General features: G+C 26.8%; 53 protein-coding genes and 1 pseudogene (2 of these 54 running past the window's edge). 30 read left to right on the top strand and 24 right to left on the bottom strand.

Features of this window, described 5'->3' with window-relative positions; all coding sequences use genetic code 11:
• The 6 genes from ftsZ to fliW form a co-directional block, all read right to left on the bottom strand.
• Positions 1–472, bottom strand: the start of a protein-coding gene (gene ftsZ / locus AC2TY9_RS10595) for a cell division protein FtsZ (protein WP_489777426.1). It extends 680 nt beyond the left edge of the window; only the first 472 of its 1,152 coding nucleotides appear in the window; it begins with the start codon at positions 470–472; the stop codon falls past the left edge of the window.
• Positions 472–1,872 (bottom strand): cell division protein FtsA, encoded by a 1,401-nt coding sequence (ftsA, locus tag AC2TY9_RS10590; RefSeq protein ID WP_489777425.1) that lies wholly within the window; start codon positions 1,870–1,872, stop codon positions 472–474. The genes ftsZ and ftsA overlap by 1 nt, the downstream gene beginning before the upstream one ends.
• Before the next feature lie 2 nt (positions 1,873–1,874).
• Positions 1,875–3,338: a peptidylprolyl isomerase gene (locus tag AC2TY9_RS10585; protein WP_489777424.1), complete on the bottom strand. Its 1,464-nt coding sequence runs from the start codon at positions 3,336–3,338 to the stop codon at positions 1,875–1,877.
• Between the two features lie 84 nt (positions 3,339–3,422).
• Entirely contained in the window at positions 3,423–5,717 is a 2,295-nt protein-coding gene (locus AC2TY9_RS10580) for an AAA family ATPase (protein WP_489777423.1), read from the bottom strand.
• Positions 5,717–6,070 carry a hypothetical protein gene (locus AC2TY9_RS10575; RefSeq protein WP_489777422.1) on the bottom strand — a complete coding sequence of 118 codons (354 nt, stop codon included), beginning with the start codon at positions 6,068–6,070 and terminating at the stop codon, positions 5,717–5,719. The genes AC2TY9_RS10580 and AC2TY9_RS10575 overlap by 1 nt, the downstream gene beginning before the upstream one ends.
• An 8-nt stretch (positions 6,071–6,078) precedes the next feature.
• Positions 6,079–6,453 (bottom strand): flagellar assembly protein FliW, encoded by a 375-nt coding sequence (gene fliW, locus AC2TY9_RS10570; protein ID WP_489777421.1) that lies wholly within the window; start codon positions 6,451–6,453, stop codon positions 6,079–6,081.
• Positions 6,454–6,559: 106 nt separating this feature from the next.
• Between fliW and AC2TY9_RS10565 the strand changes: the two genes are divergently transcribed.
• From AC2TY9_RS10565 to AC2TY9_RS10530, 8 genes are all read left to right on the top strand, one after another.
• The gene (locus AC2TY9_RS10565; RefSeq protein ID WP_489780429.1) at positions 6,560–8,215 is read left to right on the top strand and encodes a flagellar hook-length control protein FliK; all 1,656 of its coding nucleotides are present in this window, start codon (positions 6,560–6,562) and stop codon (positions 8,213–8,215) included.
• 1 nt (position 8,216) lies between these two features.
• Positions 8,217–8,516, top strand: coding sequence for an EscU/YscU/HrcU family type III secretion system export apparatus switch protein (locus tag AC2TY9_RS10560; protein ID WP_489777420.1), 300 nt, complete (start codon positions 8,217–8,219; stop codon positions 8,514–8,516).
• Between the two features lie 56 nt (positions 8,517–8,572).
• Positions 8,573–9,013 (top strand): hypothetical protein, encoded by a 441-nt coding sequence (locus AC2TY9_RS10555; protein WP_489777419.1) that lies wholly within the window; start codon positions 8,573–8,575, stop codon positions 9,011–9,013.
• Complete coding sequence (gene mrdA, locus AC2TY9_RS10550) at positions 9,010–10,785, top strand: penicillin-binding protein 2 (RefSeq protein ID WP_489777418.1); 1,776 nt, start codon at positions 9,010–9,012, stop codon at positions 10,783–10,785. Before AC2TY9_RS10555 ends, mrdA begins: the two co-directional genes overlap by 4 nt.
• Before the next feature lie 62 nt (positions 10,786–10,847).
• Positions 10,848–11,579: a flagellar type III secretion system pore protein FliP gene (gene fliP, locus AC2TY9_RS10545; protein ID WP_489777417.1), complete on the top strand. Its 732-nt coding sequence runs from the start codon at positions 10,848–10,850 to the stop codon at positions 11,577–11,579.
• A gap of 19 nt (positions 11,580–11,598) precedes the next feature.
• Positions 11,599–13,245 (top strand): bacteriohemerythrin, encoded by a 1,647-nt coding sequence (locus AC2TY9_RS10540; RefSeq protein WP_489777416.1) that lies wholly within the window; start codon positions 11,599–11,601, stop codon positions 13,243–13,245.
• 228 nt (positions 13,246–13,473) lie between these two features.
• Positions 13,474–15,621: a PAS domain-containing protein gene (locus tag AC2TY9_RS10535; protein WP_489777415.1), complete on the top strand. Its 2,148-nt coding sequence runs from the start codon at positions 13,474–13,476 to the stop codon at positions 15,619–15,621.
• A gap of 12 nt (positions 15,622–15,633) precedes the next feature.
• Positions 15,634–16,383 (top strand): response regulator transcription factor, encoded by a 750-nt coding sequence (locus AC2TY9_RS10530; protein ID WP_489777414.1) that lies wholly within the window; start codon positions 15,634–15,636, stop codon positions 16,381–16,383.
• Here AC2TY9_RS10530 and AC2TY9_RS10525 read toward each other — a convergent pair.
• Positions 16,380–18,380 carry a PAS domain-containing protein gene (locus tag AC2TY9_RS10525; RefSeq protein WP_489777413.1) on the bottom strand — a complete coding sequence of 667 codons (2,001 nt, stop codon included), beginning with the start codon at positions 18,378–18,380 and terminating at the stop codon, positions 16,380–16,382. The two genes, AC2TY9_RS10530 and AC2TY9_RS10525, sit on opposite strands and share 4 nt — an antisense overlap.
• A 130-nt stretch (positions 18,381–18,510) precedes the next feature.
• Between AC2TY9_RS10525 and AC2TY9_RS10520 the strand changes: the two genes are divergently transcribed.
• The 16 genes from AC2TY9_RS10520 to AC2TY9_RS10445 all read left to right on the top strand — a co-directional run bounded on the left by AC2TY9_RS10520 (position 18,511) and on the right by AC2TY9_RS10445 (position 31,217).
• Entirely contained in the window at positions 18,511–19,266 is a 756-nt protein-coding gene (locus AC2TY9_RS10520; RefSeq protein ID WP_489777412.1) for an SDR family NAD(P)-dependent oxidoreductase, read from the top strand.
• On the top strand, positions 19,266–19,685 hold the full coding sequence (locus AC2TY9_RS10515; protein ID WP_489777411.1) for a nuclear transport factor 2 family protein: 420 nt from the start codon (positions 19,266–19,268) through the stop codon (positions 19,683–19,685). Before AC2TY9_RS10520 ends, AC2TY9_RS10515 begins: the two co-directional genes overlap by 1 nt.
• Positions 19,686–19,745: 60 nt before the next feature.
• Positions 19,746–20,927: an MFS transporter gene (locus tag AC2TY9_RS10510; protein ID WP_489777410.1), complete on the top strand. Its 1,182-nt coding sequence runs from the start codon at positions 19,746–19,748 to the stop codon at positions 20,925–20,927.
• 73 nt (positions 20,928–21,000) lie between these two features.
• Positions 21,001–21,549 (top strand): lipocalin family protein, encoded by a 549-nt coding sequence (locus AC2TY9_RS10505; protein ID WP_489777409.1) that lies wholly within the window; start codon positions 21,001–21,003, stop codon positions 21,547–21,549.
• Positions 21,546–22,796: an NAD(P)/FAD-dependent oxidoreductase gene (locus AC2TY9_RS10500; RefSeq protein WP_489777408.1), complete on the top strand. Its 1,251-nt coding sequence runs from the start codon at positions 21,546–21,548 to the stop codon at positions 22,794–22,796. Before AC2TY9_RS10505 ends, AC2TY9_RS10500 begins: the two co-directional genes overlap by 4 nt.
• Positions 22,793–23,539, top strand: a complete 747-nt coding sequence (locus AC2TY9_RS10495; protein WP_489777407.1) for a DUF1365 domain-containing protein — start codon at positions 22,793–22,795, stop codon at positions 23,537–23,539. Before AC2TY9_RS10500 ends, AC2TY9_RS10495 begins: the two co-directional genes overlap by 4 nt.
• Before the next feature lies 1 nt (position 23,540).
• A complete protein-coding gene (locus tag AC2TY9_RS10490) occupies positions 23,541–24,767 on the top strand; it encodes a class I SAM-dependent methyltransferase (RefSeq protein WP_489777406.1) in 1,227 nt (408 codons plus the stop codon).
• Entirely contained in the window at positions 24,764–25,300 is a 537-nt protein-coding gene (locus tag AC2TY9_RS10485; RefSeq protein ID WP_489777405.1) for a DUF3833 domain-containing protein, read from the top strand. Before AC2TY9_RS10490 ends, AC2TY9_RS10485 begins: the two co-directional genes overlap by 4 nt.
• Positions 25,301–25,331: 31 nt before the next feature.
• Positions 25,332–26,099 (top strand): bifunctional hydroxymethylpyrimidine kinase/phosphomethylpyrimidine kinase, encoded by a 768-nt coding sequence (gene thiD, locus AC2TY9_RS10480; RefSeq protein ID WP_489777404.1) that lies wholly within the window; start codon positions 25,332–25,334, stop codon positions 26,097–26,099.
• Complete coding sequence (gene thiE, locus AC2TY9_RS10475; protein WP_489777403.1) at positions 26,090–26,707, top strand: thiamine phosphate synthase; 618 nt, start codon at positions 26,090–26,092, stop codon at positions 26,705–26,707. The genes thiD and thiE overlap by 10 nt, the downstream gene beginning before the upstream one ends.
• Before the next feature lie 17 nt (positions 26,708–26,724).
• The gene (locus AC2TY9_RS10470; protein WP_489777402.1) at positions 26,725–27,081 is read left to right on the top strand and encodes a sirohydrochlorin chelatase; all 357 of its coding nucleotides are present in this window, start codon (positions 26,725–26,727) and stop codon (positions 27,079–27,081) included.
• 73 nt (positions 27,082–27,154) lie between these two features.
• Positions 27,155–28,081, top strand: coding sequence for an NAD(P)-binding protein (locus tag AC2TY9_RS10465; RefSeq protein ID WP_489777401.1), 927 nt, complete (start codon positions 27,155–27,157; stop codon positions 28,079–28,081).
• Positions 28,082–28,083: 2 nt separating this feature from the next.
• The gene (locus AC2TY9_RS10460; RefSeq protein ID WP_489777400.1) at positions 28,084–28,365 is read left to right on the top strand and encodes a hypothetical protein; all 282 of its coding nucleotides are present in this window, start codon (positions 28,084–28,086) and stop codon (positions 28,363–28,365) included.
• A 1-nt stretch (position 28,366) separates the two neighbouring features.
• Positions 28,367–29,425, top strand: coding sequence for an EAL domain-containing protein (locus AC2TY9_RS10455; protein WP_489777399.1), 1,059 nt, complete (start codon positions 28,367–28,369; stop codon positions 29,423–29,425).
• Positions 29,426–29,436: 11 nt separating this feature from the next.
• Positions 29,437–30,975, top strand: coding sequence for an ABC1 kinase family protein (locus AC2TY9_RS10450; RefSeq protein WP_489780428.1), 1,539 nt, complete (start codon positions 29,437–29,439; stop codon positions 30,973–30,975).
• Entirely contained in the window at positions 30,972–31,217 is a 246-nt protein-coding gene (locus tag AC2TY9_RS10445; protein ID WP_489777398.1) for a TIGR03643 family protein, read from the top strand. The genes AC2TY9_RS10450 and AC2TY9_RS10445 overlap by 4 nt, the downstream gene beginning before the upstream one ends.
• Before the next feature lie 18 nt (positions 31,218–31,235).
• Here AC2TY9_RS10445 and AC2TY9_RS10440 read toward each other — a convergent pair whose 3' ends face one another.
• The 17 genes and pseudogenes from AC2TY9_RS10440 to AC2TY9_RS10360 form a co-directional block, all read right to left on the bottom strand.
• A complete protein-coding gene (locus AC2TY9_RS10440; RefSeq protein ID WP_489777397.1) occupies positions 31,236–33,014 on the bottom strand; it encodes a CHASE domain-containing protein in 1,779 nt (592 codons plus the stop codon).
• Between the two features lie 288 nt (positions 33,015–33,302).
• A pseudogene (locus AC2TY9_RS10435) lies at positions 33,303–35,405 on the bottom strand (methyl-accepting chemotaxis protein); the annotation flags it as partial.
• 235 nt (positions 35,406–35,640) lie between these two features.
• Complete coding sequence (locus AC2TY9_RS10430; protein WP_489777396.1) at positions 35,641–37,404, bottom strand: sensor domain-containing diguanylate cyclase; 1,764 nt, start codon at positions 37,402–37,404, stop codon at positions 35,641–35,643.
• A gap of 84 nt (positions 37,405–37,488) precedes the next feature.
• Entirely contained in the window at positions 37,489–38,001 is a 513-nt protein-coding gene (locus tag AC2TY9_RS10425) for a lipocalin family protein (protein ID WP_489777395.1), read from the bottom strand.
• 2 nt (positions 38,002–38,003) lie between these two features.
• The gene (locus tag AC2TY9_RS10420) at positions 38,004–39,293 is read right to left on the bottom strand and encodes a DASH family cryptochrome (protein ID WP_489777394.1); all 1,290 of its coding nucleotides are present in this window, start codon (positions 39,291–39,293) and stop codon (positions 38,004–38,006) included.
• Positions 39,286–40,674, bottom strand: coding sequence for a cryptochrome/photolyase family protein (locus tag AC2TY9_RS10415; protein WP_489777393.1), 1,389 nt, complete (start codon positions 40,672–40,674; stop codon positions 39,286–39,288). The genes AC2TY9_RS10420 and AC2TY9_RS10415 overlap by 8 nt, the downstream gene beginning before the upstream one ends.
• Position 40,675: 1 nt before the next feature.
• Entirely contained in the window at positions 40,676–41,560 is an 885-nt protein-coding gene (locus AC2TY9_RS10410) for an ABC transporter substrate-binding protein (RefSeq protein WP_489777392.1), read from the bottom strand.
• Positions 41,561–41,582: 22 nt separating this feature from the next.
• The gene (gene hemH / locus AC2TY9_RS10405; protein ID WP_489777391.1) at positions 41,583–42,518 is read right to left on the bottom strand and encodes a ferrochelatase; all 936 of its coding nucleotides are present in this window, start codon (positions 42,516–42,518) and stop codon (positions 41,583–41,585) included.
• A 59-nt stretch (positions 42,519–42,577) separates the two neighbouring features.
• The gene (locus tag AC2TY9_RS10400; RefSeq protein ID WP_489777390.1) at positions 42,578–43,045 is read right to left on the bottom strand and encodes an SRPBCC family protein; all 468 of its coding nucleotides are present in this window, start codon (positions 43,043–43,045) and stop codon (positions 42,578–42,580) included.
• Between the two features lie 3 nt (positions 43,046–43,048).
• Entirely contained in the window at positions 43,049–43,903 is an 855-nt protein-coding gene (locus tag AC2TY9_RS10395) for a TIGR01777 family oxidoreductase (protein ID WP_489777389.1), read from the bottom strand.
• Positions 43,904–43,986: 83 nt separating this feature from the next.
• Positions 43,987–44,694 (bottom strand): LytR/AlgR family response regulator transcription factor, encoded by a 708-nt coding sequence (locus tag AC2TY9_RS10390; protein ID WP_489777388.1) that lies wholly within the window; start codon positions 44,692–44,694, stop codon positions 43,987–43,989.
• A gap of 2 nt (positions 44,695–44,696) precedes the next feature.
• Entirely contained in the window at positions 44,697–45,686 is a 990-nt protein-coding gene (locus tag AC2TY9_RS10385; RefSeq protein ID WP_489777387.1) for a sensor histidine kinase, read from the bottom strand.
• Positions 45,679–47,046: a phytoene desaturase family protein gene (locus AC2TY9_RS10380; protein ID WP_489777386.1), complete on the bottom strand. Its 1,368-nt coding sequence runs from the start codon at positions 47,044–47,046 to the stop codon at positions 45,679–45,681. The genes AC2TY9_RS10385 and AC2TY9_RS10380 overlap by 8 nt, the downstream gene beginning before the upstream one ends.
• A gap of 43 nt (positions 47,047–47,089) precedes the next feature.
• Entirely contained in the window at positions 47,090–48,421 is a 1,332-nt protein-coding gene (locus tag AC2TY9_RS10375) for a cryptochrome/photolyase family protein (protein ID WP_489777385.1), read from the bottom strand.
• Positions 48,421–49,371: a YbgA family protein gene (locus AC2TY9_RS10370; RefSeq protein WP_489777384.1), complete on the bottom strand. Its 951-nt coding sequence runs from the start codon at positions 49,369–49,371 to the stop codon at positions 48,421–48,423. Before AC2TY9_RS10370 ends, AC2TY9_RS10375 begins: the two co-directional genes overlap by 1 nt.
• Before the next feature lie 72 nt (positions 49,372–49,443).
• Entirely contained in the window at positions 49,444–50,367 is a 924-nt protein-coding gene (locus tag AC2TY9_RS10365) for an AEC family transporter (RefSeq protein WP_489777383.1), read from the bottom strand.
• A gap of 1 nt (position 50,368) precedes the next feature.
• A complete protein-coding gene (locus AC2TY9_RS10360; protein ID WP_489777382.1) occupies positions 50,369–50,719 on the bottom strand; it encodes a cupin domain-containing protein in 351 nt (116 codons plus the stop codon).
• 164 nt (positions 50,720–50,883) lie between these two features.
• On the opposite strand from AC2TY9_RS10360, the gene AC2TY9_RS10355 reads away from it, so the two are divergent.
• From AC2TY9_RS10355 to AC2TY9_RS10330, 6 genes are all read left to right on the top strand, one after another.
• Positions 50,884–52,338 carry an alanine/glycine:cation symporter family protein gene (locus tag AC2TY9_RS10355; RefSeq protein ID WP_489777381.1) on the top strand — a complete coding sequence of 485 codons (1,455 nt, stop codon included), beginning with the start codon at positions 50,884–50,886 and terminating at the stop codon, positions 52,336–52,338.
• Positions 52,339–52,433: 95 nt separating this feature from the next.
• Complete coding sequence (locus tag AC2TY9_RS10350) at positions 52,434–53,561, top strand: sensor histidine kinase (RefSeq protein WP_489777380.1); 1,128 nt, start codon at positions 52,434–52,436, stop codon at positions 53,559–53,561.
• A gap of 9 nt (positions 53,562–53,570) precedes the next feature.
• Entirely contained in the window at positions 53,571–54,251 is a 681-nt protein-coding gene (locus tag AC2TY9_RS10345) for a response regulator transcription factor (protein WP_489777379.1), read from the top strand.
• A gap of 84 nt (positions 54,252–54,335) precedes the next feature.
• A complete protein-coding gene (aspA, locus tag AC2TY9_RS10340; RefSeq protein WP_489777378.1) occupies positions 54,336–55,739 on the top strand; it encodes an aspartate ammonia-lyase in 1,404 nt (467 codons plus the stop codon).
• Positions 55,740–55,755: 16 nt separating this feature from the next.
• Positions 55,756–56,250, top strand: a complete 495-nt coding sequence (locus AC2TY9_RS10335) for an asparaginase domain-containing protein (protein ID WP_489777377.1) — start codon at positions 55,756–55,758, stop codon at positions 56,248–56,250.
• A gap of 173 nt (positions 56,251–56,423) precedes the next feature.
• Positions 56,424–57,671 carry the 5' portion of a TolC family protein gene (locus AC2TY9_RS10330; protein ID WP_489777376.1) on the top strand. The gene runs 102 nt beyond the window's last position, so 1,248 of the gene's 1,350 nt are visible here — the first part of the coding sequence; the start codon lies at positions 56,424–56,426; its stop codon lies beyond the right edge, outside the window.

Genomic DNA, 57,671 nt, shown 5'->3' with positions numbered 1-57,671 from the left:
CTCTTTTTTTACCTTCCCAAGTAAATGGTTTAGTTACAACAGAAACAGTAAGTGCACCAATATCTTTGGCTGCTTTTGCAATAATAGCTGCAGCACCTGTACCAGTTCCACCACCAAGACCAGCTGCAATAAATACAATATCAGCACCTTTTAAAGACTCTTTGATATCTTCATAACTTTCAACTGCAGAATCTCGCCCAATTTCTGGTTTCATTCCCGCACCAAGACCTTTGGTAAGCTTCAATCCCAATTGAATCTTTTTAGGAGCTTTTGATATTCTAAGAACTTGCAAGTCAGTATTAGCTGCAATTAAATCAATTTTATGAGTTCCTTCATTAATCATGTGGTTGATCATATTACAACCACCTCCACCAACTCCAATTACAGAGATTTTCGCTATATTTTCAGATAAGGTTTTGTTAGGCATTTCCACTTTGATATCATCCACTCCAAATAAATTTTTATTATCCATTAGAACCACTCCGTAATAGCATTCCAAATTTTGTTGACACCTTTACTCTTATCTTTTTTGTTAAGAGTAGGTAATCTTCCAGAATCTTCTAATTTTGGGTCCTCTTTTTTAATATTCTTTTTTGCCATTTCAGGCTTAGCAGGCGTACTTAAATCTAATCCACTTAAGTCTTGACTCTCAATTTTTACTGTTGATAAATCATCTGTTTTTCTTTTTTTAATTAATGCTTTATTTGAGTCTAATTCAAAATTTCTATTTGGGTCAAGAGAATATAAGAGTAATCCAACTATCGTTGACATTTTTTGATCTTCAAAACTCATATATCCATTTTTGATATTTACTGGATTTGAAACTTTTACTGGTAAATTATCAAAAATCAATGTTGCTAATTCTTGAATTCCTTCAAGTTTACTCATTCCCCCAGTAATTACAAGTCCTGTTCCTAAAGTTTCATAGATACCGCTTTTTTTAAGATCATTTTTTATTAGTGTTAAAATCTCTTCAACCCTAGCATGAATAATTGTTTGAACATGTTCTAAAGAAACTTCTGAAGAGGTTTTTTCATCACCAATTCTTGGAGTTCTTATTTTTTTGTTTTGAATCTCTTCTAAACTTCTTAATAAGTTTCCATATTCAGTTTTTATCTTTTCAGCTGCTACAGGTGGGGTGTGAAGCATAACAGAAAGGTCATTTGTTATATGGTTTGAACCAACAGGTAAAAAACCATTATAAATTAAAGAAGAACCTTTATAGCAAACATACTGGGTTGTAGTTGCACCTATGTTTATAACCGTTGCTCCAAAATTTCTTTGTTGCTCATCAAGAACAGAAATAGCTGAAGCATATGGGTCTAAAACAAAGTTAGTAACTGAAAGGTTTGCCATTTTCATAGCTGATTTAATATTTGTTAAAGCTGTTTTTTTAGCTGTTACAACAAATACTGCAACTTCAAGTCTTGAACCATTCATATTTAAAGGGTTTTCAACATCAGCTGAATCATCTATTTTAAAGAAGATTGGTATAACATGAATGACATCATATTCTGGGATTATTGTTGCATTGTATAATGCCATTTGTAAAACTTGATTTATCTCATTTTCAGTGATAAGTCCATTTGGAATATTTACACTTCCTGAACTTCTAATACATTTTGTGTATGCACCTGATATTGAGACAACAGTAGACTCAACTGGCTCTGTAGTATTTTTTTGTGCTATTGAAACAGCTTCTCTTATAGAGTTAGAGGCATCCTCAATATTTGAGATTACCCCTTTATTAATTCCATCACTCCTAGAAGATCCTGTTCCTAAAATATTTATTTTATAATCTAAATTATTCTTTGCAATAACAGCAGTTATATAAGAAGACCCTATATCTATTGCTAAGAGAGTTTTATTCAAAATTACTCCTCGAATGTTACAGAAGATTGTACTTCATATCTATTTTTTAAATTTTTAACTAAACTATTCATTAGTTCTTGGTTATAAAGATTATTCATTGTAGTCTTAACAGCTTCATCTTTTGAAGCATCGTAAGAAGCCAATTTAGAACTATTAATTTTATAAATTACAACTTTCTCACCAAGTGAAATTGTACCTTGCTTCTGCGTAGTTGAAAATAATTGGTTTAAAAAAGTTAATGCTTCGTCTTTTGCAAGACCATCAATTTTATCAACTGAATCCCTTGAAACTAAACCAATATCTTTACCATCAAAATTTTCTAAAGATTTTTTTGCAAGTTCTTCAAGCTCTTTTGCTCTTTGAACAGCTTCAAAATCAACAACAACTTTAGCTCTTGCATCTTCAAAAGATAAAGTTTTAGGTGGGATTCTATTTGTTATTTTTACAATGATGTATTTTTCATCAACCAAGAAAGGTTTTAATAAGTCTCCTGGTATTGCATCTAGAACCTCTTTATTATTTTCAGTACCAAAATTTAAAGCGATCTCATCAATTGTGTTTTTAGATGTTAAATTAACTTCACCTTTTTTAATTGCTAAGTATTTTTTTAAAGCTTCTTTTTTTGTTTCTTTTAAATCTAGGGCTTTTACAATATCATCTTTTGCTTCATCCAATGATTTAATCTTTCCATCTTCTTTTTTCAAATCAGTTTTATTCATGTTGTAGTATTCTGTAATCTCTTGTTCAGAATAAGAACCAGGGATTAAAGAAACTTCATCATAGTCATAAGAGATTGCACTTTGTGATTTATAATTATCTTTATTCTCTTCCCAGTATTTTTTTAGTTCTTCTTCATTGATTATTACATTAACATCATTTGAACTTAAGATTTTAATTGAAATGTCATCTTGAGAAAAAAGTAATTTATTTAAATTTTCCAATTCTTCTTTATTTGCTTTAACAGTAAAGATTTTTTGAACTTTTTGTAAAAGTAAATCTCTTTTTACATTTGCTTCAAACTCAGTTGGATTTGTTCTATTTTGATTTAAAACACCGATATAAACATCTTTATTAAATTTACCATCTTTTATAAATGCTGGTATTTTTACTAATTCCTTTGCAACTTCTTCATCTGTAACATCTAATCCAATTTCATCTGCAAAAGAAAGAATAAGATTTTTTTGAATCGCCATATCGTAAGCTGCTTGTTTTAATTTTAATTGATCAGCCATCTCTTGGTTAAACTGTTGTCCAAAAATTCTTGCATATTGATCATACAGTGATGAATATTCCCTTTGGTATTCACTAACTGTTACCTCTCTATCACCTACAACTGCAACTGCTCCACTCTTTGAACCATAGTCATAAGACCCCCATCCTACAAAACCGGCTCCAACAAAAGCTATAGTACTTATCCAAATTGTTATAACAAGCCATTTTTTGTGTCTCTGCATCCAAGAAATCATAAAATATTATCCTCTTAAAAATTTTGGATATGATACTCAAAGAATGCTTTTAAATAGGTAAATTAATTATTCTTATGTTTAATTTTATTTTGAAAGTAAATCGTTGATTACAGATTCTCTTTTTGTTGTTTCAATTCTTTTGCAAGCGCTTTTAAAAGCATCCTCTTCACCAACAATAAAACACATCTTTTTAGCCCTAGTAATTGCAGTATAAAGAAGCTTTGTATTATGCATGATATAATGGGAAAAGCTCATTGGGATTAAAGCATTCTCGTACTCCATTCCTTGGGTTTTATGGATTGTTAAACAATATGCCAAAGACAAAAGATTAGTTAACACATCAAAATCATAAAACACTACCATATCATCATTTGGGTATAAAACAATTACATTATTTTCTTCAAAATCAAGTTTTATAATTAGACCTAATTGCCCATTGAAAACCCTTTTTTCTAAAAACTCACTTGAACCTGATTTGTACATTTTCATAGTTTGAGCTTTCATATTTTCATTCTTAATATGAATGACTTTATCGGTCATTCTAAACTCATAAAGATTTGTCTTATAACCTTTTCCTTTTGTATGATTAAATAATGTCTGTAATTGCATATTTAGGTTCTCTACCCCTAAAATTCCAGCTTTCATTGGAGTAATCACTTGAAAGAGAATCAATGCTTTAGAGATATCCTTTTTCTTTATAAATTCATAAAAACCTTCAATATAATGACTTGAAATATTTAAAATAGAATTTAAAATATTTTCACTTATATTTGCCCTTACGTTTGAAAACTCATTTTGTGTGCTTGTATTTTTTACTGCATAATAGTTGTTTATTGATACATTAACGAATTTAAAATCTTGATAATCTTTTTCATATTCTGGGATATTACCTTCTCTAATATCATTGGCTATTACTGCAATTGCTTGGTCATGGCTTTGTCTATATATTTTTGTAAGTTTGCATATTGGTGCTAGTTCATGTTTTATTGCATCAGCTAAAATATTCCCTGCTCCAATAGCAGGAAGCTGTCCATCATCGCCAACAACTATAAAAATTGTATCATCAGATATTTTTTTTATAAGATTATAAAACATAACAGAGTTTACCATTGAAGCTTCATCGAGCAAGATAACCTTATGGGGGAAAAACTCTTTATCTTCATGTTTTACAAAAAGAGATTGAATAGTACTACTGTTATATCCTGTTGTATCAGAAATTCGCTGTGATGCAATTCCACTTAACGCAATAGTAATAATATCATCATATGTAACTATCTCTTCAAGTAATTCTAAAACTGCCCTACTAGAAGTTGACTTACCTGTTCCCGCATAACCAATTAAAAATAATGTTTTATTCCCATTATTGATTATTTCAACTGCTTTTTTTTGCTCGCTACTTAATTCAAACCCTAATGTCTTTTGTTTTTTTTCAAGATACTCATCAAAACTTGATATTATTTTTCTATTTAAATCGTTTTTTCTTCTTTCAAAGAAATCTAATATTCTTCTTTCTGCATTGTAAAGCATTGAAGGGGATAATCTATTCTCATTTGTTTGAAATAGTTGTTCCTCAACAAGCATCTTTGTAATTACATTTTCATATAAAATATCTTCATTATTAAAATGTAAAGATTCATCTAAAAGTTTATAAAGATGGGATTTGTCTATTGAAGAGTTTCCATTGTTATCACAAAATTCTCTTAATGTAAAGTTTATACATGCATTTATTCTAAAATCACTTTTTGGGTCAATTCCCAAAGACTTTGCTATCTCATCAGCTCTTTTAAACCCAATTCCTTTTATTTGTATTAATAAATATGGGTTTTCTTCTATTCTTTCAATTAAATTATCAACTTCACTAAAATGAGCATAGATTTTATTAATAAGATTTGAAGTAACCCCAAACTTTGATAAAAATTTACCAAGTTCTCTTAGGTGTTTAAATTTTTGCCATGAGCTTACTATCTTATCTAACTTTTTTTCTTTGATACCTTTAAATTTCAAAAGTTCACTTGGATTTTCATTTAAAATCTCAACTAATTTATCTTCAGAGTATTTTTCAAGTAGTTCGTGAGCAAACTTTTTCCCAACTCCTTTTACAATCTTAGTTAAAAAGAAAAACATCTCTGCTTCTTTTAATTCTAAAGTTTGAAATTCAAATTGAACACCATATTTTTTGTGAGTTGTCCAATCACCTTTCAGTAAAATCTCTTCCCCTACTAATTTTTCTAAATCAGTATCAAAGTAAGTTCCACAAATTTTTTGATTGTTTTCAAGTACAGCAATTACATATTTGGTTTCTGCATTTTGATAAAGAACTCTTTTTATTACGCCTGATAGATTAAAAAGTTTTTCATTTTCTTGAATATCTTCAGACATTAATATCCATCATCAAATTTACTTTTCTTATGTTTATCTTTTTTATAAGAACTTTTATTTTTCTCTTTTTGTAAAAGGTTTGCATCTTTTAAAAGGGTGTCCCTTTCATCTTCAAAACTATCGCTTGAGTTTTCTATATAATTTAGTGTTTTATTAATAAAAGCTATTAAAGATCTTAAATAGTTTGAATCTAAAGGTACAGATTTAATTTTTTTTAAATCCTCATAGTTTTTTAATGTTCTTTCTTTAAAAAGTTCTTTATCGAAGTTTTCTAGTTTAAGTAAAGAGATAGTTCTAGTGAAAAACTTCTCTAAAACTCTAATATATCGTATTCTTAATTGTTTTTCGTGCATATTAGAAACTACAAACTAGGTAAAATATCATTAAGACTTTCAAGTCCTAACTCTTCTAAGTTTAAATGGATTTGTCCCATTTTTTTTGATTTTTCATTAATAATTATTGGGGAAAAGATATTCATAGAAGACTCTGACACTTGTGTTTGTAGAACAAAGATATAGAAAATAGAAATATCTTCTATAGATTCAATTTCAAGTTTGGTTTTAAAATCATCAGGAAGTTCAAAAGCTAAAGATTTTAAGGCACCAAAACTCATCAGCCTAAGAGTTATACCAGTATCATTACCTTTGACTACAGAAAAAAAGTCATCAAGCTTGGTTAACTCAAATTCTGTTTCATCTTTACAACCATCAATTGGAATTACAACTTCATAACTCATTTACTTCCTTTTTATGTTGAGAGATTCTACAAAAAATATAATTTGAAGTCAATTAATAATCGATTTATTGTAATAATCATTTAGTTGATTATGGTATACTTTGAGTATGATAGTTTCAAATAACAATAATCTTTTGAATATTTTACTACCAAATGATAACAAAGTGTTAAAAGAAGCATTAAAAAATGCTGATGCACAAACTTTACAAAAATTTCAAAATGGAACTGCTACAGTTGGAGATGTTTTAAAAAATCTCTTTGAAAATTTGAAAACTTCAAATCAAAGTCAAGGAAGTATTGAAAACTTTTTAAAAGACACAAATGTTTTTAAGATGGAGCAAAACTTTTCAAAATCAATAGAACAAGTATTATCTCAACTAAAAACAAACCCTTCTTTAGATAAATTTACAAATCAAATAGAAACACTTTTAAAGAATATTACAAATCTAGATGAAAACTCTTTAAAGCAAATGATTGATAAATCAGGTGTCTTTTTAGAATCAAAAATTGCAAATCAAATCAATACTCAGAGTAGTAATCAAGGGAGTTTACCTAAAAATATATCTGAGTTATTAACACAAATAAAAACACTTATAAAAGATATTCCAAATTTAGAAGCAAAAAATATCACTAATCTAATTGATAAGATAATACAAACAAACTCAAATCAAACAATAAGTCCTTATAATTTACAAAGTGAGCTTAAAACTTTAGTTTCAAATTTACAAAATCTATTGTCAAATATCTCTTCAAAAGAGATTACAAGGTTAAGTAATCTAACACAAAAACTTGAGAATTTATCTTCACAAGCTCAGCTTGTAGAATCAAAAATTGCAAATTCTAATACTCAGCCTGAAAATAATTTACTAAACAATAAAGAGATAATAAACACCAAAACTTTAGAGACTTTATTAACTTTAAAACAAGAAATAACAAATATAAAAGGTATAGATACAAAGCCATTAAACCAACTAATTGACAAATTGTTAAATTTACAAAATCTTTTTACAAAAATCGATTTGCCTAATTTAAATCAAACTGGCTTTCAGAGCAATTTTGCTACAAATTTAGATTCTCTTTTAACAAATCTGAAAACATCTATACAAAACCTTTCTTCAAGTAGTGAGAACCCAATTCTACATCAAAACATAAATAAAACAATACAAAAACTTGAAACTATAATAAACAATTTAATTCAGAACCCAAATAGTTTATTACCAAAGGAGTCAAATCCTATACAAAGTGATATGAAAGCTTTACTTTTACAGGTTCAAGCTGAATTAATATCTAAGGGTGACTCCAACTCCCAAGAGACTATAAAACAAATCGATAGACTTGTTACTCAAATTGAATATCATCAATTACAATCAATAGTTTCTAATTCAAACAATGTATATATCCCTTTTTTATGGGATATGTTAGATGAAGGTTCAATCTCAATGAAAAAAATTGATGAGGAAAAATTTTATTGTGAAATCAATTTGTCACTAAAAGAATTTGGAGAAACAAATCTTCTTTTAGCTTTATATGATAAAAACAAATTAGATTTAACAATATATGCTTCTAAGAATAGTTTTAAAGAGGCTTTACAAGAAGCACTACCAAAATTGAGAAGTTCATTAAATTCTGTTGACTTAATACCTGTAAATATTAAAATTGTAAATATAAAAAAAGAGGACACAAAAGAACAAAAACAGATGAACCAATTCAACCAGAATAATGATTTTACAAATCCTAGTTTTGGTGTTGATATAAGGGTCTAAAATGGAAAAGAATAAGCTTAAAAAAGCTGTTGCTTTAGGTTATGATATAGATGTTGATAATGCACCAAAAGTATTAGCAAAAGGAACAGGAGAATTAGCAAAGAACATTATAAAAGTGGCCCAAGATAATGAAATACCAATAAAAAAAGATGAAGATCTAATTGAACTTTTATCCGCACTTGATATAGATAAAGAGATTCCAGGTTCTATGTATAAAGCTGTTTCTGAAATTTTTTCATTTATATATGATTTAACTAGCCTTGAACGGAAAAAAAGAGAATTTGAACAAAAAGAATATTGATTTAGATATAAGTTCATTTATAATATAATCCACAAAAAACAAAGACATATCTGATAATGAGACTCAACAATCTTGATAATCCTTTTTTTATTGTATTACTTGCTATTGCAATAGTAATAATAAATACAATATCATCAATAATATTTTTCCCTATTTTAACCTTGGGAATTTTATTTATGGCCTTTTTTGTATGTCTTAAAAAAAGATATTATTATTCACTTACTGTTGTGATTCTTGCCTTAACTTTTATTGAGTTAAACAATGGATTTAAACCATTATCTTTATTTTTACTTGCTACTTTTATATATGTTTTTTTAGTACCAAATATTAATAGAGTTTTCACTTTTAGTAGTTTAAATAGTTATATTTATATGACAGTATTTTATTTAGGTGTTACAATAGTTTGGTCAATTGACCATCAAATAACACTTTATTTTACAGCAATTATAATAGTTAATCTTATAATTGATTTTATTTTATTTGGAGTTTTGATTTGAAAAATAGAGTTAATATTGCCATGATTTTAATTTTTATTGTATTGTTAACTTTATTATCTAGAGTTTATTTTTTAAGTATTAAATCAAATACTTATTATGAAGAACTTTCAAAAAGAAATTATATTAAAAAAATTTATGAAGTACCAAATAGAGGTATTATAAAAGATAGAAATGGCGTACCTCTTGCTATGAATAAAATTGGTTTTTCAATAAATATAAAACCCCATTTAAGATCTTATAAAAATAAATATAAACTAGATCAACTTGTAACTTTGATAAATAAACACTTACCTCAATATAAAAAAGAGAAACTTTATAAAGAGTATAGAAAGCTAGATTCAAACTATAAACACGATTTTGTAAAAGTGATTGAGTTTATACCTTATGATGATTTTTTTGATAAATATACAATTTTTAATTCAAATGATGATATTAAAATTAAACCTGAAGTTAAAAGAGTATACCCATATGGCAAAAATGGTTCTCATATAATTGGTTATGTTGGAAAAGCCACTAAAAGAGATATAGAAAATAATGCATTTTCAAAATATAGTGGAATTATTGGTAAAAATGGTTTAGAAAAATACTACAACAATAAACTTCAAGGAAAACTTGGTGAAAAAAGTATTAAAGTAAATGCTTTAAATAAAGAAATTGAAGTTTTAAATGAAATTGAACCCACATCAAATAATGACCTTCATACGTCAATTGATATTGAATTACAAAAATACATCCAAGAGATTTTTAAAGGTAAAAGTGGTGCAGTAATTGTAATGGACTCAAACAATGGAGAGGTTTTAGCAGCAGGTTCTTATCCAGAATTTGATAATAATATATTTGTAGATGGAATCTCAGTAAAAGATTGGGAAGCTATGAGAAATGACTTTAACCACCCTTTCACAAACAAACTTGTAAATGGTAAATATCCTCCTGGTTCTGTTATCAAAATGGGTATTGCACTTTCATTTTTAGAAAATGGTTTAAAACCTGATTTCGAAGTTTATTGTAATGGTTTCATAAAAATTGGTCGAAGAAAATTTAGATGTTGGAAAACAACTGGACATGGAAGAGTTGGTTTTACAAAAGCTATTAGAGAAAGTTGTGATGACTTTTTTTATAAAGGGAGTCTTGAAATTGGTATAAATAAAATATCAAAAACTCTAAGGAAATATGGAATTGGTGAAGAAACAGGAATCGAACTTACTAACGAATTTTATGCAACTAATCCAAATAAAGAATGGAAACAACATAGATTTAAACAACCTTGGTATATAGGTGATACTATTAATGCCTCTATTGGGCAAGGGTATATGTCTGTAACACCAATGCAAATTGCAAGATATACTGCCTTTTTAGCATCTGGCAAACTCCCAAAACCCCATTTTTCAAAGGATAATTTTGAAAAGCCAAAAGAGATTAAGTTTAACCCAGCTCATATGAAAATTATTAGAAAAGGTATGTATCAGGTTGTTAACCATAAAAAAGGTACAGCATCAAATTATATAAACTCTAAAGTAACAATTGCAGCAAAAACTGGTACCGCTCAAGTTGTTACAATACCACAAGAAGAAAAAGTAAGAATGAAAGAGAGTGAATTGAAGTATTACCACAGATCACACGCTTGGCTTACAACCTATGGACCATACAAAAACCCTCAATATGTAGTAACAGTTTTAGTTGAACATGGTGGGCATGGTGGTAGTGCAGCTGGTGATGTAGTTAGTAAAATTTATGACAAACTACTTGAAATGGGATATATAAAGAGTAAATAACATATTAATCATATTTTAGCTAATATACTGCAATTTTAAGAATTTTATTTTAGGGATTTTGATTGAGATTACTTCTAAGTTTATTAATATTTTCAGTGGCACTTTTTGCAGCAGAAGAGCAACTTCCTGTAGTAAATTTATCTATTGCAGCACTTGAAGAGCCAGCACAATTTGTAAGAACAATCAATATTGCAATAATACTTGCTTTACTTGTTTTAGCGCCATCTTTACTTCTAATGATTACAAGTTTTACTAGACTTTTAATTGTATTTTCATTACTTAGACAAGCAATGGGATTACAGCAAACTCCACCAAACCAGATAATTGTGTCACTTGCACTAATTATGACAATCTTTATTATGGAACCATATGCAAAAAGATCGTGGGACCTTGGTGTAAAGCCATATATGGATGAAGTTATAGGTTATGAACAAGCCTTTGAAGAAGGAGTTAAACCTTTTAAAGAGTTTATGATTAAAAATACTAGAGAAAAAGATTTAGCTTTATTTTATAGAATCAAAAAAGAAGAAAACCCTAAAAATATTGATGATGTTCCTTTAACTTTATTAATGCCTGCATTTGTTGTAAGTGAATTAAAAACTGTCTTTGAAATAGGTTTCTTGATATTCTTGCCCTTTTTAGTAATTGATATAATTGTTGCTTCCATACTTATGTCCTTAGGGATGATGATGCTACCGCCTGTTATGATATCTTTACCTATTAAGATTATCTTTTTTATTGTGATTGATGGTTGGGCATTAATTATTGGGAATCTGGCTCAATCCTTTAAGTGACACTGTACAAAGGGGATAAATGGAAAGAATTGATATTATACCTTGGGATGAAAACTTTTGTACTGGTATTAATCAAATAGATGAAGAGCATAAAAAACTAGTTGAAATAATTAATATCCTTGCTACAGAATTTGCATACAATACATTTACATTAAATATTAATACTATATTTAATGAACTTATCGATTACACAAAATATCATTTTTCATCAGAAGAGACTATTTGGGATAAATACTTCAAAGATCAAGAAGATAGTGAAAAACACAAAAAAGCCCATAATAATTTCATTAATGAACTTCACAACTTAATAGAACTACAAAAGAAAAAACCAATTGAAGAAATTGCAGAAATTACACTTGATTTTCTTGTTCAATGGTTAGTCTCTCATATCCTTGAAACAGATAGATTTATGGCTTATAAGGTTTTAAGTTTAGTTGATGGATATTCAAATGAAGAAGCACATAAAATTGCTACACAACAAATGAGTGGAGAGACAAAAAAATTAACTACACTTATAATGTCTATTTATAAAGTGCTGTCAAATAATACATTAAAACTTATGAGGGAGAAAGCAAGACAAGAGAAAATTCAAAAAGTGTTAGAAAAAGAAAAAAATAAATTTGAAGATATCTTTAAATATAGTAAAGATGGTATTGCAATATTAGATTTAGAGTTTAATTTTCTTGACTTTAATGATTCATACCTTAATATGCTAGGTTTTACAAGGGAAGAACTGCTTACCAAGTCTTGTATTGAAATAACAGCACCTAAAGATAAAATTAGATCAATTAAAGCCATGGAAGAAGTTATTAATAAAGGTTTCATAACTAATTTTGAAAAACAATGTTATTCAAAAGATGAAATATTTATCTATGTAAATATCTCTGCTTCATTACAACCTGATAAAAAAACAATCCTTATAATTACAAAAGATGTATCATCTTTAAAAATCATAGAAGAACAATCAAAAATGGCTGCAATGGGTGAAATGATAGGAAACATTGCCCATCAATGGAGACAACCACTTTCAGTAATCTCTACCGCTGCAACTGGAATAAAACTTCAAAATAATATTGATATTTTAACTAAAGAAGAGTTAGATTCAATGTGTGATACTATAAATAATAACTCCCAATACCTATCAAAAACTATAGATGATTTTAGAAACTTTATAAAAGGTGAACGAGTGATTAAAAACTTTAATCTTTTTGAAACTTTTGAAACCTTTATGGAGCTAATGAAAGGTTCAATCAAACAAAACTTTATAAAAGTAAATATTGATATTCCTAAAGATATTTCATTAAATGGTTACCCAAATGAATTAATACAATGTTTTATCAATATTTTCAATAATTCAAAAGATGCTTTAAAAAATAAAAATGATGAAAAAATAATAAATATATATGCAAAAATAGAAAACAAAAATTTAGTAATCATTTTTAACGACAATGCAGGAGGAATACCAGAAGAAATACTACCAAAAGTTTTTGAACCATATTTTACTACAAAATATAAAGCACAAGGTACAGGATTAGGATTAAGTATGACATACAATCTAATAACAAATGGTATGCATGGTTCAATTTCTGCATATAATAAAAACTATTCAAGCAGTGAACACTCATCAAAAGGGGCAGAATTTAAAATTATCTTGCCGATAAATTAAAATTTCTATAAAGTAAAAGAAGAGAAGAAAAGATAATTTCAAAATAATGAGGGGGGGGAGATGAGATTTTCTAGAAAAATTCTTCTCTTCTTTTATGTTTGGGACAAGTAATTATACAAATCCAAAATGGCCTAAATGTGACATAATTAACTAAATATAAAAAAAATGATACTCTACCAATACTATTTCTAGATAAAATATGTTTATAAATAAATATCAGGAGTAAATTTGAATAATTCAGTTAAAAGTCTAGTAAAAATATTTTTATCATTATTTATCATTTTTGTTTTTATTCAAATTCTAATATCTTATTTTTATTTCAACCAAAGTAAAAAAAATTTAATTAACAATTCATTAAAAAATGAACTAAAAATAAAAAGAAAAATATTTAGTGAACACTTCATTGAAAATAGCTATGATTTTCTTTTTGCCATACAAAATAGCAAAATTTTTCAAAAGTTTTTAGAAGGCAATGACACTTATTTAAAAGAAAATGAAAATATTTTTTTAGCCCTTGCGAGGTCTCATAAGTATATTGACCAAGTAAGATATATCGATGAAACTGGATATGAAACAATTAGAATCGACCAAGATAAAAAAACTAATACAACTACTGTAGTAAAGTCTAAACAACTCCAAAACAAAGTAAATAGATACTATTTTGAAGAATCTATTTATAAGCCAGCAAATAAAATTTGGTTTTCACAACTTGACTTAAATATTGAAAATGGTGAAGTAGAATTTCCCTATGTACCTACTATAAGAGCAATACTTCCTATAGAGAAGAATGATGAATTTAAAGGTATTTTAATTATAAATTTCAATTTATCAAAAATGCTTGAACAAATAACCTTATCTGAAAAGTTCAACTATATCTTAACAAACAAAAAAAGTGAGATTTTAATCCATTACAATGATAATTATAGTTGGAGCCAATACAATGAAAGTGGCGTAAAATTAGATAAATTTATTTCTACAGACAAAAATGACATAATTACAAATTTTGAATATTCAAATTCAGAATTTGCTTCAATTTATATTTGTAATCAAATTAAAGATTCTTTAATATTGGTTGGTTCAATAAAAAATGAATACCTTCAAACTTTAAAAGAGATTCATATTCAAAGGGGATTGTTAATTGTAATTGCAATACTTTTTATATTTTTAATTATCTTTACCTTTACAAAAGTTAGATTAACTGAAATACTTGACAAATTAAAAAAATCAGATGAGATAAATGAAGAGCTATCAGAAACCTTAGAGATTAGTGAAGAGAACTGGAGAAGTGCTATTGAAAACTCTGGTGATGGACATTGGGATTGGAACACAGCAACAAATGAAATAGAATTTTCTAAAAACTGGAAAACTATGTTAGGTTATGAAGAAAATGAAATATCTAATAACTTTTTTGAATGGGAAAAAAGAGTTCATAAAGATGATATCAAAAAAGTTTTAGAAGAAGTAGATAAATTTGTAAAACAAAAAGACTACAAGTATAAAGTAAAATTTAGAATAGAAACAAAAAGTGGTACTTATAAATGGATTTTTGCCCAAGGATATGTACTTAGAAAAGATAAAGAAGGAAATCCATTAAGAATAATTGGTACACACAAAGATATTACATCTGATATTAAAAATGAACAATTTTTAAAAGATGAAGTGAAAAGAAAAACAGATGAAAATATTAAACAATTTCAACTTATTCAACAACAAAGTAAATTGGCTGCTATGGGTGAAATGATTGGAGCAATTGCTCACCAATGGAGACAACCTTTAAATGAAATCTCTATTAGAATTCAAAAATTAAAGTATGCATACAAAAAAAATGAAATAGATGAAGAATTCATCCAAAACTTTATAAATAAAAACAAAATAACAATCAACTTTATGAGTACAACAATTGATGACTTTAGAAACTTCTTTACAATTGAAAAAAAACCTATTAGGTTTTCAATCAATGATTCAATTAAAAATGTATTGAGCCTAACCGATGCTCAACTAAAAAAACAAAATATCAAAATATATTTAAATGAAAATCAAGATTTTGAGATAGAAGGGTTTAAATCTGAATTTGAGCATGTGGTAATGAATCTTATATCAAATTCAAAGTATGAACTTGAAAAAAGAGAAATTAAAAATCCTGAAATTATAATAAATATTAACAATCATGAGATTGAGTTTGAAGATAATGCAGGTGGTATTCCAAAAGATTTAATAAATAGAATCTTTGAACCATATTTCACAAGTAAAGACCAAGGTGAAGGTACAGGGATGGGACTTTATATGTCAAAAATGATTATTGAAGATAATATGAAAGGCTCTTTAGAGGTTTTAAATACTCAAAAAGGGGCTAAGTTCCTCATAAAATTTAATTAAAAAGTGGGAAAAATGTTAAAAAAAATAGATACCATATTATATGTTGAAGATGAACTAAATGTACAAAAAGAATGTGCAGAATTTTTAGAGATGTTTTGTACAACTTTATACCTTGCTAAAGATGGTGAAGAGGGATTAAAACTATATAAAGAGATTAATCCAGACCTAATTATAAGTGATATAAAAATGCCAAATATAGATGGTATTGAAATGATAAAAAAGATAAAAGAGTCAAATTCAAAAACTCCAATAATCTTTACAACAGCCTTCAATGATACAAACTATTTACACGATTCAATAAAACTGCAAATTGATGGTTATATTTTAAAACCAATAGACCTAGAGCAATTTGAAGAGTTATTAATCAAAATAATTTATACATTAAATTTAGAAGAAGAACAAACTAAATTAAAAAATAAACTTAATAAAAATCATGATAACCTACAAGCAATATTTGATTTTATTGATTATGGAAGGATGATAATAAACTACAGCTCAAAAATACTAAAAGTAAATGATTCTTTATGCGAAGTTTTAAATTTAAAAAAAGAGCAACTTATTGGTAAAAAATGTTTTGAAATAGAAAGTTTAAAAGAGTTTCAAGGTGGTGAAGATATTTTTGATGAAATCATTGAAAAAAGAAAAATAAGAAAGAGAAAAATAACTTTATATAACTCAAAAAAACAAAGAAAAGATGCCTTAATTGAAGGTTTTGTTTTACCAAACACAGATGAGATTTTTTTATCTTTTGAGTGGCTTTAGTGAGTAATTGTTACTTCAAAGCATGCTCCCACATACTCTTTATCATTGTATTTAAATTTTTTATTGTATACATCTAGTTTGAAGTTATGTCTTTCCCTTAAAATTTTATCAACCATAACTAAACCAAGTCCTGTTCCTTGAGATTTGTATTTTGTTGTAAAATATGGTTCAAAAATTCTATCTTTTATGGAAGAATCAATTCCCCCTGCACTATCATATATACTTAAGATTAAACTATTTGTATCTAATTTTTTTGCTTCAATAAATATATATCTATCATCTTCATTTTCTACAAATTCTTTTAAAGCATCCTTTGCATTATTTAATATATTGATAAAAGCTTCAGATAATTCGTTTTTACCTGCTACAACACTAATATCCTCATCTATTTTTGTTATTAATTTAATGTATGAACTACTTAATGAACTTTGCACTAAAGAGATAGTATTTTCAATAACATTTTTAATACTTACTAAAGAGGTACCCTTTTCATCTTTAATAAAATTTCTAAAATTATCTATCGTATTAGATAAATAGTTAGCTTGTTTCATAACCTCTTCAGAACAATGCATAATCTCTTCATTACTAATTGGCATTTCCATATCAACTTTTAAACTTAGACCACTAACATTTGTAGTGATTGCACTTAAAGGTTGTCTCCATTGATGAGCAATATTTCCAATCATTTCACCCATTGAAGCTAGTTTTGTTTGTTGTTCTACAATTTTTAAATTTGTTATATCCCTAATAAATATCAAAAATTTTTGTTTATCTGGAAGTAAAGAGATCGAATAATTAATAGGGACAAATCTTTTATCAAAAGAGGTACAATTAGCTTCTTGATTTTCAATAAAACCTTTTTCTAAAACTATATTCATGATATGTAAAAGATTATCTTTATAATCTTTTACAAGTATGTCTAAAAAATTCATTTCAAATAAATTCTTTTCCTCAAAGGCAAAGATATTTAAAAACTCTTTATTAAAATTAAATATATCAAGGTTTTTATCAACAACTAATATTGCATCCCTTGAGTAGTTAAAAATTGTTTCAAATTCCTCTTTTTGTTGAACTAATCTCTTTTCATATTCTTTTTGTTTAGATATATCCCTCATCGAACAATAAACTAACTCTTCATCAAAGATTTTAATTCTTACAATATTTACAATTACATCAAAAAGTGTTCCATCTTTTCTTCTATATTTAGATTCAAAACTTATAGGTTCGAAGCTAGTTTTATTTATGTTCTCCAAAACTACTTCTTTTTTATGGTTAGCTTCAAAATCGGTAACCTTGAAATTTAATAACTCCTCATCTTCATAACCCATTATTTTTTTAAACAATTTACTATATTCAACAAGATTTGCATGTAAATCAACAATAAAAATTGCATCTGATGAGTTTTCTAGTAAATACTTGTATTTTTGTTTCTCAAAATATATCTCATCATGCAGTTTTTTTTCAGCACTAAAGTCTCTTCCTAAGCCCAAGATTCCTATTGTTTTACCATCATCATTTAAAACTTTTGTTTTTGTAGTTTGAAGATATTCTTCATGTCCATCACTTCTAAAAGTTAAGTTTTCAAAATTAGATACAGGTACATTTGATTCCATAGCCTTTTTATCATGTTCAGTGAAAAAGTTTGCCAATTCTTCATCTATGAAATCAAAATCAGTTTTTCCTATGATATTTTCTTTTTTTTCACCAAAAAATTGTTCAAATCTTTTATTGCACTCTAGGTATATCCCATTTCTATTTTTTATCCATAATAAGTCTGGAATATCATTTAATATAGCATCAAATTCGTTTTTCCGAAATTGCATTTTTTTTTCAAAGCCTTTTTTCAATACAAAAACAATAATTGCTAAAATAATTAAATTCAAAAATAAAAAGACATAAATAGCTTGTGTAGATAAAGTAATATTGTACTGTTTTATGTCAGCTGAAAAAAGAAAAACAGTAAGAAATAGTAGACTTAGGATAATTTTTATTTTCATTATTAAACTTCTTATATACTTGAATAATGCCTTAATAACTATAAAATCTCAATAAATTTTCCCCTCAAAAGACATTAAAACTATACAAAAATACATACAAATCAAATAAAATAAACAAAAAAGGCTTATCATGGAAGCTAATAAAAGAATTTGGATAATTGGCGGGAGTAGTGGTATTGGGCTTGAATTAGTTAAGATATTATTAAATGGAAATCACTATATAATAGTAAGTTCTAGAAATGCAACCAATAATGAACACTTACAAAGACTTCAAGAAAAATTCCAAGATAACCTTTATTTATTAGATTTAGATGTAAGTAAAGAAAGTTTTAAAAATGAGATTCAAGAGGCTTGGGAAGTATATAGAGGTTTAGATATTTGGTTTTACAACGCAGGTACTTATGAAGTTATGAATATCAATAATTGGGATAAAGAACACTTTATTAAAATGAATGAAACCAACTATTTAGGTGTAGTAAAATTGATGTGTGAAATTATTCCATATTTTAAAAATCAAGGTTTTGGGAAATGGATATGGAACTTAAGTCTTTCTACATATTTTGGCTTGCCAAAAGGTGGTGGTTATTCTGCCCCTAAAACCGCTTTATTAAACCTTGCACAATCAATTCATCCTGAACTTGATTCCCTTGGAATTAAATTAAAAGTTATAAACCATGGTTTTGTAAAAACGAGACTTACTTCAAAAAATAATTTCGAGATGCCCCAACTTATGAATGCTGACTATGCAGCAAAAAAAATCAGTGAAGAGATGTTTGATGATAAAAAGTTTGAAATATCGTTTCCTTTTAAATTAAAAATATTTTTAAGGTTCCTATCTATTCTTCCTTACAAACTCTCTTTATTTATTACAAGAAAGATGATTTAATGAGTATAGAAGAATATGCTTCTTTTTTTGAAAATATTCAAGAAAAGACAAATAAACAAGAATATGCAAAGTTTTTCAATGAAGAGGTAATGTTTAAAGACCCTTTTCATGAACTAATTGGTATTGAAAATATTTATAATATTTTTCAAAATATGTTTCAAAACCTTGATAATACTAAGTTTGATGTGACAGAAATAGTTTCAAATAAAAAAATATCGTATATAAAGTGGGACTTTACCTTCTCATTTAAAAACAAAAAAGAGATAAACAAATTTACAGGAGTAAGCAGAGTAGTCTTCGATGAGAATAACAAAGTTTTAATACACGAAGATTATTGGGATGCAGCACATAATATTTATGAAAAATTTCCAATATTATCAAGCTTGCTAAAATTTGCAAAATCAAAAATTCAAAATTAATATCAAATGAACTATTATTATCCACTAATAGCCATGCCTCTTGCTATACTAGGCTTACCCTTGTATATCTACCTTCCAACATATTATGCGGTAGATTTAGACCTAAATATTACACTTGTTGGTGTTGTTTTATTTTTAGCAAGATTAAGTGATGTAATTAGTGATCCACTAGTTGGCTTTTTAAGTGACAAATCCCAAAGAATTTTAAATAGCAAAAAACCTATCATGTTTTTAGGCTTTTTAATTGCATCATTTTCATTTTATGCTCTAATAAACCCAATCAGAGAATATGCTATATATTTTCTAATATTTTTTTCTATTTTTATATATTTGGGATTTAGTATGATTATGGTTCCTTATTTAACATGGGTCTCTGAAATAAGTGATGATTACAATGAAATCAGTTCCTTAAACAGCAATAGAGAGCTTTTCACAATAATAGGTTTAGTTTTAGCTTTAATTGCACCTTTTATAATTGATTCACAACAACTTTCCCAAAAACTAAATCTACTTTTTATACTATTTATCTTTTTATTTACTCCTTTATTTTTAATAACACTTTTGAAAATGAAAACAAAATTTATAAATAATCAAACAGAGATAAAATTAAGTACACTAAAACTAATTTATAAAGAAAAAGAAGATTATAAATATTTACAAATTGGATATTTTTTAAATTGTTTAGCAAATGCAATCCCTGCAACACTATTCCTTCTTTTTATTCAAGTGGTTATTCAAGACAAAAACGCAAATGAGTGGATTTTAATAGTGTATTTTATCGCAGGAATAATTGCCTTACCCTTTTGGAATAAACTATCAAAAACTAAAGGGAAAAAACAAGTATGGATATTATCAATAGTTTTAGCTTCTGTTAGCTTTATCTTTGTGATTTTTCTAAAAGAAGGGGATATTTTATGGTTTGCATTAATTTCATTTGTAACAGGCTTTAGCCTTGGAGCAGACATTGCTTTTCCAACTGCAATTCAAAGTGATGTTATTCAAAACTCAAAATATAAACAATTATCCTCTACATCATTTGGTATTTGGACTATGTTAACTAAGCTTGCACTAGCAAGTTCGGTGATGATAACTTTTTCAATTTTAGGATTAATTGGTTTTGATGAAAATAATATAAATCAAAAGATGATTTTAACACTCTCTTTACTTTATGCACTTTTACCAGTGGTTTTAAAACTATTATCTTTGTATTTTATTTCTAAATTTAAAGAAATAAAGGAATAATCTTATAAATAGACAAAATATTCATACAAAAAAACTTCATTTGATTATAAAATCGTTTTCAAGAGGAGTTCATATGAAAAATTTTACATTCCTAGTAATATTTATGAGTATAGTTTCCTTAATAATTTTGACTAAAACTCCCTCTTACGCCAAAGCCCCAGCCCCCGTAATTTATGTAAACCCCAATGAATTCACTGGGCTTTGGTATGAAATTGCTAGAACTTACAATAGTTATGAAGAAGATTGTGTTGCGCCAACAGTTGAATATAAAAAAATTTCTGAAACTAAACTTGAAGTATATAATAGATGTTTTAAAGAAAAAATTGGTGCAAACTTAAAAGAATATAGAGGTGTTGTAGAACCTTTGGGTTCTAATGGAAATATGTCTTTAATGGAAAAAACATATTATTGGATTTTTTCTGAAGAGTATAGAATTATTTATTTAGATAATTATGAAACTGCTGTAGTAGTTGACAAAGATATGGAATACGTTTGGATAATGAGTAGAAAACCTACAATAGAAAATAAAAAATTAGGGAATATCATCTCGATATTAGATAACTATATTGATACTGATAAATTAATATTTCCTAAACAAGATAAAAATGGAAGATACAAATGAGTGAAAAAAAACTAAAAATTGCTGTAATAGGAGCTGGGATAAGTGGTCTTGGTTCAGCATACCTTTTAAGCAAAAAACATGATGTTGATATTTTTGAAAAAGAGAATAGACTTGGAGGTCATGCAAGAACAACTCAAATTACAAATGATGGAAAACAATTTGGAGTTGACACAGGTTTTTTGGTTTTTAATCATCAAACATACCCTCTTCTAACAAAACTATTCGAAGAATTAGAGGTAAAGATTGAAAAAAGCGATATGAGTTTTGCTTTTTGGGATAAAACTTCAAACATTGCTTACAATGGTCAATCATTAAAAGGTATGTTTGTACAAAAGAAAAATCTATTTAATTTTAGCCATTATAAAATGATAAGTGACATTTTAGATTTTAATAAAAAAGCAAATAATGACTTAGAAACAAATTCAAATGATTTAGATACTAGTTTAGAAGAGTATTTAAAACCCTATTCAAAATATTTTAAAGATAGATATATTGTACCAATGGGAGCATCTATTTGGTCTACACCAACACAAAAGATGAATGAATTTCCAGCAAGAACATTTTTAACATTTTTTAAAAACCATGGATTATTAGGCGTAGACACACAACACCAATGGCTAACGGTTAGTAATGGCTCTGTAAATTATGTAAATAAAATCAAATCTAAAATCTCTGGAAAAATATTTCTTAATTCAAATATCATATCAGTAAAAAGAGAAGATGGTAAGGTTTATATAACAACAAAAGAGGATGGAGAAAGAGAGTATGATAAGGTTATTTTTGCCTTACATGCACCAGATGCATTAGCTATTTTAGATGAACCATCGGTTGAAGAGTTAACTATTCTTTCATGTTTCAAATACAAAAAAAATAATGCTGTATTACACAATGATACTAAAGCTTTGTACCCTAATAAAAAATCATACGCAGCATGGAATTATAAAACAAATGGTGATGAAGAATCAGTTACATTATCTTATTGGTTAAATTTACTTCAAAACCTAGACTCAAAAAAAGAGTATTTTGTTTCTTTAAACGAAACAGATTCTTTAGATGAAGTGATTGAAAAAATTGAATATTCACATCCACAGTTTGACCAAAAAGCAATTGATGCACAAGAAAAAAGAGCATTAATCAATGGGAAAAACAATACTTATTATGCAGGTGCATATTGGAGATATGGTTTCCATGAAGATGGTTTATATAGTGCAAATACAATAGCAAAAAAGTTTGGATGTGAGTTATGATACAGCACAATTACCTTGATGGCTCAATCTTTCATAAAAGATTTCATCCCAAAAACCATAATTTTAAATACAAATTTTTTATGATGGATATCGATTTAAACTCTTTTGAGAGCCTAAATAAAAACAAACTATTTTCATACAATAGTTTTAATTTATTTTCATTTTTTACAAAAGATCATTTTGGTAAAAGTGAAGATTTTTTAAAAAATGTTGATGAACTATTAAATAAATATAAAATTGAAAAAACATCAAAAATGAGATTTATTACCCTTCCTAGAATCTTAGGTTTTGTCTTCAATCCAATTAGTGTACTAATTTTATTTGAGAAAAATAAACCTACATTTATGTTTGCAGAAGTGCATAATTATAATGGAGGAAGAGTTGTCTATCCAGTTGAATTAAAAGAAAAAAATGAAAAGACTTTAACTGGAAAAACTAAAAAAGATATGTATGTTTCCCCTTTTTTAAAAAGGGATGGGGATTATAGTTTTGATTTAACATACGATGAAAATGATTTTCAACTTTCAATAAAACTATATGAGGATGGAAAAAAAGTTTTAGTTTCAAACCTTTTAACTAAAAAAATAGAGTTTAGTGATAAAAAAACAATGAATATGTTTTTTAAACACACCCTATTGACTTTTTGGGTTGTTACAAGAACAATCTACCAAAGTATTAAATTAAGATTAAAAGGTCTTAAATGGACTCAACCAATTCCACAAGATAAAACAAGGAGAATATAAAATGGAAGCTTTCTGGAAGAAAATTGGGGAAAAATTTTTATCAAAAATTGAAACTGGAAGTTTAGAAGTAACATATCCAAATGGTGATATAAAAAACTATGGTAATACTTCTTACCCAAAGGCAAAAATTAAACTTTATACGAATAATTTTTTTAAAAGAATCATGTTTTATGGAGATATAGGATTTGCAGAAAGTTATATGGACAAAGATTTTGATTGTGATAATTTAACTTCATTAATTGAGATTGCTTTATTAAACTCATCATCATTGCAAACAGTAAGTAACCATGAAAAAAACTTTTCTTTATATAACTTGTTTCCTTTTATAAACAAAGTCAAGCACTATTTAAGAAAAAACTCAAAAACAAAGGCTAGAAAAAACATATCAAAACATTATGATTTATCAAATGATTTTTTTAAACTTTTTCTTGATGATACAATGATGTATTCAGCTGCAGTTTTTGAAGACCCAAAAGAACCATTATTTGATGCTCAAAAGAGAAAAATTGACATCTTAGCTAAAAAACTAAATCTAAAAAAAGGTTCAAAGGTTTTAGAGATTGGTTCAGGTTGGGGAGCGATGGCAAGCCATTTAGTTAAAGAATATGATTGCAAGGTTACAACTTTAACCTTGTCTAAAGAGCAAAAAAAGCTATGTGAAGATAGATTCAAAGAGAATAAAATTGAAGAATCTATTGATGTTTTATTAAAAGATTACAGAGATATGGAAGGTAAGTTTGATGCAATTATCGCTGTAGAGATGTTTGAAGCAGTAGGACGTGAATACTTTGATGTATTCTTTAAAAAATGTGAAGATTTATTAAAACCATCTGGAAACTTGGTTATGCAAATCATTACAATGCCAGACCAAAGATATGATTCATATTGTAAAGGGACAGACTTTATTCAAAAATATATCTTCCCAGGTGGACATTTACCAAGTGTTGCTAAGATTTTAGATGTAACTACTAATCATACAAACTTGAATCTACTTCATATGGAAGAATTTACAGAGCATTATGCAAAAACATTAAATATTTGGCATGAAAACTTTAATCAAAGAATAGAAGAGGTAAAAAAGATTGGATTCGATGATTATTTCATAAGAATGTGGAGAATGTATCTTTGTTATTGTGAAGCTGCATTTTTAACAAGAAATATTGGATTAGTTCAAATTACATTAACAAGGTATAACAATATCCATTTAAATGAAGGGCTTGTGGCATGAAAAGACTACTAGTTTTATTGATATTTTTAACAATTTATTTTACAGGATGTTCAAAGATGCAAATAGAAGATTTTAAAGACAAAACTCCAGAATTTATTCCACAAGAATACTTCAATGGAAAAATGACTGCTTATGGTTTGGTAAAAAATAGAAGTGGAGAGATAATAAGAAGCTTTAAAGGTATCCTTATTGGTTCATGGGACAAAAATGGAATAGGAACTTTAGATGAAAAATTTGTATACGATGATGGGGAAAAGTTAACTAGAGTATGGACTTTAAAGCCAACAGGAGAAAAATCATTTGATGCAACTGCAGGGGATATAGTAGGAACTGCAAAAATGAAAGCTCTTGGTAATACAGTAATGATAGATTATGTTATGAAAGTACCATATAATGATTCAACTATAGATATTAGTGTAAAAGATTGGTTACATTTACAAGAAGATGGAGTAATAATTAACCACTCAAAAATGAAAAAATTTGGATTTACAGTTGGTGAGCTTGTTATTACCATAATTAAAGACTTTCCATGATAAATTACAATAAATAAAAATAAGGAAATTTATGAAAGTTGTTTTGACAATTGCAGGAAGTGATAGTTGTGGAGGAGCTGGGATTCAAGCTGATTTAAAAACCTTTGAAAACTTTGGTGTTTTTGGAGCATCGGTTTTAACTGTCTTAACAGCCCAAAATACAACAGGGGTAAAAAGTATTAGCCAAATAGATTCAAACTTTGTAAAAGAACAACTTGAAATGGTTTTTGATGATTTTGATGTAGCAGCAGTAAAAATTGGAATGCTTTTTTCAAATGAGATCATTGATACAGTTAGAGAATTTATAAAAAATTTAAATATCCCAATAGTATTTGACCCCGTTTTTGTATCAAAGGCTGGTTCTAAACTTTTAAGTGATGATGCAGTAGAAAATATGAAGTCTTTATTTCCATATGTCACATTAATAACTCCAAATACCTTTGAGGCAAAGGGTTTATTTAACTTCAATGAAAACAATGATAATGGAGTTGAAGAGATTAAATCTTTACCTTGTGAAGTTTTAATTAAAAATATAAAAAAAGGAACTCAAAGTATTGATAGACTTTATTTAGGTGAAAATATCATAGAGTTTGAATCTGCATTTTTGAATTCTGAAAACACCCATGGAACAGGTTGTAGTTTTAGTAGTGCCATAGCTGCTAATATTGCTTTAGGCAAAAGATTAGAAGATGCAATTTCAATTGCTAATAAATTTGTTTTTGAAGCAATTAACAATGCCCCAAGAATAGGAAAAGGGAAAGGACCAATTTCTCATAAAAAAGGGTTTGAATGTCTGTAAAACTAAATGGCTTATATGTAATTAGTGATGATGTTTTAACCCCAAAAGATATCCTACTCAATAAAATTGAAAAAGCTTTAAAAGGTGGGGCAAAGATTGTTCAATTAAGAGATAAAAAATCTTTAGATAATGAAATAGAACAATTAGTGATAAATTTAGAAACTTTATGTAAAAAATATGATGCATTATTTGTTTTAAATGATAGAGTTGACCTTGCAATAAAACTTCAATGTTCAGGTTTACATGTGGGAAAAAGTGATTACGAAAAAATCGATAATATTAGAAAAAACTTCAAAGGAATTCTTGGTATTTCATGTTATGGTGATTTAAAAACAGCAAAAATTATGGAAGAGAAAGGTGTAGATTATGTTGCCTTTGGATCTTTTTTTACTTCACCTACAAAACCACAATCAAAGGTGGTTCCAAAAGAAGTATTAAAAGAGGCAAAAAAATTATTAAAAATTCCAACATGTGCAATTGGAGGAATTACTCTAGCAAACTCAAAAGAACTATTAGAAAACAGTGTTGATATGTTAGCTGTTATTAGTGACATATGGAAAAGTGAAAGTATTGAAAATAGATCTAATCAATTTTCTAAACTATTTTAAAAATAAACGGAAAAAAAATGAAAGCAATAATATTTATAGCCCATGGTAGTAAAAAAGAGCAATCAAATAATGAATTTATAAACTTAGTTGAAAAAGTTTCAAAGGAAGATACTAAATATGATTTAAAAAAAGCAGCTTTTTTAGAACTAGCTACTCCAAGTATTCAAGAGCTTGCAGTTGAATTTATAAAAAAAGGTTCAAAACATATTAGTTTCTATCCATATTTTTTAAATTCTGGAAAACATGTATTAGTTGATCTTCCAAATATTATAGAAGATTTAAAAAAAGAGTACCCTCTTATTGAGTTTAAATTACTTTCACATTTTGGAAAATCTGAAAAAATAAAAGATATAATTCTTTCTGATATAAACTAAAACATCATAAACTTACATTTTTAGCCTACTAATTTCCAACTATATATAGGATAATAAAATAAAAAGTTGGAAAATGAACGTAGCAATTATTGGAGCAGGTTTTAGTGGTTGTCATCTTTATGAAAACTTATCACAAAAACAATTTAAACTAACTATCTTTGATAAATCAAGGGGATGTGGAGGTAGACTTAGTACTAAATATATTGGTGATAAATTTATCGACCATGGAACCTCTTCAATACATACGGAAGATAAAGAATTAATTAATTTTTTAGATAAAAAAGTCCAACAAAATATTCTTCAAAAAAACAAAAATAACTATATTCCAACAAAGGGAATAAACAAAGTTTGTTCTTCTATGATAGATAAAAAAGATTTAATTAAAAATACTAGAATAATCAAAGCACATTACAAAAATAAAAAATGGTTTTTATTTGATGAAAAAGGTAAGCTATACCAATCATATGATATTTTATTATTAACTAATCCCGCAACTCAAATTTTAGAAATGGACTTAAATTTAAGTGATGAGATAAAAAATTTGTTAAAAGATGTAAGCTATTCACCAATTAGTACACTTATTTGTTATGATAATAACAGTGATAATTTGGATTTAGCCCCACTTGAAAAAAACATTAATTTCAAAAAAGTTGTTGATAACTCTTCAAAATATCAATACAAAGATTTTAAAAGTTTTGTATTACATATAAATGAAGAATTTACACAAACTAATATAAATCTATCAAAAGAAAAGATTTTTGAAAAGATTTATTCATTAATTGAAGAAGAATTAAATATGGATATAAAAAAGAAATTTGAAACTATAGAACATCTTTGGAAATATGCTTTTGCGAAGAACACAATCAATAAAGAATATATTTTTGACCCTTATCAGAACTTAGGGATTTGTGGAGATTATTTCCAAAAAAAGAATCTCAAAAGTTCATTTTATAGTTCAAAAAAATTATCAGAAAAAATCATAAATTTAATAAAGGAGTAATTATGTTTAATGACGTAGTTTTCACAGCACTTGGTGCAACAAAAAAGATTAGAAAGAGTGTAAAAAAAGAGTTAAAATCTCTAGAAAAAAAAGGGATGTTAAGAAAAGAAGATTTAAAAAGTTTTGTCGAAAATCTTGAGTCTGAAGGTAAAATTGAAGATAAAAAGATAAAAAAAGAGATTAGATCTATGTTAAAAGAGATAATCAATGAACTTGGTCTTGCTACAAAAAAAGACCTTCAAAAAATAAAAGTAGAAATTTTAGAAGAATTAAAAGGTAAATAATTTGAAATGTGATAGATGCAATGAAAAACTAGGATTAGAACCCTCACAATCAAAAATATATTTTGTAAGCGAGTTAGATGAACTTATGGCAAAAAGCAGAATATTTTTAATGAAGTTAGGTATAAATCTATTTAAAATTCATGACTTACATTATGTAAAAGTTGATGATACAAAAGAGTTTTTTAAATCAAATATTGATGCATTTAAAAGTCACTTTAATGAAATGGCAGCTCAAGATATAAAAGTTTATATTGATTATGAAAATATAGGTTTTTCATATAAAATGGTTTTACATGCCAAACCATTACAAAGATATATAAATATGATAGAGGATAAAGAGTTTTTTGATGTAATAAATAATCAATCTTTAACTTCATATTTTCAACCAATAGTTGATGCAAATACAAACTCTATTTATGGCTATGAAACTTTAATTAGAGGAGTTAAAGCCGATGGTTCCTTAATCTATCCAGATGAGTTATTTGAAAAATCTGCAAGAAATGATATGAACTTTAAACTAGATAGGATGTGTAGAGAAAGTGCTTTAAAAACTGCTGCAACTAAAAAAGTCAATAAAAAAGTATTTATTAACTTTCTGCCAACATCTGTTTATGATCCTGAATTTTGTTTACAGTCAACTGTTAAATGGGCAAAACAACTTGAGATAGATCCATCAAATATTATATTTGAAGTTGTTGAAACAGAGAAAGTAACAGATCAAAACCATCTAAAATCTATTTTAGAATATTATAGAAAAGAAGGATTTAAAATAGCTTTAGATGATGTAGGAGAAGGTTATTCAAGTTTAAATATGATAATTGAATTGAAACCTGATATTATCAAAATAGATAGAAATATTATTAAAGATATAGACAAAGATGATTATAAAGTCTCTGTTTATAAAGCTTTAGCTAGTTTAGCAAGAGATAGAGGTATTAAAATATTAGCTGAAGGTATTGAAACAGCTTATGAGTTAGAGGTTATAAAAGAGATTGGAGTTGATTATCTACAAGGTTATTACTTCGCTAAACCTTTACCAGAACCAATTAGAAAAATTTAGAAGGATAAGTTATAAAATATTTTTCGCCCCTAAGGGTTTATCAAGTATTTACATTTTTATTAACAATATATTTAGTAATAAAAAGAAAAAAAAGTTTTTTACTACTAAAACCTTTAAAACCCAAAAAGCTAAAGGAGACTATTGTAAAACTAGGAGCTAGTTTTATCAAACTTGCTCAAGTATTAGCTACTAGGTCTGATTTTTTTACTGAAGATTATCTCGATGAACTAAAAAATCTTCATGATCAAATCCCTCCTATGAGTGATAATCAATTTAAAGAGGTTTATAATATCGCTTTTGAAAATAAAGATATTTTTGAAAGTTTCCAAGAGACTCCTATTGCTTCAGCTTCAATTGGGCAAGTTCATGTAGCATATTTAAAAAATGGTAGAAAAGTAGCTGTAAAACTAAGAAGAATAGGAATAAAAGAACAAGTATTAGCAGATATAAAAATTATCTCATTTTTTAACATTTTATTTAAACCCCTATTTTCATCATATACTAAAAACTCAATTGAAGCTGTGATTTCTGAATTTTCAAAAATGATAGTTGAAGAGATTAGCTTAAATCAAGAACTAAAAAATCTTAAAAATTTTAGAAAAGTTTACAAAAAACAAAAAGTTAGATTTCCAAAAGCTTACAAAAAATACTCTTGTGATGATGCTTTAATTATGAGTTTTGAAGAGGGATTTAGATTTGATGATAAAGAGAGTATTTTTGAAAACAATATCGATTTTAAATCAATAATCTCAAATTTAGTTGACTTTTATACAACGCAGATGTTAATAACAGGATTTTTCCATGCGGACCCACACCCAGGTAACCTTTTAGTAAATAAAAAAGGTGAGCTTATTTTACTTGATTTTGGTATGGTTAAAACAGTACCAAATGATAAAAGAATAGCTATTATTGAGCTTATTAAAGCAGCTCATGAAAAGGATTATGAAACATATATTAGTGCAAGTAAAAGACTTGGAACGATTGCTTATGAAGCACCAACAAGTGAATTAGCAGAGTTTACTGCAAAAATGTTTGATATATTTTCAAATGATAATCTAGATAGTGAATCTATGCAAAAGCTTGCATTTGAGATACTTGAAAGTACTAGAGATTTACCTTTTAAGCTACCAAGTGATGCAATTTATATTTTAAGAGTTAGTGCAATTATAGAAGGGCTTGGAACAACATATATCGAAAACTTTAATGGAGTAAAAGATATTTTGCCAATATTAAATAAAAACCTACCAAAAGCTCTTGGAACAAAAAGTACTATAAGTGAAACACTTATTGCTGAAGCAAAAGATTTGCCATTTATTGTAAAAGATTTTAAAGTGATGGTTAAAAAAGCTAGTGAAGGAACACTTGAAGTTGAAGTAAGTAAAAATCAGCTTGAGTATATAATTACAAGTTTAAAAAAGGTTTTAAAATCATATGCAATATCTTTTGGTTTTGTTTTAGCTTCTATGTTTTATTTAATGTATGGCTTTGAACCCAAAGAGATATCAATCGTTTTATTTTTATTAGGATTTATAAAGGTATTTTACAAATGAAAAAAATTGATTTAAACGAAGAGGATAAAAATAGGCTAATTCAAATGGCCTGGCAAGATAGAACAACCTTTGAAGGGATAAAAAAAGAGTTTGATCTAACAGAAAATCAAGTTAAGAACTTAATGAGAAAACTAATATCAAGAAATGGCTTTAAAAGATGGAGAAAAAGAGTTCAAGATAGAACTACAAAACATGAAAAAAAAGTTGATTTTAAACCAATAAGATTTAAGGGACCATGGTAAGAATTAAAAAAAACCCTTTTAAGATAAGGGAATACTTATAATAAATTTAGCCCCCGCATATTCAACACCCTCATAAGTATAAATCTCATTAGAAACAGATAATTTACCATTTAAGTGTTTATGTACTATTTCTTCACTCATGTAAAGTCCAATACCTGTACCTTGAGATTGATGTTTTGTTGTAAAGTATGGTTCAAAAATTCTATCTATGATAGATTCATCTACCCCACCAGCATTATCTAATATTTCAATATATGAAATATCATCTTTTCTATATGTATTTGTAAAAATTAATTTTCTTTGATTCTTTTTAGTAATAAGTACATCTCTAGCATTATTAAGGATATTTATTAAAACTTGAATCAATTCATTTTCTATTGATATTAGTTTATACTCTTCAATATTTTGTATAACCTCTATTTCTTTTTCTAAAAACTGTGCATTAATTAAATGAAAAGTTTTACTGATTGTAGATGAAATATTAAATTCACTCTCTTTAATATTACTTGGATTTAAAAAGTCTCTAAAGTCATCAATTGTAGTAGAAAGATATTGTGCTGATTTATTAATAGCTACTAAGGAAGAATCCAATTCTTTATCGCTTAAACAATTCATCTCTTTTTGTATTTGGACACCTGTTGCAGCAGTTGAAATTGCAGATAATGGTTGTCTCCATTGATGTGCAATATTTACTAACATCTCTCCCATAGCTGCATTTTTTGATTGAGTGAGTAGTGTTTTTTGGTCTTTTAATAATTGATCTTGTAATTGCTTTAATCGAATGTTCTTTTTATATAAAGAATTAAAAAATACTATTAAAAATAATCCAAATATAATAGGGATGAGTAATGTATAGTACATTTTCTGTGTATAACTTTGTTTGATAAAATCTTTATTTACAGATAAGGTTATTGCCCATATAGATCCATAAACATTAATAGTAGTAGTATTTTTATAGAGTGAAGTTCTATTTAACGAATTCTGTATAAACTTTTGATCTTTATTGTTTTTAGTATGTATTGAAATAATATAATTTTCTTTCGATAGCTTTTCTAATATCTTGTTAAATAAAGAATCTATTGAATAAACGCCAGCTATATAACCTTTAATATGATTTTTTCTCTCTGTTTCAGTAGTTGGAGTTATTCCTTTATTATATACTGGTAATGTAATAGCAAAAGAGATAGGGCTTAAACTTGCTTCTTTATTTGAGATTCGTTTAAATAGATCTGATGCTTTTGGAACACCTTGATCACGAGCTTCATATTTTGAAAGCATACGTTCAGGCGAAAAAGCTAAATCTAAACCTAGTGTATTTACATCTACATGAGTTGCTAGTAAATAGTAAACAGGAACATATACTTTTTTAATTTTTGCTGGTATAGGATTTCCATTCTTATCAGGTTCCCATAGATAAAAGTTTTTAAGACCTAATCTTTTTGCTTTCTTTTCAAAACTATTTCGATTTTTATGTAGTACTACAGGTTGCCATTCAAGTATAAAATCATGATCTAATTTATGTATTTGTTTTTTTGCATAATCTTGAAATTCATTTAAAGTTATATTATCTTTAAAAGCAAGAAGTGATGAAACTGTAGTTAAGTCTCCAACAGAATAATGTAGTTGATCAGATATTTTTATACTAGTTTCAGATAATTTTTGATTTACTTTATTTTGGATATCTTCTTTGATTGATTTATTAATAATCATATAAAGTATCATAGTGATAGTGAAAGTTAATACTATTATAATAAGGTTTATTAAAATATATTGAAGGGAAAGTATTTTTTTTATCATATTAATACTCCTAACATCAAAGTATAACAGCTTTTCAATAAACTTTTATAAAATCAAAGAACTATAATATTAGAACTATTTAGATTAATATGCCAACTCTAAACTCTATAATTAGTTCATTTTAAAGGTTGATTAAAAACTTTCCCATTCATCTTTATCATCTAATTGAGGGGAAATTGTTTTATTTGATACTGACGGACTAATAATCTTTTCTTTTTTTGCTTCTTTCTTTTCCACTTTATTTATTGGAACTGAAATTGGTGCAGAAATTTTTACTTCTTTTTTTTCAATTTTAATATCATCTTTACCTATAAACTCTTTACTATTTGCATCAGATACAATCATTTTTGCAATATTATCAGTATCTTTTGCAATTTCATTTGTCTTTGAAGCAACTGATGCATTTTGTTGTGTTTGCTGGTCTAATCGATTAATAGCATCATTTATTTGTGTAATTCCACTTTGTTGTTCTTTACTTGAATGTGATATCTCAGTAATTTTCTTCGTAGACTTTTCTATGTTATCTAATAATGAACTATATCCATTAATCATCTTAGCACTAATCTTTTTACCTTCACCTGCTTTGATTGTAGCATTTTCAACTAAATCTTTAATCTCTTTAGCAGCTTCCGCTGATCTACTTGCAAGGTTCCTAACTTCTTGTGCAACAACGGCGAAGCCTTTCCCAGCTTCTCCTGCCGTAGCTGCCTCAACAGCGGCATTTAGTGATAGAATATTCGTTTGGAAGGCAATTTGATCAATAATTGAGATAGCCTCATTAATTAAAGTAACTTGCTCAGTAATATTGTCCATAGAAGTACTTGTATTAGAAGCATCTTCTTGACCTTGTTTAGCAGCAACATTTAAATCTTTTGCATAGATACTCATTTCAGTAATATTTTTATTACTACTTACTATTGTACTAGTAATCTCTTCAAGAGCAGCAGCAGTTTCTTCAAGCGAAGTAGCTGCAGAATTTGAGGAATCATTTAGTACTTGAACATTATGAATTAATATATCCGATGAATTATCTAAAGTGATACCTATCTCAAGAGATTTTTTTAAAAGTTCAGATATACTTTTCCCTAAATCATTTACACCTAATGATAACTTTTCTAAATGCGCTTTCTTTCCTATAGTTGATATTTGTTTAGTGTAATTTGAATCATAGTATGATTTCATAACATCTAAAATATCATCAATATTTCTTTCTAAATTAACACTCATATTATTTATAATACTTGCTAACTCATTTAATTCAGGATTTGATGATTGAGAAGAGATTTTAAGGCTAAAATCACCTTGTTCATACTCTTTTAATGTAGATATTGAATTATTTATAAGAGCTCTATCCTCTTCTAAACTATTTTTTATTGATTCAATTTGTTCATTTACTATTAATCCCATTTGAGCTATTTCATCATTTCCTTTTATTTCTAATAATCTAACTGAATCAACTTTTCTATTTAAATAATCAAAAAAATTAAATAAACTATTCCTAAATGTAGTTAGATCTTTTACTATCTTAGTTGCACTAAGATAAGACATAAGGGCAATTAGTATAACAAAAGCTGTTCCCAATAAGCCAATTATTTTTTCTAGTGAAGTAACTTTTTCATCAACAATTTTATTAACTTCTATAACAGTAGCTTTTAAAATAGTTTCTGTTTTATGAACCGTAGCACGCATTTTTCCTTGAAGACCAAGCTTACTATTTAAACCGATTTCTTTTTCTTCTTTTACTAAATTTAGAAAATCTTTTTTATAAGATAATAAAATATCTTTAATATTATTATTTATTAAAGTTTCTCTTGAAAGTAAATTATCTATTTTTTTTATAAAGTTATCCACATATTTAAGATTCCTTCTTAGCATGAAATCTTTTTCTTGTTTTCTTAAATCATAAACGATAGATAAAAGTTCATAATTTACAGACTTTTTTGCACTATTTTGCACTTTATGAACGCTTTCTCTTAAACTTCCATATAAACCTAATTTTTCATTTAATCCTATCTCCTCTTGTTTTTTTACAAAAGTTTCAAAATCTTCTTTATAAGAATTAATTATTTTATTGAAATTTTTAACTTTTTTATTATCAATGTTATTTTTATCTAAATTAGCAATTAATTTACTAACATCTTCATGTAGTATTGCTATATTTTTATTAAATTTATCAAGATATTTTAAATCTTTTCTAAGAATAAAATCTTTTTCGTTTCTTCTAAGCATTAACATATCAGCTTTCAATGTTTCAATATAGTGTTTACCTGTCTCTAATGATTCAATTTTTAATAAAGAAAAATAGAAAAGAATAACTAAACCTAGAAGTCCAAGTATTGATAAACCTGCAGATATGAAAAGTTTACCTTTTATTGTTAGATTTAAAAACATTGAAATGCTCCATTTTTTATTTAATAGTTTAACACTATTACATTTATTATTTTTTAATTCAATGTTATAGATTGTCTATTTTATTTAATTAAGGATAAATTAATACTAATTGTATTTATGAGAGATTGAAATTAATTTGAAATATTCAAAAGTAATAAGTATATCTTGTATTTGATTCACAATTCAATCCTTTAAAATAAATTCTATCTGACTGACACAAAATTTCTAACACTCCCTAAAGAACTACAACTTTATTTCTACCTTCTTCTTTAGCCTTATATAAAGCATCATCGGCTCTTTTTAAAATTGAAGTAGAATCATCATCCAAAATAAATAAAGTTAATCCAAAACTTGCCGTAACAGTTTCTATACCTTCAAAGTTTTCAGATTCAATTGTTTTTCTTAAATCTTCCATCAACTTTAAACTTCCTTCCAATGAAGTTTCTGGACAAATTATAACAAACTCTTCTCCACCCCATCTTCCTAAATGGTCAACGTTTCTGATATTTTCTTTTAAGATTTTAGCAATTTTAATTAATACACTATCTCCTATTTGATGTCCATAATTGTCATTTATTTTCTTGAAGTTATCAATATCAATAATAGCAAGTGCAAAAATATGATAATATCTTTGTGAACGAATTATCTCATTTTGTAATAGTTCATCAATTTTAAATCTATTATTTATTCCTGTTAGTTTATCGGTAATAGCAAGATGTTCTAATTCAGACTTTAACTTCTCCTTTGTTTCAAGCATATTGTTTAAATAAATCGCCATTTGGTTAAACTCTTTAAATAATATTTTTTCACTATCAATTTTTGTTCTTTCATTACTTGAATTTTCAAAAAAAGTATTGAATTCATCTATTGATTTTCTAATTCTTCTATTCCACCAAATCATTGAATATAAAGATAGAAGAGTCAAACAAATCATTAAAATACCAACTATATAAATCCTGTTTTGTTGATCCTCTTTTTGTTTTAATGCTTTATAAAATATTTCTGATTTCATTTCATCTAAATACGAGCCTCCACCAATAGACCAATTCCATGGTTTGAATCCTTTTATATAGGCATATTTAGTTGTTTTTTCATCTGAATTAGGCTTTTTCCAAATATAATGAACAAAATCACCCTCATCTTGTTTTGCTACTTTATTAAACTCTTTTACAACAAATAAACCATTTTCATCTTTAAAATTAAGCATATTTTTCCCTACAATTTTAGGGTTTAAAGGATTCATTAAAACAGTTCCATCTAATTTATTTATAAAAAGATATTCGTGATTTCCATACCTAACTTCATTTAATCTATTTATTACCTCATTTTGAACAATTTTCTCATAATCTTTAACATATTCAGAAGTCCCAATATATAAATCAAAAGGTTCAAAATATTTTATAAAACCAATTTTTTTACTTTCATTTTTCTTATTATCTGTTCTATAGAAGTAGTATTCAACATATCCCTCTTTTTGTTTTGACAAGGCAATATATTTAAATAAATTATGAAGATTTATGCCATGAGTATCTTTATGATCTCTTAGAAAATAGGTGCCTTCATATTGAGGGAATATTGGATGTAAAACAGTTTCTCCATCTAATTTTAAAATAAAAAAATACCCCCTATCATCAAAAAATCTAAATTCTCTTAATGACTCTTTTATTATTGAAATAATCTCTTCATCTGATTTTGTATCTTTAAACTTATTGTATAAATTATCTGCAATATGATAGGCATCGTAGATTTTATTTTTTAGAACTTCTTTTAGATTATTTTCTGCATTTATTCTTTTATATTTCATATAATCAATTGCATTTTCAACTTGATTTTTAAGTAGAGTTTTTCTTTGTTCTAGTTGCATATTTTGGTAGTTTTTGATAATTTTTTCAGAACTAAACCTTACTTCAAAAAACCAAAGTAAGGTTAAGCTAAAGGTAAAGAAAAAAGAAACAAAAAGTATTATATTTGTAAAGGAAAAATGCTTGAAGTATTTCATTATTCTTACCTAATTTTTTACTTTTTTTTATTTTACCACAAATTAACCTGTTATAATAAAATTATTTAAAATTAAATTCTTATTTTAATCTTGTATAGTCCAAATGAATTTTGAGGTATCAAAACCTTTTTTTGAAGCTATATCAATTAATCTTTTTTTTGTATTTTCATCAATTGTTTTTGTTCTACTTAATATCCAAAGATATTCTCTACTTGGACTTCCAACTAAAACATGTTTATACTCTTTATCTAAATCAATTATCCAATAATCTCCATAAAATGGTCTAAAGAAACTAACTTTTAATTTTGAATTTGTAGAATCAGTAGCATATGCTACCCCTTTAGCTTCTTTTTTCTCATTAGTTTCAATTTTTGTGCATCTATTAATAACTCTTATTTTTTCATCCTCAAGTAAAGTATAATAAGCTGTAACATTTTTACATCCTTTTTCAAAAAAGTGTTCAAATCTAGCTATTTCATACCAAGTCCCTAAGTACTTATTTAAATCAACTCTATTTTCTGTTGCTAGAGGCTCATACTTTGTTGAACATCCCACAAAAAAAATTATAGCTACTGTTAATATTAATTTTCTTATCATCTTTAATCCTTTATTTTATATATGTTCTTTTTTACATCTAATGCTAATTGTTTATAATCAAAACTCGGTATTGTCTCTTCTTTTCCAAGCCAGTTTTTTACATACTTTTTCCCACCATAAAAGCTTGATTGTTTAACTGGATCAAATATTCTATATTGTTTATCATTACCAACACCTGCTTGATAAACAAAGTTACCATAATTTGAAGCAGGAGAAAAATCTAATAAAAACTCTTCAAAAAATGCAGCACAATATCTAAAATCTAAACCAAGATTTTTTATAAAATAACTTGCTAATAATTGTCTTTGCCTATTACTTATCCAGCCAGTTTTTTTTAGTTCTATAACTCCTGCATCAATTATATCAATGCCAGTCTTAGAACTAAAAAATAGTTCTAATTTATCTTTATTATTTAAAAAATTGTACTTTTTATAAACTAATCCCTCTTTTAAAAAAAGTTTATTTCCACTTTGAAGCATTACAAAATGAAAAAAATCTCTCCAAAGTAACTCAAAAAAAATCCAATAAGAAGATTTTGAAGCACCTAGTTTATTCTCATACTCTTTTATTTTATAGTATAAGGTTTTAGCACTAATACAACCACTTGCTAAATAAGCAGAAAACTTTGTAGAGTTATTAAAGCCATCTACTAAACTTCTAGTATCATAATAAGTGTGCATATGATTAGACAAATATTCATCAACTCTTTTTAAAGCGTTTGTTTCTCCACCTTTTAAAACTCTTTTTTCCTCATTTAAAGATAAATTTTTGTCTTCAATTTTTATACACATAAAAAGTTTATTTTTTGATTCAATATTACCATAGGGTTTTAAAACTGTCATCTTTTCTGCTTTTTTTCTAAAATGACTAAAGCTTTTTTTATAATCAAAATCAAATGGTTCTAACATTGTTTGATTAAAAAAGCTTTTACCCTTGTATTTTTCTAACTTCTTTTCAAAATCTCTTTCCTCAACTCCAACTTCTTTTTCAAAGAAAACTCTTAAATCATAATCTTCACTTAAAATCTCAAGTGTTTTTTGTATATCTTCAACTATATAAAGCCAAATATTTTTTTTCAGTAAATTTTTCTTTAAATCAATCAAAGACTCATAAATAAATTGTTTTCTAAACTCTCCACATTTATTGAAGCCAAGATTAGTCCCCTTTAAAATCTCCAAAGAATAAAGAGATATCATATTTTCACAGCATCTTGTGGCTTCATTTAAAGCTAAGTTATCATGTATTCTAAGATTGTTTCTAAAAACTGTAATACAAAGTTTTGGCTTACTCACTAAATAACTCCTCTTTAAATCTATTTGCAATGTATAAATGGTTTTGAAGTTTTTTTTCATCCATTTTATTTAATAATGAAATTTGCATTTTCATTCTTGGATTATCTTTAAAAAGATGATTATATTTATGTAAAAAGCTCCAATATAAACCATCCCAGATTTCACACCAACTTTCACTTTTTTTATAATCACTTGACATTTTTAAGATATAATTACTACTACTTATATATGGTTTTGTTGTAATTGAACCACCATCACTAAAACCACTCATACCATATACGTTTCCAACCATAACCCAATCATAGGCATCAATATAGCTTGCCATAAAAAACTCATATACACTATTTGGTTTTATCTCTAAAAGTAAAAATAAATTTCCAATTATCATAAGTCTTTCTATATGATGATTATATGAGCTAAGTTTTAGTTTTTTTATTACATCATCAAAGGGTTTTAGTGAAGTATTCCCTTCATACACTTTTTTAGGAATTTCATTTTCAAAACCAAAAAAGTTAGAGTTTCTAAGTCTTACATGGGAGATTTTATAAATAGAAAGCATAAACTCTCTCCAAGCAATTATTTGTCTTAAAAACCCCTCTTTTGCATTAAAAGGTACATCAACTTTTGAAGCTTCTTTAATTAGATATTTCAAATCTAGAAGTCCAACATTTAAACTTGAAGAGATATTTGAATGAAATAAAAAAGAGCCTTTTTCTACAATAGAATCTTGGTAAAGACCATATTTCTCAAATTTATTTTTCAAAAAATACTCTAAATTTGCCCTTGCCTCTTCAAATGTTATAGGATAAGTAAACTGTTCACAAGTTCCTATACTTTTAAATTTTTTACAATACTCTTTTGCTTCATGCAAATATTTATTTTCAAAATTTAGTATTTGAGGAACTAATTCATTTTTTGGCATCTTTTTTCTATTTTCACTGTCAAAACTCCATTTTCCACCATAGGGTTTACCGTTTTCAATAAATAGGTTTAATTCTTTTCTTCTATTTATATAGTATTTGTGTAAAAACTTATTTTCATCTTTAACATTTAAAAAATTTGGGTTATCAAGTATGCTTAGTTTATTGAAATTTCTTTTTATTTTTTTTAATAACCAGTCATCAACAACATCATAGATAATCACCTCTTTATTTTTATAAGTTTCTAAATATCTCTCATCTTCATAATATTCCACATCAATTGCATTTTTTAGTAAATACTCTTCATAAAACTTCATTGAAGCTCTATGAAAAATAAGTTTTTGTATATGAAAAGTATATAAGGTAAAGAACAAAGGCTCTTCAATAAGAAGAACCTTTTTATTTTTTAAATTCTCAATATTTTCAAATAATTGATGGGGATACAAAATAAAGATATTCAAGTTAGTTCCAAATTGAATTGTATTGTGATTCTTCTAACTTAATAATTTCAAGCTCTATTAAAAAGTTTGTTAAATCAAGCCATTTTTTATTGTTAGCTTTAATCTTATCTTTAAATCTTGGGATTGTATCTTCAATAATTTTATCCATAAGTAAAGATTTCTCTTCTTTAGAATATTCATAATACAACTCTTTTACCTCATCGATATTCTCTTTACAATATTTAATCATATCATTGGTAATTTTAATAAATTTTTCTATTTCATCACCTTTTTCATCTAATATATCTTTTGAGGTCATAAACTCCAAAGCTGAAAAATTAGGATATGGAGATAGATAATCGTCAATAAAAATATTCTCAAAATTTTCATATTTAGCTTCTATACCTTCAAAATTATAAAAGCATAACCAAGCACCATCAAAACTTTCATCATTTTTCATATTTGTTATATGCCAAAAATCTGTTTCTACAAACTCTACATTTTCAAAATCAATTTCAAAGTTATTAACTTTTGCATACCTTTTTAAAATTTCAAAACCAATTTTGTTTGTTATCTCATTTGCTGCAGGAGTAGTAATCTTGATTTTTTCATTAGCTTTTAGTTTTTCAAGCCTATCTTTTCTAATCATTACTCCACCTCTAGTTTCAAAAAAACATCCTAAAGACTTTAGACCTTCATAATAGTGTTCAAACAAATGAATTGGTTCATTACAATGTATATCAATAGAACCTTTTTTTAACTCTTCAAATCCATCGTAATGTTCTGTTGGTGAAATAATATTAACATCAAGACCAGATTGTTTGTAAACATCTTTTTTAACACCTACAACCATAGGTAAATGGTCTGGATTTAAAAACCATTCTAAGGCAACATCTATTTTTGTCATCTAACTCTCCTTGAATTTGTTTTTATGCACATCTATTTTCAAATAAATCTTTTAAGGTTTCAAGGAAATATTGATTATGGTTTGGAGCCTTTGCAACTCTATAATCTTTTATTCCAACCTCATCTGCAATCTCTTTATACTCAATATCAAGTTCAAATTGTGTTTCAGAGTTATCTACTGTAAAAGATATTGGATAAACAATAACCTTTTTATCTTTCATCTCATGAAGCTTATCATCCATATATGGTCTAATCCATTCCATTGGTCCTAGTCTAGACTGATATGCTGTATGTATATTCTTAAACTTAATACCTTGCTTCTCTAACTCTTCTTTTGCACACTCTACATTTGCAAGAACATGCTTTTGGTAAGGATCACCTTTATCAATGGTTCTTTGAGTTAAGCCATGGGCAGAAAAGATTAATTCAAACTCTTCTGGTTTATCCTCACCTAATGTCTCTTTTATTCTTTCAACAATTGATTTATTATATAACTCATGGTCATAATATGAATCTAGGGTTTTAATCTTAGCTTTAACTCCTAATTTCTTTGCCCATTTTTCAAACTCTTCAATTGATGATTTAGTTGTAGTTGAAGAATAGTGTGGATACATTGGAATAGCATAGATTTCATCATAAGGTTTTAAGTCTTCTAAGATATCCTTTGCAAAAGGTGGTGTATATCTCATCTTGTAAAAGACATCAGCATCAACTATTTTTTCTAGTCTTCTAGCTAATCTTTTTGTATGACCTACTATTGGAGACATTCCCCCTAAAGCTTTGTAGTTCTCTTTCGCTTCTTTCTTTCTCATACTTGTAATAAAAAAGCCTATCATTGCTCTTATTGGTTGTGGAGCTCCAATTATATATTTATCATTAAACATATTTGTTAGGAAAACCTCTACCTCATCTAGGTTATTAGGTCCACCCATGTTCATTAGTACAATTGCTTTTTTCACTTATATCCTTTTTATTAGGATAATATTTAATTTGTCTGTTTTTTTGTATGTAATTCTTGTTAGTTTATATTATTTTGTTGAGATAAAATTTCTTTAGTGATTTTATGTCTAAAGTTAAACATACTTTCTAATTCTCTTTTTACAAAGAAATTGAAGAGCTTACCAAATCTTCCAAAGGGTAAAACATATAAAACTTCATCTTTCAATTCTACACTATTACCTCTTTTAGTAAATATATGTGAATGTTTCCAATACCTAAATGGAGACTTCATTGCAAAATCTACAAGTAAATTAGGTCTTTCATTTTTTAATATTTTAACTTCCCAATATATTGGAATGGGCATAAGTTTTTTTACTGTTTTCAATCTTAGAACCTCATGTTCTTTTGCTTCAAAACTATCGTTTAACATAGTTACTTCCATACCAGGAGGAGTAATCTTTATTAAGTTATTTGAATCAAGATGAAACTCATATAACTCCTCTACTGTACAGTTTTTTATTAATGAAATTTTCTCATACTTAAACATTTTTTAGCCTACTAAATCTTCAATAGTATCTTCAATATTTGTATACTTAAATTTAAAGCCACTATCAATTAATCTTTTTGGTTTTGCACATTGTCCATCAGTTAATACCTTTGCACCTTCACTAAATATCAAGTTTAATGCAAACTCAGGTACTGGAAATATTGTAGGTCTATTTAAAGTTTTACCTAAAGCTTTTGTAAGTCCTAAATTAGTTGTTGGTGTTGGTGCAGTTAAGTTATATAAACCTTCACATTGTTTATTTTCTATTACATGTTCATAAGCATCTAATAAGTCACTTATATGTATAAATGAAAAATCTTGTTTTCCATCTCCAATAGTACCACCTACTCCAAATTTAAATGGGGTTAACATCTTTTTTAAAGCTCCGCCATCACCTAATACAATACCAAATCTAAATATTGCTGTTCTAATATCTAAATCTTTTGCCTTTAAAGCCTCAGCTTCCCAATCTTTTGCTAATTTGCCTAAAAAGTCTTTTGAATAATTAAAATCCTCTTCATTATAACAAGCAATATTGTCATATATACCAACTGCTGAAGTTGATATTAAAAGCTCAGGTTTATTTTGTGCTTTTTTAAAGGCTTTGATTAAAGCTTTTGTAGTATCTATTCTACTTGAGTACAATAGTTTTTTGTAAGACTCAGTCCATCTGTTAATAATATTTGCCCCAGCAAGATTAATAACGACATCTGCTTTTTCTATAATTTCTGTAAGTTCTTTTATATCTTTAAGGGTTTCTCTTTTGATTCCAATTACTTTGAAACCCTTATTTTCAAATCTATTTTTAATACTAGTACCAACAAAACCGCTTGAACCAGTTATTGCCAAAGTTTTCATATTTACTCCTTTGCAATTTAATTTTACAAATTATAGTATATTTATGATTTATTGGTATATTTTATTTGTTAGTTGAAATTTTTTTAAAAACTTCTTTTATCTAGATATTCTCTAAAATCTTTTGCTCCATCTTTAGAACTTGTTACAATGTCATCAATTCCATTAAATGATATCTCTAATTTAGATTGTTCTACACTTTGCATAGATTTAATTTTATCTACATTTACAATATATGACCTATGCACCCTAAAGAAATTTTTGCCTTCTAATACAAATTGCATATCCCCAATCTTTTTTCGTAAGTAGGCATCTGCATCTTTTATTTTTATGATAACTTCATCTAAATCAGCTTTTATATAAAATATATCATCTATATCAATAAGATATATTTTATTTCCTCTTTTTGCTACAAGCTTTTTTGTTTCATCAGCTTTTACAATATATTTCTTCATTTTATCCAATGAGTTTTTTATTGATTCATTAGAAATAGGTTTTAGTAAATAATCAATACCACCACTTTGAAAAGCTTCAAGTGCATGTTCTTCATATGCAGTTTGGAATATAATAAAAGTTTTTGGATTTAAGTTTACTATTGTGTTTGCTAACTCTAAACCATTCATATCTGGCATTGATATATCTAAAAAAGCAACATCAAACTTCTCTTTACTTAAAACTTTTATTGCTTCAATAGCACTAGAACAAGCAGTAATATCTAAAATCCCTTCTTCATTTAAAAGTCTATTTAATCTACTAAGTGCTAATTTTTCATCATCTACTATCAATACTTTCAATACTAATCCTTCAAGCTTATTATAAATTTCATATTAGAACTATCCACTTGATGACTTAATCTTCCAACATCAAGCAGATCTAATCTTTTATCAAGATTATTTAAACCAGTTCCATATTTTATTCTTTGAGATAGTTTACCATTATTTATTATAACAATCTGCTTTGAAGAAACTAAAACATCTATTTTTAGTTTATTCCTATTATATCCATGCTTAATTGCATTTTCTACTAATAATTGAATAGAAAACTTAGGTACTAAAATATTCTCATCTTCTTCATTTAACTCAACATTTAATTCAATATTATTCTCAAACCTAATATTTTCTATATTTAAATATGTTTTAACCATATCAATTTCAGTTTTAATGGGGATCAAACTCTCTTTAGTAATGGCATTACGTAAAAACCTTGATAACTCAAGGGTTGCCCTTTCTGCATCTTTTTTATCCACATATATTAATTCAGAAATTGAATTTAAGGCATTAAATAAAAAATGAGGATTTAGTTCATTTTCTAAAGCCTTAATTTTTGTTTCTAAAACTTGAGAATGTATGTTTTCATATCTATGTTTCATTGATACAAATTGGTGTAATATTAGTCCAATTAGAAAGGTTAGAAATCCAATGATTATTGAGATAAAAAACCAATAAGTACTTACAAACTCTACTATTTCAATTTTAAAAAAAGAACCAAGATAAAAACTAAAAGAAAAACCTAAAAATCCAGATAAAAAAGAGAAAATGAAACTAATCAAGTACCAAAACTTCTCTTTGAGTTTTGGTAAAATAAAATCATTTGAAATTGTAATAAATACAAAAGAGAACAAAGAGATACAAAAAGCTGTTAAACTACTAAAAAGTACTGTATATATATTTCTGAATTCTTCATTTAGAAAATAGAAGAACCAAGAGATTAAAAACCCAAAACTAGTTCCTATAAATATTATATAAAGCCAGTCTTTTCTTGAAATTTTTAATTTTATTCTATCCATTAAATTCCTTGTTTAAAGCTTTTACTCCAATTGCAACACCAGGCCAACCTTGACCTGCAAAAACTGAGTCTCCAATATTGTATAAACCTTTAAAGGGTGTTTTAGCACTAGGAGTTGAAAAAACATTTTTCATAGTAATAGCTCTACCTCCACAATTATATCTATTTATATATCTGTTAAAAGTAACTGAGGTAGCACTAAATTTTTTTATTATATCCTCTTTTCTTATAGTATTAAGTTTCTGCAATAGTTTCTCTATAATAAATTCTTGAGTTTGTTCTTTTTTTAATTCATACTCATCTTTACTTAACTTTTTCCAAAATGAAGCCTTAGTATGTGATGATATTGTTATAGAATAACCTCTTTTTGACATTTTTTCATCATCTTTACTACTAATAGAGATAAAAAATGAATTTGAGATACAATTTGGTATTTGTTCATCAAGAATTATTAAATAATGGTGTAAAAGATCATAATCTTTTTCTAATACTAAATTTACTACAAAGGCACTTTGGTCATTGAACTCAAAACTTTCATAATATTTTTTAATTCTTTCATCTTCAAAAAGTTTTCCACTATCATAAATAGTAGAGTTTAATACTATATTTTTTGATAAATATTCATCTTTATTGGAGATTAGTCTAAAATAGTCTTTTTCTAAAACTATTTTCATAATCTCCTCTTTTTTCTTAGTTTCAATATTTTCAAGTAAACCTTCAAATAAACTACCCATTCCACCATTTACATAAAATACATCATGGAAAGGATATGAAAGCCCTAAAGCTAAAGAAAGAAGTGATATATCCTTTGATGTTGTTTGTAAAGTAATTAAAAGTTGTGCATCAATAAAATTTTGATACTCTAAACTTATATCTCCAAGGGTATCTTTTATAAAACTATTTGCACTTTTAAATACTTCAATATTAAAACTTCTAAAAAGTTTGACTAGGGTACTTGCACTAAGTATATAAGATTTTAAAGAATATTTTCCATAATAGATATCATGGATTTGCCAAAATTTTTCATCTAATTGTTTAATTTTGGCCCAAAAAGCTCTATTGTTTTTGTTTGGGAAAGCTTTATTAATTTGATCTAAAAACTCTTCAAAATCTTTTACTCTATCAATTGTTTTCCCATTTTGAAAAACTCTAAAAGCTATATTGCTTTTACTAATATTTGGTTTATAATTAATATTATCAAAAATCTCTTTTACTGGATGGTCTTTTTCATAACCTACAAAGGTAGTTGCCCCACTATTAAAAAAACTTCCATATCTTTTAAAAGTACTTGCACAACCTCCCAAATTTGAATCTTTTTCAAATACCACTATATCTTTATCACTGTTTAATGAGGCAAACATACTACCTCCCATTCCAGAGCCAATTACGCAGACTTCATAATATCTACACATTTTTAGCCTCTTTAAATCTATCAATTGCCATTTTTCTTGATAAAGAGATATCAACTATAGATTTTGGGTAATCTACAAACAAGTTTGACTGAACACCATTTTCAATATGGAAAAGTCTAGGTGATAAACTCTCAAATTCTTTTATAACTGATTTTATAAAAATACCCTCTTTATCAAACTTTTGTGATTGGGTATAGGGATTAAATACTCTAAAATATGGGGCAGCATCAGCACCTGTACTTGCTCCCCATTGCCAAGAACCAACATTTGAAGAGCATTCAAAATCAAATAGTTTTAATGCAAAATACTCTTCCCCTTTTCTCCAATTTATAAAAAGGTTTTTTGTCAAAAATGAACATACTATCATTCTAAGACGATTATGCATTGTTCCTGTTTCATTTAGATGTCTCATAGCTGCATCTATAATAGGCACTCCTGTATTGCCCTCACACCACTTTAAAAAGTCCTCTTCATTTTCATTCCATTTAATACTCATACCATTAAAGTTGTCAAACTGTGAATGTGGGAAGTGATATAAAATATAATTGTAAAATTCTCTCCAAAAAAGTTCTCTAATAAAACCTTCACTGTTATCAAGTTTTCTATAATAATTAAATAGTTGTCTTGGACTAACTATCCCAAATCTTAGATGAACTGATAGTTTTGAAGTACCATCTTTAAAAAAGTAGTCCCTACTTTCTTGATAATCTTCTAATTTTAAACTAAACTCTTCTAATAATTTGGAAACATCTTTATTTAAAAATTCAAGTAATTGTACTTCTTTAAAACCCATTTCATTTAAACTTGGAATATTTTCATAATCAAACTCTACACGTTTTAAGTTTTCGTTGATTTTATATGTTTCTATACTACTTGATTGAGTTAAGATATTCATAGATTTATAATATGGAGTAAAAACCTTATATGGTGTTCCATCATTTTTTAAATGTTCACTTGGATGGGTAATAAAAGAATCATAAAACCTTTTCATAGGCAGAAGTTCTTCTATCTGATTATCTCTTATTTTTGCATAATCATCAAAATCACATGAGCATAAAATCTCGTCAAAACCATTTTTTATCTTTCCAATAACTTCCTTTGGTTCACCATAGAAAATTGCTAAGTCAAGACCTTTTTCCTTTAATTGATTTTTTAAATTTAGAACACTTTTATAGATAAATGTAACTCTTTTATCATTTTCTGGTAGATTGCCTAAAATATTTTTATCAAAAATAAAAATAGGCAATACCTCATTTTTTGAATAAGAGAGTATTGCATTATCTTCTATTCTAAGATCTCTTCTAAACCAAAGGATTTGTCTCATTATTTAAAAGCCTCCACTTTTGATCTAAGTGCCATCTCCTTAGGATATGGAGTTAAGAATTTTTGTTTATCAAGATATTCGATATTGAATCTTTTTACATAAATTTTTATGATTTTAATAACTGCAACTAAAGGAATAATATGTTGTTTAAACTCATCTAAAGCATCTAATATCTCATGTTTTTCCTCTTTTGTAATATATTTTTTAAAATATCCAAAAATATGCATTAAGACATTATAAGTGCTTGAAGTTTTACCTTTTAAAGCAATAGCCTCTAAAAATTTTTGTTTGTATAAAGATAATACCTCTTCAATATCTTTTTTCTCATGATTTGCTACAATTTGTCCTAATACTTTATATGACTTCTGAGATTTTGAATAAATAAGATATTTATACGAAGTATGAAAATCAACTAATTGACCAATTGATGGTTTTGTTTTCATAAATTCAAAAACATCTTTATAGGCAAATACTTGCATTAGAAAGTTTTCTTTTAGCCATGGATCAGTTAATCTTCCTTCCTCTTCTATTGGAAGTAAAGGAAACTTTTCTAAAAGCTCTTTAGCAAAAACTCCAACTCCAACATTTTCACTTTGACCTTCACCATCTGGATATATTTTCACCCTTGCCATTCCACAGGTTGGAGATTTTGATTTTAAGATATAACCACAAAGTTCATCTTCACTAATACTATCAACTAATCTTTTAGAGACACCAACAATATCTTTTGTAACATCTTGTTTAGTGTTTGTTGTTCTTATTATAAGTTCACCATTTATTCTTACTTGTCTAATAGCTTCTCTAGGAGTTGGATAGATTTCACCTTCTGGGCAAAAAGATCTAAATTCAAAATGTTTTGACAATTCGTCATAAACAAATTTATCCTTAGAATGTTGACCATCATATCTACACTGTATTCCAAGTAAACATGTAGAAATACCAATTTTCATCTTTAACCCTTTTTTTGTTTTATTGTAACAAAATGAGGTATTTTTGGTATATTTTGTATGTCAGTTTATCAATTATGACATAAATAAAAATATCGCAAAAGGGATATAAAATAATGAGATTAAGATAGAAATAAATACAGTTAATGACATCATTTCAGGTTTTAAATTTAAAAGTGTTGCAATGGTAACTGTGTTTCCCGCTAAAGGAACAATTGAATATAAAAACATCACTTTATAAAAACCTTCATCTAAAAGAAATAAGAAGTTTCTATCAATATATATAAATAATAAAACAATTCCTGGCCAAAGTAAAAATTTTAAAGAAAGAGCATATGAGATAAACTTAACATCAAAAGCTTTTGCACTTTTTAGCTTTTCCATCCCCATACCTAAAAACATCATCCCTAAAATTGCATAACATCCTTTTAAGTAAATTATATAGTTTAAAAACATTTCAGGCATTTTTATACCTAAAAAATTAAAAAGAAAACCTAATATAAATGCATATAAAACAGGGAGTTGAATAACTTTCTTTAAACTTTGTCTTGCAGTAAAACTTCCCTTTGCAGTTATAAAATATCCAACAGAATTTTGATAAAGCATTGTTCCTAAAACTGCAAAGATAAAAACATCAACAAGATGATGATCAAATAAAATAATAGCTATTGGAATACCAATATGACCCGTGTTCCCAGTAGAACTTGCAAAAGCAAGAAGATTTGAAGTATTATCTTTCCATACTTTTTTAAATAAAAAAAGTAAAATAAAAGCCATAATAGAACTAGCTAAAAAGAAAAAAACTGGTAAAAAAACAACTGAACTATCAAGTTTTACACTCATTGTTGCATTAAATGCGATTAATGGAGCCAAGATATAAAATAAAATTTTGGCAATAGTTTCTTTACTACACCCTAAAAACCTAGTGCTAAGAAATCCTAATATAACGGAAAAATAAAGAGGTAGAATTTTCGAAAGAAGTGCGAAAAAAACTGTCATACTAATCTACTAAAGTTATCTCATCCTCTTTTGTAGTAATCATGCATAAAAATTCATATGGTTTCTCAAAACAAGCTTCATAATAATGAGGAACTCCAGCTGGAATATATAAAAAATCACCCTCTTTTGCATGGATTAATTCATCACCTATTTTTACTTTTGCCTCACCTTTTAATACATATTGTTGATGTTGTATTAAATTTGTATGGTTTGGCATAGTACCACCAACTTCTAAAGAAACTTTTCTCACGATAAAGTCTTTATCTATACTTGGACTTAAAACTGCTATATTTGCACCATTTGTTTTTGGAATCTCATTTGTTTCATAGTCTTTAATATTTTTACAATACATTTATAACCTTTATTATATTCTTATTTAGAAGTTTTATTAGTGAATATTAATTCATCAAAATATAAAAGTATTATAGACAAAATCTCCTTTATTTTTGAACCTTTGTTGGACACTTTTTACCCTCTTTGCTTAGTTAGAATTTATCACTTAAAAAGGAGAAAATTATGTTGACAGAAATTAATAGTTTCTTAAATGACCTTATATGGGGAAATATTTTAATATATTTATTACCATTGTTAGGGGTGTTTTTTACTGTGAGTTCGAGATTTGTTCAGTTTAGATATTTCTTTAAAATGTTTAATATTTTAAGACATACAGAACATGATAAACATGGACATATTAGTTCATTTCAAGCATTAATGCTTAGTGTTGCGGGACGTGTGGGTGGTGGTAACATCGCAGGTGTTGCAGTTGCAATTACATTAGGTGGTCCAGGAGCAGTTTTTTGGATGTGGATTATTGGACTTATTGGGATGAGCACAAGTTTCTTTGAATGTTCACTTGCACAATTATATAAAGAAAAAGATGCACAAGATTCATGTGTTTACAGAGGTGGACCAGCTTATTATGCCACAAAAGCTTTAGGTCAAAAATGGGTTGGTGTTATTATTTCTATTTTAATTATGATTACATTTGGTTTTGCTTTTAATGCAACACAATCTTTTATCATAACTACATCTTTTGAATCTTCATTTAATGTTCCAACATGGATAACAGGTATTTCTTTAACTTTATTTTTTGCCTTAGCAATTTTTGGAGGTATTAAAAGAATCACTAAGTTTTCTGAATTTATTGTTCCAATTATGGCAGTTGGTTATTTACTAATTGCACTTATTGTTATCTCATTAAATTTAAGTGAAATTCCATCTTTAATCTCAATGATTGTACATGAAGCATTTAGCCCTAGTTCTGCAATTGGTGGTGGTATTGGTGCTGTTATTTTACAAGGTGCTAAAAGAGGAATGTTCTCAAATGAGGCAGGATTAGGTTCTGCTCCAAATGTTGCAGCAGTTGCTTATGTAGCCCATCCTGTTCAACAAGGTATTGTACAATCATTTTCTGTATTTATTGATACAATTATTCTTTGTTCTTGTACTGCTTTTATTATTCTTTTATCTGGCGTTTATCAACCAGGAGTTGAAGGTGTTCAAGGTGTACTATTAACTCAAAATGCTTTAATTGAGCATATTGGTCCTTATGGGGGATATTTTGTAACAATTGCATTATTACTATTTGGTTTTTCTTCTATGTTATACAACTACTACTTAGCTGAAAACTCTGTAAACTTTTTTATAAAAGGTAATGTTACTGCATTTAATATCTTTAGAATTATTGTAATTGCCCTTATTATTTGGGGTTCTTTTCAAGATTTAGGTTCAGTATTTTCATTTGCAGACCTTTCTATGGGACTTTTAGCAGTGATTAACTTAATTGTTATTGCCCTACTTTATAAACCTGTTTTACAATTAATTAAAGGTTATGATAGACAACTTAAAGAGGGTAAAAAACCTGTTTTAAGATATAACGATTATAACGATTTTAATATTGACAAAAAAATCTGGAAAGAGATAGTTGATACAATTCAAAACAATAGAGCAAAAGGTGAGAAAGACCTTTGATATTTAGTAGACTTAAGTCTACTAAATATCAAAACTTTTAAGTAAAAATAAGACATTATATGAGTTGGTAAAAGAAAATGACTAAAAGGTTTTTTATGTTCAACAAAGAAGGTATTCCTTTTTTTATTATTACTATTCCTTTTTTAAGTATATTATTTATCTCTTTTTTCACTCTTTCATATTATTTGAAACTCTCAAATGAAAAATTTGAAAAAGATATAAACGAATATAAAAAATTATATGTTTTAGAAAGTAATATTACAAAAAAACAAATTGAAAAAAAGATATCTTTAAAGATAAAAGAACATAAAAAAACAGAAGAAAAATTTAAAAGATTCATTATTATAACTACAGTTTCTATTTTAATTTTCATGGCATTATTTTCATTTTTAATGACTTCGATTATTAATGATTTAATAAAAAAATACAAGATGCAAGTTCAATTTAAAGAGACTAAACTCCAAAGATTAAATAAAAATCTAGCTTCTAAAGTAGAAAAAGGAATAGAAGAAGGAAAAAGAAAAGATAAAGCAATTTTACAACAATCAAAGTTAGCTAGAATGGGTTCTATGCTTAGTATGATAGCCCACCAGTGGAGACAACCTCTAACTGAACTTTCTGGAATTTTAATGGAACTTGAAACTGCAACTAGATTTAAAAAAGTTAATGAATCCCATATTTTAAAATCAATCGAAAGAAGTGATACTATGATTGAATTTATGTCAAATACTATTGATGATTTTAGAAATTTTTATAAGCCAGATAAGATTAAAGAGGATTTTCATTTAGTAGAATCATGTAAAAAAGCTTTAAGTTTAATTAGTGCAACATTAAGTGAAAATCAAATAAAACTTGAATTTGATGTAAGAAAAGATAGTAAAATTCATGGATATCCCACTGAGTTTTCCCAGGTGATTCTAAATCTTTTAACAAATGCAACAGATATTTTAATTGAAAAAAAGATTCAAAATCCTAAAATAAAAATTAGAATTGAAAAAATAGGAAATAGTTCCATAATAATAGTTAGTGATAACGCAGGTGGAATAAAAGAAAAAAACTTTGAAATGATTTTTGATCCATATTTTTCAACAAAAGAATCATCAAAAGGTACTGGCTTAGGATTATATATCTCAAAGCTTATTATTGAAAAAAATATGGGCGGAGAATTAAGTGTTAAAAACGACCAAGAGGGTGCAGTTTTTAAAATAGCATTAATAGGATAATAAATAAAAATGGATGAAGTGTTATTAGAAGATTTAAAAAACATACCAATTTTGTGTGTAGAAGATGAAGATGGAATAAGAAAAACCATTGTAGATACTTTAAAATACTACTTTGATGAAGTTTATGAAGCAAGTGATGGGAATGAAGCTTTTGAAATATATTTAGAATATAAACCGAAAATCATTTTAAGTGATATTCAGATGAAAAACTGTGATGGGATTGAGTTTGTTAAAAAAGTTAGAGAAAATGATATGGCAACAACTATCATTATGTTAACAGCTTATTCAAATGAAGAGTATCTAATGGATTTAATAAATCTAAATATAAACCATTTTATTTTAAAGCCTTTAAATCTAAAAAAACTAAATATTGCTCTTCTTAAATATTTAAAAAAATCCCATAAGCCAATTATGTTATGTGAAAATTTAGCTTTAGATTTAAATAAAAGAGAACTACTTTATAAAGATGAAGAACCAATTATTTTAAGAAAAAGAGAAAAAGAGTTTCTAGAACTTTTATATCAAAGGAATGGTTCAATTTTATCATATACAGATATTGAAGAAGAGCTTTGGATAGACAAAGAGATGACAACCCATGCCTTAAAATCTTTTATAAAAGAACTAAGGGCAAAACTACCAATAAATATTATAAAAAATGTACCTCAAGAGGGTTATTCTTTAAATATCTAAATTGACCACTTTTTCCCTACTTTTATATATTATAATTTTTTAATTATTTGATAAAATTTCATAAAATTAGATAAAAGGGAAAAAGTGAAAAAAGAATTCAGAATTGAAAAAGATTTTTTAGGTGAAAAAGAGATTGAAAAAGATGCTTATTATGGGATTCAAACACTAAGAGCAAGTGAAAACTTTGATATAACTCATACAAGTTTATCTTTATTTCCAACATTTATAAAATCTATCGCAAAAGTAAAAAAAGCTTGTGCCTTAACAAACTATGAGTTAGGTGATTTAACAGATATACAAAAAGATGCAATTATTCAAGCTTGTAATGAGATTATTGATGGAAGATATCATGATCAATTTATAGTTGATCCTATTCAAGGTGGAGCAGGAACTTCAACAAATATGAATGCAAATGAGGTAATAGCAAATAGAGCCTTAGAGATTCTTGGTGAAAAAAGAAGTACATATGAAATTATTCATCCAAATAATCATATAAATATGTCCCAGTCTACAAATGATGTTTATCCAACAGCTATTAAAATTACCTTACATGAATTAATATATAAATTAAAAGATTCTCTTAGATATTTAAGGGATAGTTTTGATGAAAAGGCAATTGAGTTTAAAGATGTCCTTAAAATGGGGAGAACGCAACTTCAAGATGCAGTTCCTATGACCTTAGGTCAAGAGTTTAAAACTTATTCTGTTATGGTAAATGAGGATATAAATAGATTAAAAGATTGCCAAACTTTATTAAAAGAGGTAAATCTTGGAGCAACTGCAATTGGAACAGGGATAAATACAAAAGCAAAATATCAAAGAAGAGTAATTAGTAATCTAAGAGAGGTTACAGGAGTTGATTATATTAGTGCTGGTGACTTAATTGAGGCAACACAAGATACAGGTGTTTTTGTTCATATTTCAGGTGTTTTAAAAAGAGTAGCTATCAAAATTTCAAAAGTTTGTAATGACTTAAGACTTTTAAGTTCTGGTCCAAGAGCTGGATTAAATGAGATTAATCTTCCTAAAAGACAACCAGGAAGTTCAATAATGCCAGGGAAGGTAAACCCAGTAATTCCAGAGGTTGTAAATCAAGTTGCCTTTGAGGTGATTGGTGCAGATACAACTATATCTATTGCTTGTGAAGGTGGACAATTACAATTAAATGTATTTGAACCTTTAGTTGCATATAAACTATTTACTTCAATTAATATAATGAGAAGATCTTTTGATACACTTGCAGATAAATGTATTAAAGGAATAACTGCAAATGAAGATGTTTGTATGGAAAATATTTTAAATTCTGTTACTATAGTAACTTGTTTAAATCCAATACTTGGATATGAAAAAAGTTCAGCATTAGCAAAAGAAGCTCTTGCAACAAATAAAAGAATATATGATATTATCTTAGAACAAGAACTGTTTACAAAAGAAGAATTAGACGAACTTCTTCATCCAAAAAATATGGTAACAAACTATCAAGGGTAAAAATTTAAGGAATAAAATGAATATAACTATTATAAATACTGGTGGAACATTTAATAAAAGATATAATCCCATAAAAGGACAACTTGAAGTACCAAGTGATAACATAGCATTAGACAAGATTATACAATCTTGTCATAATGTAACTTTTGAAATCAAAAATGTTGTTTCAAAGGATAGTCTGGATATGACAGATATTGATAGACAGACTATAACGGATGCTGTAATAGAATCTAAGAATGAAAAGATTATAATAATACATGGAACAGATACAGTTGATTTAACATCTACATTTTTAAAAGAACAAGTAAAAAATAAAAAAATTGTTTTTACTGGGGCAATGATTCCAATGAGCATAGATGAAGTTGAAGCAACAATGAACTTCTCAATGGCCTTAGGTTTTTTAAATGCAGATATTAATGAGGGAATCTATTTAGCTATGCATGGTGTTGTTGTTGATGCAAGTAAACTAAAAAAAGATAAGTCTGTTGGCAAATTTTTAATTCAAGAGTAAAAATGGAAAATTTAGAAAATGAGCTAATAAGTTTTGGTATAATTGCATTAGTAGTGTTACTTTTAGCATACTTAACAAAGAAAAAAGAAGATAGTTTCAAGTAATATTTAATTTTCTACTTTATTTAATTTTTTTCTTGTATAATCCCTTCAAAAAAGGCTTTAGGATGGGTTATGTATAAATTTTTCTTATACTTATTATTACTCTCTACATATAGTTTATCCCAAACAATAAACTATGAAGAAGTAGTTTCACAAACTATAGAAAACAATAATAGACTCAAGCTTCAAGAATTGAATATTGAAGCTTCTAAAATAGATATTCAAAAGGTTAATGGTTTATCATATGGTAAACTTGAATTAAACCATGAAGTGATGAGAACAAATCATCCAGGATATGTTTTTAATTCAAAACTATCATCTAGAGAAGCTTCGTTTAATGATTTTGGGGCTTTAGATTTTACTGGTCCTTCAACAATTGATGTAATACCAGATAATCTAAATAACCCAGAATCTGTAAACAACTTTACTACAAAAGTAACATATGATCTACCACTTTTTACAGGGTTTAAACTCTCAAATCAAGAAGAACTTCTAAAAATAAAAAACCAAGCTCAAATATTAAAACTGACACTTGATAAAAGGGCTTTAGAGTTTGAAGTACTAAAAGCTTATAATGGTGCGGTTGTGGCAAAAGAGTTTATAGAAGCTACAAAACAAGCTAAAAATGCAGTTTCTCAATTTGTAAAATCAGCAAATGAATTTTACAAAGAAGGTTTAGTTACTAAAATTGATACTAAACAAGCAAAGGTTCAAAAGTTAAAAGTTCAAAGTGAAGTTACTCAAGCCCAAAATAAATTTGATATTGCAATTGCGTATTTAAGATTCTTAAGTTCAAATGAACAACTATCAAATGTAAAATCCCTAAAACTTTTTAGGGTAAATAATAAAACCCTAAAATCTTTATACAAAGAGTCAATTGAAAACAGAGTTGATTTAAAAATGCTTGATATTTCAAAAGATGCTATGGAAAAAAATGTCGATTTAAATAAATCTTCTTTTTACCCAAATATCTACTCTCACTTGGAATATGGGTTTAATGACAATACATTAAATTTTGATTCTTCAAAAGACTATTATATGGGATTAGTAGGACTTAAATATACTATTTTTGACACAAGTAGAGATGCAGATTTACAAAAAAGTAAAATAGAACTAAACAAAACTAAACTAAATTTGAATCAACTACAAGATGCAATTAAATTAGAATTAGAAAAAGCTTTTTTAAATCTAAAAGCAAAGGAAAAAATACATCTAGAAAAGATAGAAGCAAAAGAACTATCTTTGGAAGTCTTAGAACAATCTAAACTTATGTATAAAAATCAATTAATATCAATGACTGAACTTCTAAAACAAGAAGCA

It is taken from the genome of Arcobacter sp. ISO1, assembly GCF_058105185.1.
Note: the sequence above shows the minus strand (reverse complement) of the source record. Positions and strands in the feature narration are given on the sequence as shown.

Coding starts and splice junctions, on each gene's coding strand:
- AC2TY9_RS10580 (WP_489777423.1), bottom strand. CDS start 5,717: ATGTCTGAAGATATTCAAGAAAATGAAAAACTTTTTAATCTATCAGGC.
- AC2TY9_RS10560 (WP_489777420.1), top strand. CDS start 8,217: ATGGAAAAGAATAAGCTTAAAAAAGCTGTTGCTTTAGGTTATGATATA.
- AC2TY9_RS10525 (WP_489777413.1), bottom strand. CDS start 18,380: ATGAAAATAAAAATTATCCTAAGTCTACTATTTCTTACTGTTTTTCTT.
- AC2TY9_RS10345 (WP_489777379.1), top strand. CDS start 53,571: ATGGATGAAGTGTTATTAGAAGATTTAAAAAACATACCAATTTTGTGT.
- AC2TY9_RS10375 (WP_489777385.1), bottom strand. CDS start 48,421: ATGAGACAAATCCTTTGGTTTAGAAGAGATCTTAGAATAGAAGATAAT.
- AC2TY9_RS10360 (WP_489777382.1), bottom strand. CDS start 50,719: ATGTATTGTAAAAATATTAAAGACTATGAAACAAATGAGATTCCAAAA.
- AC2TY9_RS10515 (WP_489777411.1), top strand. CDS start 19,266: ATGAGTATAGAAGAATATGCTTCTTTTTTTGAAAATATTCAAGAAAAG.
- AC2TY9_RS10500 (WP_489777408.1), top strand. CDS start 21,546: ATGAGTGAAAAAAAACTAAAAATTGCTGTAATAGGAGCTGGGATAAGT.
- AC2TY9_RS10520 (WP_489777412.1), top strand. CDS start 18,511: ATGGAAGCTAATAAAAGAATTTGGATAATTGGCGGGAGTAGTGGTATT.
- AC2TY9_RS10440 (WP_489777397.1), bottom strand. CDS start 33,014: ATGATAAAAAAAATACTTTCCCTTCAATATATTTTAATAAACCTTATT.
- AC2TY9_RS10370 (WP_489777384.1), bottom strand. CDS start 49,371: ATGAAAATTGGTATTTCTACATGTTTACTTGGAATACAGTGTAGATAT.
- AC2TY9_RS10445 (WP_489777398.1), top strand. CDS start 30,972: ATGAAAAAAATTGATTTAAACGAAGAGGATAAAAATAGGCTAATTCAA.
- thiE (WP_489777403.1), top strand. CDS start 26,090: ATGTCTGTAAAACTAAATGGCTTATATGTAATTAGTGATGATGTTTTA.
- AC2TY9_RS10395 (WP_489777389.1), bottom strand. CDS start 43,903: ATGAAAACTTTGGCAATAACTGGTTCAAGCGGTTTTGTTGGTACTAGT.
- AC2TY9_RS10430 (WP_489777396.1), bottom strand. CDS start 37,404: ATGAAATACTTCAAGCATTTTTCCTTTACAAATATAATACTTTTTGTT.
- AC2TY9_RS10465 (WP_489777401.1), top strand. CDS start 27,155: ATGAACGTAGCAATTATTGGAGCAGGTTTTAGTGGTTGTCATCTTTAT.
- AC2TY9_RS10425 (WP_489777395.1), bottom strand. CDS start 38,001: ATGATAAGAAAATTAATATTAACAGTAGCTATAATTTTTTTTGTGGGA.
- thiD (WP_489777404.1), top strand. CDS start 25,332: ATGAAAGTTGTTTTGACAATTGCAGGAAGTGATAGTTGTGGAGGAGCT.
- AC2TY9_RS10575 (WP_489777422.1), bottom strand. CDS start 6,070: ATGCACGAAAAACAATTAAGAATACGATATATTAGAGTTTTAGAGAAG.
- AC2TY9_RS10555 (WP_489777419.1), top strand. CDS start 8,573: ATGAGACTCAACAATCTTGATAATCCTTTTTTTATTGTATTACTTGCT.
- AC2TY9_RS10485 (WP_489777405.1), top strand. CDS start 24,764: ATGAAAAGACTACTAGTTTTATTGATATTTTTAACAATTTATTTTACA.
- AC2TY9_RS10530 (WP_489777414.1), top strand. CDS start 15,634: ATGTTAAAAAAAATAGATACCATATTATATGTTGAAGATGAACTAAAT.
- AC2TY9_RS10355 (WP_489777381.1), top strand. CDS start 50,884: ATGTTGACAGAAATTAATAGTTTCTTAAATGACCTTATATGGGGAAAT.
- AC2TY9_RS10565 (WP_489780429.1), top strand. CDS start 6,560: ATGATAGTTTCAAATAACAATAATCTTTTGAATATTTTACTACCAAAT.
- AC2TY9_RS10410 (WP_489777392.1), bottom strand. CDS start 41,560: ATGACAAAAATAGATGTTGCCTTAGAATGGTTTTTAAATCCAGACCAT.
- AC2TY9_RS10350 (WP_489777380.1), top strand. CDS start 52,434: ATGTTCAACAAAGAAGGTATTCCTTTTTTTATTATTACTATTCCTTTT.
- AC2TY9_RS10380 (WP_489777386.1), bottom strand. CDS start 47,046: ATGTTTGCCTCATTAAACAGTGATAAAGATATAGTGGTATTTGAAAAA.
- AC2TY9_RS10540 (WP_489777416.1), top strand. CDS start 11,599: ATGGAAAGAATTGATATTATACCTTGGGATGAAAACTTTTGTACTGGT.
- AC2TY9_RS10400 (WP_489777390.1), bottom strand. CDS start 43,045: ATGTTTAAGTATGAGAAAATTTCATTAATAAAAAACTGTACAGTAGAG.
- AC2TY9_RS10460 (WP_489777400.1), top strand. CDS start 28,084: ATGTTTAATGACGTAGTTTTCACAGCACTTGGTGCAACAAAAAAGATT.
- AC2TY9_RS10505 (WP_489777409.1), top strand. CDS start 21,001: ATGAAAAATTTTACATTCCTAGTAATATTTATGAGTATAGTTTCCTTA.
- AC2TY9_RS10470 (WP_489777402.1), top strand. CDS start 26,725: ATGAAAGCAATAATATTTATAGCCCATGGTAGTAAAAAAGAGCAATCA.
- AC2TY9_RS10585 (WP_489777424.1), bottom strand. CDS start 3,338: ATGATTTCTTGGATGCAGAGACACAAAAAATGGCTTGTTATAACAATT.
- AC2TY9_RS10365 (WP_489777383.1), bottom strand. CDS start 50,367: ATGACAGTTTTTTTCGCACTTCTTTCGAAAATTCTACCTCTTTATTTT.
- AC2TY9_RS10490 (WP_489777406.1), top strand. CDS start 23,541: ATGGAAGCTTTCTGGAAGAAAATTGGGGAAAAATTTTTATCAAAAATT.
- AC2TY9_RS10385 (WP_489777387.1), bottom strand. CDS start 45,686: ATGGATAGAATAAAATTAAAAATTTCAAGAAAAGACTGGCTTTATATA.
- AC2TY9_RS10335 (WP_489777377.1), top strand. CDS start 55,756: ATGAATATAACTATTATAAATACTGGTGGAACATTTAATAAAAGATAT.
- AC2TY9_RS10495 (WP_489777407.1), top strand. CDS start 22,793: ATGATACAGCACAATTACCTTGATGGCTCAATCTTTCATAAAAGATTT.
- fliW (WP_489777421.1), bottom strand. CDS start 6,453: ATGAGTTATGAAGTTGTAATTCCAATTGATGGTTGTAAAGATGAAACA.